The organism is Prevotella sp. MGM2, from assembly GCF_002933955.1.
In the GTDB taxonomy this organism is placed as follows: domain Bacteria; phylum Bacteroidota; class Bacteroidia; order Bacteroidales; family Bacteroidaceae; genus Alloprevotella.
In genome coordinates this window covers 1-41,671 of sequence record NZ_BEWW01000047.1, presented here as the reverse complement: position 1 = coordinate 41,671, position 41,671 = coordinate 1, and the positions used below count along the sequence as shown (strand labels likewise).

The 41,671-nt window shown below is 45.0% G+C and carries 35 protein-coding genes and 2 pseudogenes; 16 read left to right on the top strand and 21 right to left on the bottom strand.

Annotated elements, in window-relative coordinates; genetic code table 11:
* Positions 1 to 638: ATP-binding cassette domain-containing protein (locus C5S62_RS01280; RefSeq protein WP_223301088.1), on the top strand; the 638-nt coding region annotated here is incomplete at its 5' end.
* 101 nt (positions 639 to 739) lie between these two features.
* Here the strand turns inward: C5S62_RS01280 and C5S62_RS01275 are convergent.
* Complete coding sequence (locus C5S62_RS01275; protein ID WP_104403729.1) at positions 740 to 2,500, bottom strand: 1-deoxy-D-xylulose-5-phosphate synthase; 1,761 nt, start codon at positions 2,498 to 2,500, stop codon at positions 740 to 742.
* 226 nt (positions 2,501 to 2,726) lie between these two features.
* On the opposite strand from C5S62_RS01275, the gene C5S62_RS01270 reads away from it, so the two are divergent.
* Positions 2,727 to 3,953, top strand: a complete 1,227-nt coding sequence (locus tag C5S62_RS01270) for an NAD(P)/FAD-dependent oxidoreductase (RefSeq protein WP_104403728.1) — start codon at positions 2,727 to 2,729, stop codon at positions 3,951 to 3,953.
* Positions 3,954 to 4,064: 111 nt separating this feature from the next.
* On the opposite strand, the gene C5S62_RS01265 is transcribed toward C5S62_RS01270, so the two are convergent.
* From C5S62_RS01265 to C5S62_RS01190, 16 genes are all read right to left on the bottom strand, one after another.
* Positions 4,065 to 6,890, bottom strand: a complete 2,826-nt coding sequence (locus C5S62_RS01265; RefSeq protein ID WP_104403727.1) for a TonB-dependent receptor — start codon at positions 6,888 to 6,890, stop codon at positions 4,065 to 4,067.
* A 694-nt stretch (positions 6,891 to 7,584) separates the two neighbouring features.
* The gene (gene pyrF, locus C5S62_RS01260; RefSeq protein WP_104403726.1) at positions 7,585 to 8,412 is read right to left on the bottom strand and encodes an orotidine-5'-phosphate decarboxylase; all 828 of its coding nucleotides are present in this window, start codon (positions 8,410 to 8,412) and stop codon (positions 7,585 to 7,587) included.
* A 59-nt stretch (positions 8,413 to 8,471) separates the two neighbouring features.
* Complete coding sequence (locus C5S62_RS01255) at positions 8,472 to 9,533, bottom strand: DUF4831 family protein (RefSeq protein WP_104403725.1); 1,062 nt, start codon at positions 9,531 to 9,533, stop codon at positions 8,472 to 8,474.
* Positions 9,534 to 9,637: 104 nt separating this feature from the next.
* Positions 9,638 to 11,161: an NAD(P)H-hydrate dehydratase gene (locus tag C5S62_RS01250; RefSeq protein WP_104403724.1), complete on the bottom strand. Its 1,524-nt coding sequence runs from the start codon at positions 11,159 to 11,161 to the stop codon at positions 9,638 to 9,640.
* 85 nt (positions 11,162 to 11,246) lie between these two features.
* A complete protein-coding gene (locus C5S62_RS01245; RefSeq protein ID WP_104403723.1) occupies positions 11,247 to 11,669 on the bottom strand; it encodes a BT0820 family HAD-type phosphatase in 423 nt (140 codons plus the stop codon).
* A gap of 43 nt (positions 11,670 to 11,712) precedes the next feature.
* A complete protein-coding gene (locus C5S62_RS01240; protein ID WP_133159445.1) occupies positions 11,713 to 13,608 on the bottom strand; it encodes a hypothetical protein in 1,896 nt (631 codons plus the stop codon).
* A gap of 20 nt (positions 13,609 to 13,628) precedes the next feature.
* Complete coding sequence (rfbA, locus tag C5S62_RS01235) at positions 13,629 to 14,507, bottom strand: glucose-1-phosphate thymidylyltransferase RfbA (RefSeq protein WP_104403721.1); 879 nt, start codon at positions 14,505 to 14,507, stop codon at positions 13,629 to 13,631.
* 808 nt (positions 14,508 to 15,315) lie between these two features.
* Complete coding sequence (locus tag C5S62_RS01230; protein ID WP_104403720.1) at positions 15,316 to 15,708, bottom strand: hypothetical protein; 393 nt, start codon at positions 15,706 to 15,708, stop codon at positions 15,316 to 15,318.
* A gap of 38 nt (positions 15,709 to 15,746) precedes the next feature.
* Positions 15,747 to 17,063 carry a ribosome biogenesis GTPase Der gene (der, locus tag C5S62_RS01225; RefSeq protein ID WP_104403719.1) on the bottom strand — a complete coding sequence of 439 codons (1,317 nt, stop codon included), beginning with the start codon at positions 17,061 to 17,063 and terminating at the stop codon, positions 15,747 to 15,749.
* A gap of 77 nt (positions 17,064 to 17,140) precedes the next feature.
* On the bottom strand, positions 17,141 to 18,022 hold the full coding sequence (era, locus tag C5S62_RS01220; RefSeq protein ID WP_104403718.1) for a GTPase Era: 882 nt from the start codon (positions 18,020 to 18,022) through the stop codon (positions 17,141 to 17,143).
* Between the two features lie 109 nt (positions 18,023 to 18,131).
* Positions 18,132 to 19,133, bottom strand: coding sequence for a beta-ketoacyl-ACP synthase III (locus C5S62_RS01215; protein WP_104403717.1), 1,002 nt, complete (start codon positions 19,131 to 19,133; stop codon positions 18,132 to 18,134).
* A gap of 88 nt (positions 19,134 to 19,221) precedes the next feature.
* Positions 19,222 to 19,410 carry a 50S ribosomal protein L32 gene (rpmF, locus tag C5S62_RS01210; protein WP_104403716.1) on the bottom strand — a complete coding sequence of 63 codons (189 nt, stop codon included), beginning with the start codon at positions 19,408 to 19,410 and terminating at the stop codon, positions 19,222 to 19,224.
* A gap of 31 nt (positions 19,411 to 19,441) precedes the next feature.
* Entirely contained in the window at positions 19,442 to 19,915 is a 474-nt protein-coding gene (locus C5S62_RS01205; RefSeq protein WP_104403715.1) for a DUF177 domain-containing protein, read from the bottom strand.
* Positions 19,916 to 20,076: 161 nt separating this feature from the next.
* Positions 20,077 to 23,292: a carbamoyl-phosphate synthase (glutamine-hydrolyzing) large subunit gene (carB, locus tag C5S62_RS01200; protein ID WP_104403714.1), complete on the bottom strand. Its 3,216-nt coding sequence runs from the start codon at positions 23,290 to 23,292 to the stop codon at positions 20,077 to 20,079.
* A gap of 19 nt (positions 23,293 to 23,311) precedes the next feature.
* Positions 23,312 to 24,388, bottom strand: a complete 1,077-nt coding sequence (gene carA, locus C5S62_RS01195) for a glutamine-hydrolyzing carbamoyl-phosphate synthase small subunit (protein WP_104403713.1) — start codon at positions 24,386 to 24,388, stop codon at positions 23,312 to 23,314.
* A 119-nt stretch (positions 24,389 to 24,507) separates the two neighbouring features.
* Positions 24,508 to 26,391 carry an amidophosphoribosyltransferase gene (locus C5S62_RS01190; RefSeq protein WP_104403731.1) on the bottom strand — a complete coding sequence of 628 codons (1,884 nt, stop codon included), beginning with the start codon at positions 26,389 to 26,391 and terminating at the stop codon, positions 24,508 to 24,510.
* 229 nt (positions 26,392 to 26,620) lie between these two features.
* Here C5S62_RS01190 and C5S62_RS01185 point away from each other — a divergent pair, with 229 nt between their 5' ends.
* Positions 26,621 to 27,265 carry an HAD family phosphatase gene (locus tag C5S62_RS01185; protein WP_104403712.1) on the top strand — a complete coding sequence of 215 codons (645 nt, stop codon included), beginning with the start codon at positions 26,621 to 26,623 and terminating at the stop codon, positions 27,263 to 27,265.
* Between the two features lie 5 nt (positions 27,266 to 27,270).
* Positions 27,271 to 28,089: a 3-methyl-2-oxobutanoate hydroxymethyltransferase gene (gene panB, locus C5S62_RS01180; RefSeq protein WP_104403711.1), complete on the top strand. Its 819-nt coding sequence runs from the start codon at positions 27,271 to 27,273 to the stop codon at positions 28,087 to 28,089.
* 131 nt (positions 28,090 to 28,220) lie between these two features.
* Here panB and tsf read toward each other — a convergent pair whose 3' ends face one another.
* The 4 genes from tsf to rplM all read right to left on the bottom strand — a co-directional run bounded on the left by tsf (position 28,221) and on the right by rplM (position 30,914).
* On the bottom strand, positions 28,221 to 29,045 hold the full coding sequence (tsf, locus tag C5S62_RS01175; RefSeq protein WP_104403710.1) for a translation elongation factor Ts: 825 nt from the start codon (positions 29,043 to 29,045) through the stop codon (positions 28,221 to 28,223).
* Between the two features lie 30 nt (positions 29,046 to 29,075).
* A complete protein-coding gene (gene rpsB / locus C5S62_RS01170; protein ID WP_104403709.1) occupies positions 29,076 to 29,897 on the bottom strand; it encodes a 30S ribosomal protein S2 in 822 nt (273 codons plus the stop codon).
* A gap of 157 nt (positions 29,898 to 30,054) precedes the next feature.
* A complete protein-coding gene (gene rpsI / locus C5S62_RS01165; RefSeq protein ID WP_104403708.1) occupies positions 30,055 to 30,441 on the bottom strand; it encodes a 30S ribosomal protein S9 in 387 nt (128 codons plus the stop codon).
* Positions 30,442 to 30,452: 11 nt separating this feature from the next.
* Positions 30,453 to 30,914, bottom strand: a complete 462-nt coding sequence (rplM, locus tag C5S62_RS01160) for a 50S ribosomal protein L13 (protein ID WP_104403707.1) — start codon at positions 30,912 to 30,914, stop codon at positions 30,453 to 30,455.
* A gap of 1,200 nt (positions 30,915 to 32,114) precedes the next feature.
* Between rplM and C5S62_RS13440 the strand changes: the two genes are divergently transcribed.
* The 12 genes and pseudogenes from C5S62_RS13440 to C5S62_RS13740 form a co-directional block, all read left to right on the top strand.
* Positions 32,115 to 32,882 (top strand): hypothetical protein, encoded by a 768-nt coding sequence (locus C5S62_RS13440; protein ID WP_172485891.1) that lies wholly within the window; start codon positions 32,115 to 32,117, stop codon positions 32,880 to 32,882.
* A 73-nt stretch (positions 32,883 to 32,955) separates the two neighbouring features.
* Positions 32,956 to 33,633, top strand: coding sequence for a UpxY family transcription antiterminator (locus C5S62_RS01145; protein WP_172485892.1), 678 nt, complete (start codon positions 32,956 to 32,958; stop codon positions 33,631 to 33,633).
* Positions 33,634 to 33,686: 53 nt separating this feature from the next.
* Positions 33,687 to 34,847: a non-hydrolyzing UDP-N-acetylglucosamine 2-epimerase gene (gene wecB / locus C5S62_RS01140; protein WP_104403703.1), complete on the top strand. Its 1,161-nt coding sequence runs from the start codon at positions 33,687 to 33,689 to the stop codon at positions 34,845 to 34,847.
* 22 nt (positions 34,848 to 34,869) lie between these two features.
* Positions 34,870 to 36,093 carry a nucleotide sugar dehydrogenase gene (locus C5S62_RS01135; RefSeq protein ID WP_104403702.1) on the top strand — a complete coding sequence of 408 codons (1,224 nt, stop codon included), beginning with the start codon at positions 34,870 to 34,872 and terminating at the stop codon, positions 36,091 to 36,093.
* A 31-nt stretch (positions 36,094 to 36,124) separates the two neighbouring features.
* A complete protein-coding gene (locus C5S62_RS13435) occupies positions 36,125 to 36,298 on the top strand; it encodes a hypothetical protein (protein WP_190311532.1) in 174 nt (57 codons plus the stop codon).
* Positions 36,299 to 36,411: 113 nt separating this feature from the next.
* The gene (locus tag C5S62_RS01130) at positions 36,412 to 36,690 is read left to right on the top strand and encodes a hypothetical protein (protein WP_223301087.1); all 279 of its coding nucleotides are present in this window, start codon (positions 36,412 to 36,414) and stop codon (positions 36,688 to 36,690) included.
* A gap of 44 nt (positions 36,691 to 36,734) precedes the next feature.
* Positions 36,735 to 37,682: an acyltransferase gene (locus C5S62_RS01125; RefSeq protein ID WP_104403700.1), complete on the top strand. Its 948-nt coding sequence runs from the start codon at positions 36,735 to 36,737 to the stop codon at positions 37,680 to 37,682.
* Positions 37,683 to 37,729: 47 nt separating this feature from the next.
* Positions 37,730 to 39,256: a lipopolysaccharide biosynthesis protein gene (locus C5S62_RS01120; protein ID WP_133159441.1), complete on the top strand. Its 1,527-nt coding sequence runs from the start codon at positions 37,730 to 37,732 to the stop codon at positions 39,254 to 39,256.
* Positions 39,257 to 39,258: 2 nt separating this feature from the next.
* Positions 39,259 to 40,335 carry a polysaccharide pyruvyl transferase family protein gene (locus C5S62_RS01115; protein WP_104403698.1) on the top strand — a complete coding sequence of 359 codons (1,077 nt, stop codon included), beginning with the start codon at positions 39,259 to 39,261 and terminating at the stop codon, positions 40,333 to 40,335.
* Between the two features lie 2 nt (positions 40,336 to 40,337).
* A pseudogene (locus C5S62_RS14090) lies at positions 40,338 to 40,505 on the top strand (4Fe-4S binding protein); the annotation flags it as partial.
* Positions 40,506 to 40,535: 30 nt separating this feature from the next.
* Positions 40,536 to 41,549, top strand: coding sequence for a Coenzyme F420 hydrogenase/dehydrogenase, beta subunit C-terminal domain (locus tag C5S62_RS01110; RefSeq protein WP_223301090.1), 1,014 nt, complete (start codon positions 40,536 to 40,538; stop codon positions 41,547 to 41,549).
* 4 nt (positions 41,550 to 41,553) lie between these two features.
* A pseudogene (locus tag C5S62_RS13740) lies at positions 41,554 to 41,671 on the top strand (capsular polysaccharide synthesis protein); the annotation flags it as partial.

The window sequence follows — 41,671 nt, the reverse complement described above, 5'->3', positions numbered from 1 at the left end:
ATTTAACACTTTTCTCAAAATTCATGCACCGTGTTTTCGGCTTGACCCGTAAAAAGTTGATAGAAGCCCGACAGATAAATTTTGCTTATAAAGAAAGTAGCAATTTATGGCAGGACAATTTGGATTTTACCGTTTATAGTGGAGAACGTATCTGGCTGGCGGGGAATAACGGAAGTGGAAAGAGCACTTTACTCAAACTAATTACTAGTACACTCGAACCGACTGAAGGTACTATGTACAGAACCGATAATCTGCAATATGTGTATTTGGATCAGGAGTATTCTTTAATTCGGAGCAGCAGTACCATATTGGAGCAGGTAGCAAGTTTTAATTCTGTCATGGCTGAGCATGAATTAAAAATATGTTTGAATCGTTTTCTATTTCCTCAGAAGGTGTGGGACAAGAAATGTGCGTATTTAAGCGGTGGAGAAAGAATGCGCCTTGTCCTTTGTTGCCTAATGGTTAGCCAAAGCACGCCCGATGTTATTATTGCAGACGAACCCACAAACAATATTGATATTGCAAATATTCATATTCTTACTGATGTGTTGAAAGATTATGAAGGGACTTTGATTGTTGTCAGTCATGATATGACGTTTATTGAAGATTTAAAAATAAGTAAGAAAATACTTCTTTGAAGTAAATCTTCTGAAAAACCACAAATAGTCATGGCAATGGATGAGATAAAGTAAAAGGGAAGGCTTTGATACTTCCCTTTTACCTTATGATTTGTCAGACATTAGCAGTTGGCAAGAATATCTTCCACAATTTGTTCGGCTTTGAGTCGGTTGGCAGATAGAAATTCGTCATAATCATACCGGTCTGCGAAAGCTTTTGATGCACCTTTACAGAGCGTACGAACAGAAGTCGTACCATAATAACGGGCTATTTTTTCGCCGAATCCACCATCCAGTACGCCGTCTTCAAGTGTGACTACCAGATTGTGGTTGTCTTTCAAATTATCGAGCAGATTTATGTCAAGTCCGGTAATGAAGCGTGGGTTGATGAGCGTGGCTTCTAGTCCGTGTTCTTTTTTCAGAATATCGCAGACACATTCACCTAACTGATAAAAACTGCCCAATCCCAATATGGCTACTTTCTGTCCGTGGCGAGTCACCTGATATTTGTTGATTTCATTGAAGTCGTATTCAATCTTTTGATTTGTTGAAATAGCGCCGTTAGCCGGTACGCGTATGCTGACGGGGCAGGCCGTTTGGTGAAGGCTCCAATGTAGCATGGCTATGAATTCTTCTTTAGAAGTGGGTGCCAGATAAATCATGTTGGGAATGTTGGCTATCAGAGGAATGTCGAAAAATCCTAAGTGCGTTACATCATTCATTCCGGTAAGAGTCCCAACATAAACGAGCAGTGTCGCGGGATTGTTGTTGATGCAGAGATCCTGAGATAGCTGGTCGTAAGTGCGTTGTACAAAAGTGCTGTAGACACCGAATACCGGGTGCGCTCCTCGTTTGGCGATGCCGGAGGCCATGGCTACAGCTGTTTCTTCGGCAATGCCTACGTCTATGAACTGCCGGCCGGCGGCACGCCGTTGTTCTGGTCCAAAGCCCATTACGGCTGGGGTTCCCGCAGTAATGGCCACTACCGAAGGGTCATTTTGCATTTCCTTTAGTAGGATTTTAGCAGTAAGACTGTGATAGTCTTCTCCGGCATGAACGTATTCCGGTCGTGTTTCGCCGGTTTCTTTGTCAAACGGTAATCCCCAATGAAAGCGTTCTTTTTCTTGTTCCGCCAGTTGGAAACCTTTTCCTTTCAGCGTGTTGATATGTACGACAATGGGATGGCCTGTGTCTTTTACTTTTTGAAGCGCTTCGATTACAGCGGCCGGGTCGTTGCCTTCTTCCACATACAAGTAGTCCAGCCCCATGGCTTTGAAGAGATTGCAGGAACATGTTCCTTTCGATTCGCGCAATTGCAGCAGATTGCGATACATGCCACCGTGGTTTTCCGCAATGGACATTTGGTTGTCGTTTACCACGATGATAAAATTTGTGCTTAATTCTCCAGCCACATTGAGGCCTTCGAGAGCTTCGCCGCCGCTGAGCGACCCGTCGCCAATAATGGCCACAATGTTCTCGTTGCCTCCTCTCAGATCGCGTCCTTTGGCCAGCCCGAGCGCCAGACTTATTGAAGTAGAGGTATGCCCTATGATGAAATGGTCATGTTGGCTTTCCGCAGGCTCAGAGTAGCCCGACACATCATCGTAGTGTTCTGCCGAGGTGAAGGCCTCTCTGCGGCCGGTCAGCATTTTATGGACATACGTTTGGTGGCTGACGTCAAACACCAGTTTGTCTTCGGGTGAATTGAATACGTAGTGTAGTGCTATGGTTGCTTCCACCATGCCGAAGTTTGGGCCGATATGTCCGCCGTGTTGCGAAAGTTTTTCAAGCAAGGCCGTCCGCACTTCATCGGCCAGTACGGGCAATTGTTCTATATTCAGTCGTTTGACATCGGCTGGTGAATTGATTTGTTCCAAATACATGATATTTATGTTTTTTGAAGTTTCTGAGGGCAAAAATACGAAGAACTGATTACTTTTTCTTTACTTCCATTACGGATAATACTACCATAATTACGGTTTTCAAAGATTTGATCAGGTGAAAAAGTCTGTAAAAGCGTTTTCTCATTGCTCCTATACTAAGTTTTTATTACTTTTGAATGTCCAAAAGTATGACATTTCTTTCAAACAGATATTATCTCCCTATTATATGAAGATAGCGATTGTCGGTGGCGGTGCTGCCGGTTTTTTCCTCGCCATACATCTTAAGCAGGCAGTTCCCGAAAACCGTGTGATCATATTCGAACGTGCCGGGCGTGTATTGGCAAAAGTACGGGTGTCGGGTGGTGGCCGGTGTAATCTGACCAATTCGTTCGCACACGTAGATGACCTCTCACACATCTATCCCCGCGGTGCCCGGCTGATGAAGCGTTTGTTGCGCGAATTCAGCCACGAGGATGCTTACAGGTGGTTTGAGGCGCATGGTGTGAAACTTGTCACACAGGATGACGATTGTGTTTTTCCCGCCGTACAGGATTCGGCGGCAGTCATATCGTGCCTCACCCATCAGGCCGGTCGGCTTGGAGTGGAAGTACGTCTCGGCCATCCGGTCAAGGCGGTGAAACGACATGAAGAGGGTGGGCTGGAGGTTCTCTTTTCCGGCGAGGGGCATTCCGCTGAGAGGTTTGACCGGGTGGCTGTGACCACAGGTGGCGCTCCCCGCTCTGAAGGTTTTGATTATTTGGCGGCACTTGGTCACAAGATGGAAACACCTTGTCCGTCGCTTTACACTTTTTCTATTCTTCATAAAGATCTGACGGCAATGATGGGACTTGTTGTGGAAGCGGCTCAGGTTTCTATTCCGGGAACAAAGTTCCGTAGCCGTGGTGCTTTGCTCATCACTCATTGGGGACTGAGCGGTCCCGCCATATTGAAATTATCTTCTTATGCCGCACGCCATCTCCACGATGCCGGCTACCGTTCGCCATTGCAGGTAAGTTGGGCGGGAGAAGTGAATATGGAAACCGTGCGCGGCTACTTGCAGAAAATGTTGTCCGACAACCCGCGCAAACAACTTGGCACTTTGCATCCTTACGGCCTGCAGCAACGGTTATGGCTTTACTTGCTCCGGCGTTGCGGACTTTGTGAGGAGCAACTTTGCGGTGAGTTAGGTGGGAAAAGCCTCAACCGCCTGGCAAATGTCCTGACCGCAGATGCTTATGCCATAGAGGGAAAAGGAACTTATCGCGATGAATTTGTCACCTGCGGCGGTGTGGCACTTTCGTCAGTCAATGCCCTGACGATGGAAAGCAGGCACTGTGCCGGACTTTACTTTGCAGGCGAGGTGCTTGATGTGGATGCCGTTACGGGCGGTTTCAATTTTCAGGCGGCGTGGACCACGGCCTTTGTGGCAGCCCGTGCAATGGCAGCCCGGTAGTTTGCCGTTGCTGTTTGCAAGAATGTCTCTTTATTTTTGATAATCGCTATAAATCATCGTCCCCCCAGTCGGATAGGCTGGGGGGACGATGATTTATAGCCAGAGGCCGGATTATTTTGGGCCTTTTCCTTTCAGGTTGAAATTGTATATGACATGCAGGAGCGCGTAGCTTAGGAAGGCGTCTGTGCGCGTGTATGATCGTAACGATGCTGTCTGTACGTTATATTCCGAAGTACGCTGCCGCAGGATGTCGACCCATTGCAACTGTACGGTGAGCGCCTTGTTCTTCAGGAAAGTTTGCGAGATGTTTGCGTTCCATAGCCACTGGTGGTGGTTAAGCTGGTTGTCACTGTATCCTGTCCGCTTGTAGTAACCCAAATCAGTGCTGATTTTCATGCCGAAAGGCAGTTCCACCTGAGGCGCCAGCTGTGCTTGGAAAATATGGCCGTTCTGGTTGTAGGCAGTGTTGTTGTCGTAGCGTGAGAACTCGCCGGTATAGCTTGCCGAAAGACGTAAGCTCCATTTGTCTCTGCGGTATCGGATGGATGGATTGACGATGGCACTGTAGTTATGGTTGGTGCTGAGCTCTTTTCCTATGTAAGAGCGGCGTCGGTTGGCCGAACTTGACACCGAGGTAGAGAGTATCCACCGGCGGGCTGTGTCGAGCGGTTGCTCTGTGGACAGCCGTCCGTAGATGGAGTAATGTCCGTTTACGTTGACTTTGTCGGTATAGCGGGTTCCGGTGACGGGATCCACGGTAATCGTGTTGACAATGGCATTGGACTGTTGGTCGAAATTGACGTATATGTTGTAATTGTCTCCCCGCTGGGTGTTGAACCATTGTCCGTTCAAGTTAATATTGTTGTTCCACGTATCCTTCAGGTTGGGATTGTTGCGGATAATGTTCATTTCGTTGCTGTTGTCCGTTATCGGCAGCAGTTCTTGCAGCTCGGGACGGCCTGGCCCACCGTAATATCTCAGCCTGACATTCCCGTTTTTGGTAAAGTTCCATTTGAAGTAGGCATTGGGATATAATTGCCAATAGTTGTGCGAAGGCGAATAATGCGTGCCGTTGTGCAGGAAATAAAGTCGTTCATCGTAGGCATTTGCGGTAATGTTTGTGTTGAACTCAATATTCTTGAATTTACCTTCAAAGGCCAGATTTCCTCCATGTGAGTTGTTGTAAGTTGTGGACCACCGGGAGTTTTCTATGTTGATGACAGCATTGAGCGAGTCGGCCGTGGAGGGGCGGAAGCCTATGGGAAGGTTATCGGAGTTATAGCCTTCGTAGCGGTCGAGCTGGTAGAGGTTACGGTCATTTTGATCTTGTTCATGGGAGAAAGAATATCCGGCTTCGAGCGAGAAATGTTTGTTTATATTCCAGAAATAGTAGGCTGACAGGTCATAGGAGTGGTTCTGGCCGGGGGTGTCGTCGTATTGGCGGTTGAAATACTCCGGTCTTGGCGCATCAGGCCTGAAATAGCGGTAGGTAGTCAGATAGTCCGTCTGCCCTCTGTTCTTCTCGTGAGTGGTACTGGCATATAAGTGAATACCGTGTTTGTCCTTTTCGAACAAATGCTGATAATTTATGAAGAAGAAGTAATACTCATAATCTCTCTCTGAGCGTTCGGTACTTTTCATCGAGTTGATGCCTTGCTGCCGCAGGCCGTCCGGAAGGTCGGGCCGGTTCAGTTCGTAGGCCGGATCGTCGGTTTCCTGACGGCTGTTGTAGGTGGAACTGATCAAGTCGTTTTTTCCGAACGATTTGTACAGGCTGAAATTCCCGTACAGACTCAGTCGCTTGAGTGTGTCGATGTTCCACACCATGTGGCCGTTTCCGTTGGCATTTTTCTGGCGGTTCCACCGGCGGTCACGGCTGTAGGAGAATTGCGAGTTGTTGTCGGGCATGAATGTTTCTCTATTGCTCTGCTGGTTGTACAGTCCGTTGTTGTAGGAGATGTTGGCGTTGAGATTGGCCTTGAAGTGTCCGGTCTCTTTGTTTTTCTTGCCGTTGTCCCACGCAAACATGGCGCCGGCTTTCCGATAGGTGTAGAGTCCGTTTGCGCTGCTGTAATAGTTCCAGTTACCGTTTTCGTCTACCTGCTGGTTTTCGCTCACGTTGTTCACCGAACCGAAAATGGCCATCCGGCGGCGGTCGGTGAAAGTAGAGGCGAAGCCTTTGGCCACATAGCGGTCTTCCGTGCCGTAGGCCATGTCGGTGTTGATGTTCCAGGAGGCCAGATATTCCTTTTTGATTTTCAGGTCAATTACCATGGCCTTGTCATCGTCCACCTTTCCTCTGAACTCTTTATCCTCATCTGTTTTCTCGTAGGTCGAAATGGTTTCAACGGCATCGGCAGGCATGTTGGCCAGCGCCGTCTGTATGTCGCCGAAAAACTCTTTGCCTCCCACGAGCACACTCTTCACCTCCTTGCCCTGATAGGTAATTTTGCCGTCCTTGTCCATTTCGAAGCCAGGCAACAGCTTGATGGTTGCGCTCAGGGCAGAGCCGGGCGGCAGACGGAGGGCATCGGTGTGAAACTCCATCGTGTCCTGCTTCACCGTGAGCAGGCGTGCGAGGGCGGTAACGGTGGCTTCGCCCAGCACCACGTCATTGGTCATGAGGGAGATGTTGAGGGTGTCGATAACAGGATTTTGAGCGGTGAGTTTCACCTTGCGGCTCTGCGGATGATAGCCCAAAGAGGCCACGCGCAACGTATAGTCGCCCGCCCGCCGCGGCGTGAGTGTGAAACTTCCGTCGGGGGCAGTTTGGGTGCGTACATACACGGTGGAATCGCGGCCTTGCAGCAGTTCTACCCGGGCCGATGTTACTGGAGTTTGAGTGATTGCATCGGTCACTTTGCCGCGCAAACTGAAGTTTTGTGCGGCCGCACTGATGGTTATGCACCAGAGCAAGATGATAGGGAGGGTTTTCATAGTATTTTTGATAGTTTTAATGCTTTTTTGTAAAAAAATGAAATAATTTTCCTTTGATCCTATTGCAGGTGCAAAGTAAAGACTTTTTCTTGAAATAGGCAATTACCCCCCCCATTTGATATCTTTTAACATTCAAGGGCCTTTGGGAAATGATTATCTGTTCCTGTCTTTATTATTGTAACACATGAGAAAGGATTTTGTGACAGAAAATGAAAGATTTTTTATCATGTAACCGACTTTTAGAGTAATTGGATGATTAACTTTTTTAACCTTTCAATACATTTCGAAGAGGTGGAAAATCAACTCTAAGTATTGGAATTGTGGAAGTCAGTATCGGAATTTTAACACGAATACTTGGAATTTAAATTCCGATACGGGGATTTTTCTCGAAAAATACGGTGGAAAACTGCAATGAATGGCTTGAAAAACGTTGAAAAAGCGGGGCTTTCTACCTGAAAGTCCCGCTCTGCTGTTGCAAATATACGATATTCTCCGCCGGAAAGCAAATAGTGTTAAAATGTGGATGCTGATGGCGGCCGGAATTTTTGACCAATGTAAAAAGGGAGAACAGATGAAAAAAACGGCCGGAATACCTAACTGTGACAAGTCTGGATTCCGGCCCTTGGGGCATGTCTTTGTTTGCGGAAACTGTAATATTCCGTATCGGAATATCATGATTCCCGACATAGGCGTATCAAATGCCGCGCTTGGCCAGTTCGGCCGCCATTTCTGTTTGGAGTTCGTGTGCCTTCTCGCCGGCTACTTTGGCGAAGTCGGGAGTGTTGTCGGCGTAAATGATACCGCGTGAGGAGTTGACAAGCAGTCCGCAGGTATCGGTCATTCCGTATTGGCAAACATCCTGGAGCGAACCTCCCTGTGCTCCGACGCCTGGCACCAGCAGGAAGTTGTCGGGCGCTACGCGGCGGATGTCGGCAAACAGCGCGCCTTGTGTGGCACCGACCACATACATCATTTGGTCGTCGCCGGCCCAGTTGCCGGATGTGCGGAGCACTTTCTCAAACAGGCGTTCGCCGTTGGCGCTTTCCGTCAGTTGGAAATCATGCGACCCTTTGTTGCTGGTAAGGGCCAGGAGTATCACCCACTTTCCTTCATACTGGAGGAAAGGCGTCACACTGTCCTCGCCCATATAGGGGGCGACGGTGAGGGCATCAATGTCCATCTCTTCAAAAAAGCAACGGGCGTACATGGCCGATGTGTTGCCGATGTCTCCACGCTTGGCGTCGGCAATGATAAACTGGTCGGGATAATTGTCTTTGATGTATTTCACGGTTTTTTCAAAAGCAATCCATCCCGGCAGACCGAAGCATTCGTAAAAAGCAAGGTTGGGCTTGTAGGCCACGCAATAGGGGGCGGTGGCATCGATGATGGCTTTGTTGAAAGCGAAGAGAGGATCTTCCTCGCTGAGTAAGTGCTGGGGGATTTTTTTCAGGTCGGTGTCGAGTCCTACGCAGAGAAAACTTTTTTTCTGACGGATGTTGTCAATCAGCTGAGCTTTATTCATTGTTTGATGATATTAATGGTTTTTGTCCGGTATGTTATGGAGGGTACGCTAACTGTCGGTTATTCTCCTTCTATTTTTGTAATGGCGCCCGTTGAGGGAGACAGGTATACCCGTGTGGTGCTTTTTTTGTTGAAGAGGTCTCCGCCGAGATGCTCCACACGCCCGAATTGTGCCATTGGCAAGGTGCTTTTATAAACTTCCTGCCCGTTGTGCCTCAAAATGATTTCGCCTTTTCCGGGCACTGTATAACGCAGATCTTCCACTTTCTTGTCTTTCGGTTTTGATATGGTTTCAACATTGGGCAATGCTTTCAGATCTTTCACTTCAATGGTATAAGGCTCTCCTGCCACATTGTCGTTCTTTACCAGTCCCAGATGTTTTGAAAAACGGAATAGTATCTCGCCCTTTGTTTCGCTGTCCGGAACATAGTCCAAGGTGAAAACGTGCGTGTCTGTTTTCTTCGTTCCCCTGAACAGCTGCAACAACGCATTCTCCTGCGTGTCGAGCTGGTTGAGCATCAGTTTGAGCTGTTGTCCGTCTTTGGGCATGAAATCGGCCTGACCCTTGGTCAGCAGGGAGCGGTTTTCGCGGATGTCGTAAATTTCGTTGGCCGTGAGTTCCGCCATCTTGGCAATACTGCCGGCGGCAAGGATTTCTTCTGTCTTGTAATCGGTAGGATTAAGGAATTTCGTAGTGTCCGCAATGACACGGGCGGAAGGCAATATGTCTTCGGTCACTTCCACGTTGCCGTTTACCGAAAGCAGACGGCCGTCGGCTGATAAACTGACGAGAGGCGCCAGAGTCTTGTTCTTCAACTTGATGGAATATGCCTGCTTTTTATCGGCTATGCCGAAAGGTGTAGCCTTGACTCCCGTTATTTTCCACACTTTGAAGGCTGTTTGCGGCACCTCTTTGAGACGCAGATACCGTTGGGCGTAACGACAATATTCGCCAGGAGTATAAGTGGTGCATGTGGCGGTTATTGTGAAACGGAGAGCGGTACTCGGCAGAAAATATGTGATACCGTCTTCAGTTATTCCAGGTTGATATTCAGTTACTTCTGTTTGAGCCGTCAGAGATGTTGATAATAGAGCCAGCAGGCTGAAAAGGATTTTTTTCATTTTGATGGTTTTGAGAATTTGATCAGTTATGCGGTTGCCGCAGAAAAAAGGGCGGAGTTTTTCTATGAACAGTCAAGATGGCAGTAAAGCAGACCTTGAAATCATTAACACCCGGTGGCCCTCAGTTTTTTAAAGGCCCTCGGAAGTGCTTCTATGATGTCGGAAGCCATCAGACTGTCTTCACCTAAAGTTTCGGCAGCGATGTCGCCCGCTGATCCGTGCAGATAAACGCCAAGCAGGCAGGCCGTCTCAGCGGGGTACTTCTGAGCCAGTAAGGCTGTGATAATTCCGGTAAGCACATCGCCGCTGCCGGCCGTGGCCATACCGGAATTTCCTGTGGCATTGAAATAAATTTTTCCGGATGGAGTGCAAATAGCTGTGTGATGGCCTTTCAGAATGATGTGGATTTGTCGTTCTTTTGCCATATTGCAGGCTTCATCCAACAAACTATAATCATCATTGCGCGCATTGCTTATGCGCTTGAACTCTGCCGGATGAGGGGTAAGAATGGCATTGGCGGGTATCTGATTTAACCAACTCTTGTGATGGGCCAGAATATTGAGGCCGTCAGCATCTATAACCAAAGGAATGCGTGAGTGAGTCACTTGTTCGATAAAGGCTAGTGCTGTGGCTTTTTCAGTGCCTATGCCTGGTCCTATGGCCATGGCCTCATACCCGTCGGTAGCAATGGCTTGAGTAAATATGGTATCGGCGGGATCAAGCTTTAGGACAGCTTCCGGTATCGTTGCTTGTAATATGTTGTTGTTCATTTGAGGCGTGCATACCGTTACTTTCCCGACTCCACTGCGTAGGCAGGATTTTGCTGCCAATAAGGCAGCGCCGGCCATTCCGTATTGGCCGGCTATCAGGAGGGCATTGCCGAAAGTGCCCTTATGCCCGAATTTGTCTCGCGGCTTCAGTAAGACTGTCATGTCTGTTTCCTCTATGACAAAAGCAGCCGCTTCTGCCTGTGCCATCTGATTTGGAGAGAGACCGATGTCAAGTACTTTCAGCTCGCCTATATTCCCGGCATTTTCCGGCAGGAACATTGATAATTTGGGTTGCTGGAAAGTGAGCGTCAGCGTAGCCTGAACGATGTGGGCACGGATATTGAGAGAATTATCATCGCACATCAGGCCGGATGGCATATCGATGGAAACCACTTGGGCCGGAGAGCTGTTGATGAATTTTATGAGAGAAGCGTAGCCACCAGTCAGAGGTTTGTTGAGGCCGGTGCCGAAGAGGCCGTCTATTATGAGTTTTTCCGCCGTCAGTTGCGGTGGTTCGAATTGGTTGGACACTTCGACAAAATGGACTCCCTCCAACGCCTGTAGCCGTGCTTTGTTTGTTTGGCAGTCAGCGCTCAGTTTTCCGGCTGTGTTGAAGAGAAAAACTTCTAGAGTATAGCCGGCTTCATGAAGTATACGGGCTACGGCGAGGGCATCACCGCCATTGTTTCCCGGACCGGCAAAGACTGTAATACCCGTAGTTCTGTGCCACCGCTGCATGATGGCTTTTGCTACGGCACCTGCCGCCCGTTCCATAAGATCTGTTGAAGTAATTCCTTCCTCTCTTATGGTACCGGCATCCACTTCTTTTATTTGTTGTGCACTGAATATTTTAACCATTACACAATATTATTATTTATAGTTTCATGAGGGAATATTCCCGGGTAAGTCAATGGTCGAATTTATGCGATATGATTTTTCTGATTCAGAATGGCCACCACGATTTTTTCTTTTTAGCGGGAATTGGCTGCCCCATTTCCCGACGTAAAAAATCCTCGTAAGACATTCGTCTTGTTACGAGTTGGTAAATGGTTCCCCAGTCAGGGAGCCCGCCCACATTACGGTCGTCGATAAACAAACTGGCTTTCAGCTTTCTGCTGTAATTGCGGTTGTTGTCCGGCATATCATCGTCATAATCCCGGTTGACAGCATAGAAATGTACCCCGCGTTTCTCACACCATTCTACTGCTTCATCGAGTAATTTGCCTTCGCGTACGCTCCATAAAATCAGTTTGTGACCATCGTCAATAAGTTGTTTCAGCGTTCGTGTGGCAAAAGGTATTTCTTTTCCTATTTCCGGATAGCGGTGCTCTACTATCGTGCCGTCAAAGTCTACTGCAATTGTCATGATTCTCCTTGTTTTTATAATTGGTATTTTTCTGAACTTTTTTCTATTTGATGAGGATCTTTTTCCCGTTAATGATATATATACCGGCCGGTAATTGATGAGTTTCCGATGAAGTGGACGCTGTTCCAGCCAATGTGCCGTTGAGCCTGAAGCAGTGTTGCGGCTGTTTCAAGCCCTCGTTATCCGCATTGTCTATACCGGTAGTTTCCGCCCAATGCCGGATCACATAATGAGTACTCATAGAGGATAATTTCAGATAAGCTCTGAATGGTGCCAGTGAACTGCCGCCAGCTGCACGGGCAAATGAGTCGCCCGTTTCATTCAGGAAATAAATATGATCTGTATCGTCCGATATTTTTATGTCGCTGTATGTTCCTTTCATACAAGCGTCTTTTTCTTCTGTATCAGACGGTATCAGGCTGCTTGTATTGGATTTTAAGAATAGCGAGGTGGCATTTGCATCCAACGAACGTATGATAACCGGTTCGCCGGCTGTGATTTTATCTACAGGTTTGAAAATCAGAATGTTTTGTTCCATTCCTACAAATATCTCTGCTTTGAATGCTTCAGGAACTGTGGCATTGAAAGGTATGCAAAGTGTCATCCAGCAGCCATCGGCCGGAATCTCTCTCTTATAGGTCATTTGGCCGGATTGGCAAGTGATATTCCTGTCGACTTTCAGCTGCTTTCGGTCGTGAACGGCTGTTTGTCTTATCAGGAGATTGTTTTCCTCGTCTTCCTCACAAGCTACCACAAAAGCCCACTCTTGTGGAATGAGTGTACTGTCCTGAGCGTTTATATAGATGATAGTGTTTTCGTATGCAGGTCTATGGAGAAACGGTTGCAACATTTTCGGCAGGCGGATGTTACTGGCATCTACAGCGCTGGTACCGTTCCAGGATAATTGGCTAAGGCGGTGGGCGCTCCATGCTCCAGTGAGTTTTTTGACAGTGCCTTGAGTTGTGCTGCCGGCTTCATTGCCTAGAGGCAACAATGACACGTCCGAGGCTCCCTCTGTCTGTTCGGCTGTTTGTACGGAGAAAGTCCCGTTGAAGCACAAGTAGCGTTGTGGCGTTTCGTCCGTAACGATATGTCCGTTGGAGAAGCGCCATATCATTTGTTCGGGAGAGCATTCCAAATCATATCCGAGGAAAGCCCCGTTTTCATTTCTCAGAACGAATGTGGCGGAGTCGGATAAAATGCTCAATTCCCATTTTTGCCAATTCCCATCGGGCGCAACTTCTCCGGCGTTAGTGATATATCCTTCAGAGGGTAGGGCCGTGCCCTCCTTGGTCCGCAAGAAGCCGTTGGCATGAAGTGTGACCAAGGCACCGTTATCGGGCAAGGTGCCTGTGCCTTTTTTATCAGGTAACAGGCGTACCATTTTATAGATGTTTAAATGGATGATTTCATATTCCGTGTAATGGCCGAATTTCGGGATACTTCCAGTGTAAAAGCCCAAATACCGGTTGGGCGAATCCGTGTTGTTGAGGGCGAAGAAACCGTCTGATTCGGAAATCTGCCATTCAGTTTTTTCTTTCTCATGAACGGCTAGTCCTGTTGCCGCGGGAAATTTTGCGTATAAAAAAACGCTGTCTGCCACATTTCTCAGGACGAAGCGGTCGCTTCCGGCTTGTGGTATGAACTGCCAGACGCATGAACTTTCCGGAATGCCGATTGCCAAAGTGTCGCCTTCAGGCATCTCGTATCCTTGAAGTCCTCCCATGTATGGCTTATTACTGAGCAGGGCATGCTGTGAGGATGTCTGAGATAGAATGCCGTTTCCTGAAATAACGTAGTAGTCTTCCGGGGAGAGTTCCTCAACGGAAGAAACTCTGACGAAGGACGCCGGTAACGGTATAGGCATGGAACGGACAGGCTGCGCGATGACTGCCGCGCGGCAAACCCAATATAAAATCAACAGAAAAAGTCTCTTCACAGGCTCTTATACTGTCAGGTTCAATCGTGGTTTATCAATTTGAGGAGATATTGTCCGTATTGGTTCTTCTTCATCGGCTCGGCCAGTTCAGCCAGTTTATCTGTTGTAATCCACCCTTGCTGATAGGCAATGCCTTCGAGGCAGGCCACTTTCAGGCCGGTTCGTTTCTCAATGACTTCGATAAAGGTGGAGGCTTCGCTCAAACTGTCGTGTGTGCCGGTGTCGAGCCATGCGAAACCAAGTCCCAGAGTTTGCACCTTCAGCTGGTCTGCTTCCAGAAAATGCTGGTTGACCGTTGTTATTTCCAGTTCGCCACGTTGGGAAGGCTGAATGTTCTTGGCCACTTCCACCACTTTGTTGGGATAGAAGTACAGTCCGACTACGGCATACTTTGATTTAGGCTTCAGTGGTTTCTCCTCAATGCTGATGCACTTGCCTGTTTCGTTGAATTCTACAACGCCATAGCGTTCAGGATCGTTCACTCTGTAGCCGAAAATCGTGGCGTTGCCTGTTGCTTCTGCTTCTTCCACAGCCGCCCGTAACATAGAGCGCAGTCCGCTCCCATGGAATATATTGTCGCCAAGGACCAGACATACACTATCGTTGCCTATAAATTCCTCGCCGATGATGAAGGCTTGTGCCAATCCGTCGGGCGAAGGCTGTTCGGCGTATGAGAGTTTTATGCCATAGTCTGAACCGTCTCCCAATAGGCGTTTAAAGCCCGGCAGATCCTGCGGTGTGGAAATGATGAGAATATCGCGGATACCGGCCAGCATGAGCACCGACAAAGGGTAATAGACCATCGGTTTGTCGAAAATCGGGATTAACTGTTTGCTGATACCCTTTGTGATGGGATACAAGCGTGTGCCGGAACCTCCGGCGAGAACAATTCCTTTCATAACTTTGTATTATTTGACGGCGGAGCCGAATCTGCCACTGAAACAAAAAAAACGATCTTTCGCAACCCGATAAACCCATGTGAAACTTTTATGCGGTACCGCTTGGCTTTTTTGGAGGGAAAGCGAATATTCTTGATTATATCCACAAAGGTAATGCAAATGAATGAAGTGAAAAAAGAAAAACTCAATGATTTTCTCATTTCCATTACAATTGTTTTCTTCCATACGATTGAGGTATGACACATCGGACAGATGCGGACAATTATAAAAAAGCGACAATGAATTTTTTATTCTCACAACCGGCCTTTTTTTCTTAGATGAGAAAGAAAATAGTGAATTAGGGGAGCCAAACTGGCTGTCGGCGATTTTAACACAATTTGTTTTTGTCCGTAGAATGTCGTATCTTTGTAACAGCAAAGCGGGGCTTACCATCGGGAAGTCCCGCTTTTTCAGTATATTTCGAGCTTTTTTGTGCGGATTTCAGCCGTATTTTCATCGAAAACTTCCCGTATTCGAATTTAAAATCCAAGTATTCGTGTTAAAATTCGAATACGGACTTTTATGGAATCAATACTTCAAGTTACTTTTAACCCCATTCGAAGTGTAATGAAAGGTTAAATATGTTAAAGCTAGGGTGAAGAATTTATGCTGGGAACGGTAAAAAAGATGATAGATTCATATTGAGATAATAGCTGGCTGTCTGCTCCAAGTCCTGCGCTTTTCTGTGAGCAGATTCAATGAAAGATGTGTTTGCCAAAACAGTTTGAAGCTAAGGACTTCAAACTGTTTTGGCTGTGGGGGAATGGTGTTATCTTAATCGCCAGCGTAAGCCGTCGTGGATAAACAGTAACTGTATTTCCTCAGTATTGCCGTTTGCATAGGTGATGTTCAGGTAAACTTCGGCCGCCTGGCCGTTGGCCTGAGGTTTGATGGTGTTTACCTCGAATCCAGTAACGTTTCCTTCTTCTTCCGCGTGCTCGGTCGCATGTTGCTCGAGGAGGATGGCTATTTGCCGTTTGTAGCTTTCCGGTTTGTCGTCGCATGAAAGCATTTCGTCAGCATAAGCCGCATAATCTTTTTGAATGTAAAGCGAATAAATTTCCTTTATTTGTTCTTTAGTGATAAGAGGCGGCAACGGCTTGCTTTGTTCTTTGTTTGCTTGAGTGTCAGTGCCACAGGATGTCGTGACACTGATGCTCATACAAACACTTAGCAGCCATGTCAGAATAGTTGGCCTTGTCATTTCTGACGGATGAAAATGTTGATGGGGGTTCCTGAAAAGTCCCAACGCTCACGTATTTTATTTTCAAGGAAACGGCGATAAGGCTCTTTGACATACTGCGGCAGATTAGCGTAGAATACGAAAGAAGGTATTTGCGTTTCAGGCAACTGTGCGCAGTATTTTATCTTGATGTATTTGCCTTTGATTGAAGGGGGTGGATAGGCTTCTATGAGCGGAAGCATTTCTTCGTTAAGCTTTGAGGTGGGAATGCGTTTCTTGCGGTTCTTGAAAGTTTGATTGGCTGTTTCAAGAACTTTGAAAATGCGCTGCTTGGTAAGTGCGGAGGCAAAGATGATGGGGAAGTCGGAGAAAGGGGCCATACGCTGGCGTATGGTATTTTCAAAGAAAGCAATGGCTTCTTTGCTCTTGTCTTCTACCAAATCCCATTTGTTGACCACGACAATGATGTTCTTGCTGTTGCGTTGGATGATTTGGACTATGTTCATGTCCTGACTTTCAATGCCTCGGGTGGCATCGATGAGAAGAATGCAGACATCGGAATTTTCGATGGCGCGAATCGACCGCATGACAGAGTAGAATTCCAAATCTTCCGTTACTTTGTTCTTTTTTCGTATGCCGGCAGTGTCGACAAGAAAGAAGTCGAATCCGAATTTGTCGTAACGGGTGAGGATGCTGTCGCGTGTGGTGCCGGCAATGTTGGTGACAATGTGGCGGTCTTCGCCAATAAAAGCGTTGATGAGACTGCTCTTTCCCACATTGGGACGTCCCACGATGGAGAAACGGGGTATCGTGAGGTCAGCTTCTTCCGTAGCCGTTTCGGTGCCGAGTTTTTCTATTATGAGGTCCAACAGATCTCCGCTGCCACTGCCTGTAGCGGCAGAAACGCAAATGGGATCGCCAAGTCCGAGACGATAGAAATCTGCGGCATAATAACGGTCCTCGTTATTGTCGGTCTTGTTGGCACAAAGTAGTACAGGTACCGGCGTTTGGCGCAGAATGCGTGCTACTTCCTCATCCAAGTCGGTGACGCCGTTCTTGATATCTACCAAAAAGAGGATAAGATCTGACTCTTCTGTTGCCAAAAGAACTTGTTTACGGATTTCTTCCTCGAAAATATCATCGGAATTTACAATCCATCCGCCAGTGTCAACAACGGAGAACTCTTGCTTTCCCCATTCGCATTTGCCGTATTGGCGGTCGCGTGTGGTGCCGGCTTCGTCGCTGACGATGGCTTGGCGTGTTCCGGTGAGACGGTTGAACAACGTCGATTTACCCACATTGGGGCGTCCTACTATGGCTACTAATTTTGACATATGGCTTTCTTTATGATGTATGTGAGTTGGGTGGAAAAAGGTATGGGTGGGAGAAAATGCGGCAGTCTGGTAGGTGCTTAATCTTGCTTGTAGCCGTATATTTCAAGGCGCTTGTTGCTGTTGCGCCAGTCTTTATCTACTTTTACAAAAACTTCAAGGTATATTTTCTTGTCAAAGAACTTTTCAAGCGTCTTGCGGGCCTCTGTCGAAATCTTTTTGAGAGCTACGCCTTGATGACCGATGATGATACCTTTTTGGCTGTCGCGTTCCACATAGATGATTGCTTTTATGTGGATGTTCTTGGGACTTTCTTTAAATAATTCTACAGCAACTTCGGTGGAGTAGGGGATTTCCTTGTCGTAGTAGAGGAGTATTTTTTCACGAATGATTTCCGTAACGAAGAACCGGGCGGGTTTGTCTGTCCATTGGTCTTTGTCAAAATAGGGAGGTGAGTCCGGAAGCAATTCCTTGATACGCCTGAGTACATTATCTATATTGAATTTGGCTGTTGCCGAAATCGGGAATATTTCGGCTTGTGGCAGCAGAAGATGCCAATTGTCAACAAGTTGTTCCAGATCTTTCTGATTGCTGAGGTCTATTTTGTTGATAAGCAACAGTACAGGTACTTTCAATTTTTCAACCCGTTGTAGAAAATCATTGTTCTTGTCCGGCTTTTCAATGACATCGGTTACGTAAAGCAACACATCGGCATCTTTTAGGGCCGATTCGGAAAAAGCCAGCATCGTTTCCTGAAGTTTGTAATTGGGCTTGAGTACACCCGGTGTGTCGGAAAAAACAATCTGCGTGTCTTCAGTGTTGATGATGCCCATAATGCGATGGCGCGTGGTCTGGGCCTTGAAGGTGGCAATGGATATGCGTTCCCCCACCAGTAGGTTCATGAGTGTGGATTTTCCGACATTGGGATTTCCTACAATGTTGACAAAACCTGCTTTGTGCATAGATATGTATGGTATGACCAAATAGAAAATAACGAGTAAACCGGCAGACTTTCAAGCTAAAGGCTTGTGATATGGTCTGCTCGTTTACTCGTTTGTTGATGATTTTTTGTTATTTAGTGCCGTCGTATCCCCATTTTAAATAGGCGGCTCCCCATGTGAATCCGGCCCCGAAAGCGGTGAGGATGAGGTTGTCACCCTTCTTGAGCTGCTTTTCATAATCCCATAATGCCAAAGGCAATGTTCCGGCAGAAGTGTTGCCATAGCGTTGGATGTTGAGCATTACTTTATCCATTGGAAGCTCAAGACGGTTGGCTACGGCTTCGATGATTCGTACATTGGCCTGATGAGGGATAACCCAAGCGATATTCTCTTTGCTCAGACCGTTGCGGTCGGCAATAAGGGCGCTTGCATCGCTCATGTTGGTTACCGCAAACTTAAAGACTGTACGGCCTTCCTGATGCAAATAGTGCATGCGGTGATCTATGGTGAAATAGGATGGGCTGCATACGGAACCTCCAGCCTTTTGACAGAGAAATGGCAGTCCCTTGCCGTCGGCACGGAGATAAGAATCTTTCCAGCCCAAATCCTCCTGACTCGGTTCTACCATTACGGCAGCTGCACCATCTCCGAAGATCGGACAAGTTGCGCGGTCGGTGTAGTCAACGATGCTGGACATTTTATCAGCGCCACAGACGATGATTTTTTTGTAGCGCCCGCTTTGAATCATACCGGCGGCTGCATCCATGGCAAATAGAAAACCACAGCATGCTGCCTGCATGTCGATTGCAAAAGCATTCTTCATGCCCACACGACCGATTACAATTGATGATGTGGAGGGGAAATGGTAGTCGGGGGTGGTAGTGGCCACTATCAGACAGTCAACATCTTGAGGATCAGTGCCAGTTTTTTCAAGCAGCTGTTTTACAGCTTTACGCGCCATATAGCTTGTGCCCAAGCCTTCTTCATTGAGGATGCGGCGCTCCTTGATGCCAATTCTTGTCATGATCCACTCGTCGTTGGTGTCGACCATACGTGAGAGTTCTTCATTATTTAGCACGTACTCGGGGACATATCCGCCGACGCCGGTAATAACAGCATTAATCTTTTCCATATAATATGATGAATATCAGGAGGCGTATATTAAAAAAACAAAGAGGAGAACCGGGCTTGGCTGGCTACGTCCTCCTCTTGTAAGAATATTATTCAGCGATTTCTTCTTTTACAATTGCCAACTTGCCACGGTAGTAACCGCAAGTAGGACATACGGTGTGATAAATATGCCATGCACCGCAGTTGGGGCAAATAGCCATGGTTGGAGCTACGGCTTTATCGTGGGTTCTACGTTTGAGGGTTCTGGTTTTTGATTGTCTTCTTTTAGGATGTGCCATTTCTTGTTATTCTTTTAAAGTTGTTAATGTTTTATTCCTCATGTTCATTATTTGCTGTCATTTCATGAAGTCTGGTTATCATATCCTGATTACACAAACTTCTTTCATGCATCCTTTTTAAGGGAAGTGACGATTCGGATATCTCATAGATGTCCCATGAAATGTCATAAATGTTTGAACCAGCAGGTAGTTCCCTTATATCTTCTTCAATTTGCAAGGAAGCATCGCCATAATATACTTTTATATTATCGGATGTGTCTATTTCCAGGTCTAAATCGTCTAAGCAACGGTCGCATGCTACGCGAACTTCTCCTTTCAGTTTGTAGCTGACACGAAAAAAGTCACCAGCAGTTTGAGCCACGATTACAGTCACGTCCATATTGCCTCCAATAATCTCATTTTGTTCCAAGGCTTCAAAAAAGTCGTTGGACAAGTTGATTCTTAGAGGACTGGCATTATGCGCTGCTGCAAATAAATCAATATGCAAGGGATTGGTACTTGCCATAGCGGCTGCAAAGATACGTTTTTTTTATTTTGGTTAAGTAAAAAACAATGAAAAAATGAATGGGTAGATGTGAAAAGTCGGTTCATGCAATCAGCTGTCTGCTATGTGACAACTAAATAATGTCATAAATCGACTTTTCACTTCATCCATCTTAGAGGCTTTTAGTATTCCTGCCAGCACTTGATATCCAAGTCTTCAAACTTTTGTGTACAGAAAGCGTAAATGAAAGCGGAAGCCAACCGGGCATTTGTAATAAGTGGGATGTTGAGATCTATGGCGGCACGACGGATTTTGTAGCCGTTGGTGAGTTCACCGGAAGAAAGGTTCTTGGGAACATTTACTACCATGTCAATTTCTTTATTATGTAACATATCCAAAGCTTGTGGCTGCCCTTCTTCGCTAGGCCAGTATACTAAGGTGTTTTCAATGCCGTTCTCCGTGAGGTAGCGGCTCGTGCCACCTGTTGCGTAAAGTTTGTAGCCATGTTCCTTTAGCATTCGACTTGCTACCAACATTTCGGCTTTTTGCTTGCCATCGCCAGTGGAAAGAAGAATGTTCTTTTGGGGTATGCGATGTCCTACGGATAGCATGGATTTCAGGAGTGCTGTGCGGGAGTCTTCTCCCAAGCAGCCAACTTCACCGGTAGAGGCCATGTCGACACCTAACACGGGGTCTGCTTTCTGCAAGCGGTTGAAAGAGAATTGCGAAGCTTTGATGCCTACATAATCCAGATCGAAGAGACTTTTGGCCGGCTTTTCGACAGGCAGACCAAGCATAATCCGTGTGGCCATTTCAATGAGGTTGATTTTCAGAACCTTGCTGACAAACGGGAATGAACGTGAGGCTCTTAAGTTACATTCGATGACTTTTATGTCGTTTTCTTTAGCCAGGAACTGGATATTGAATGGTCCGGAAATATGTAATTCGCGGGCAATGAGCTTGGATATTTTTTTGATTCGGCGTGCTGTTTCCACATATAGTTTTTGTGGAGGGAATTGTATGGTGGCATCGCCGGAGTGTACGCCGGCAAATTCGATGTGCTCGGAAATAGCATAAGCTATAATTTCTCCATCGCGAGCAACAGCGTCCATTTCTACCTCTTTGGCATGCTGCATGAAACGGCTTACAACGACCGGATGTTTTTTTGAAACGTTGGCAGCCAATTTGAGGAAACGTTCCAATTCTTCCTGATTGGAACATACATTCATAGCCGCTCCTGAGAGTACATAAGATGGGCGTACTAAGACGGGGAATCCGACACGTTCGATAAATTCTTGAATATCATCCATGGAAGTCAGAGCGCTCCATTCTGGTTGGTCTACCCCAATTCTGTTGAGCATAGCCGAGAATTTTTCGCGGTCTTCGGCATTATCAATATAACGTGCCTGTGTACCTAATATATTGACATGTTCTTCATCCAGACGCATGGCTAGGTTGTTAGGTATTTGTCCACCTGTTGAAACTATTACGCCATAAGGACATTCCAGATCTAAAATGTCCATAACACGTTCAAAGGTTAACTCATCGAAATAAAGTCGGTCGCACATGTCATAATCCGTCGAAACTGTTTCGGGATTGTAGTTGATCATAATGGAGCGATAGCCTTCTTTGCGGATGGTGTTGAGTGCTTGTACGCCACACCAGTCAAATTCAACAGAAGAACCGATACGATAGGCACCAGAACCAAGTACGATGACCGAACGTTTGTCTTTTTCGAATTTTATATCATGGGCTATGCCATTATATGTCACATAAAGATAGTTGGTCTGAGCTGGGTATTCTGCTGCTAAGGTGTCAATTTGTTTAACGACAGGAAGGATGCCAGCTTGTTTTCGGCGGGTACGAATTGTCATACTGGCTTTTTCGATATCCATTTCTTTTTCCATGCCGACAGCACGGGCTATTTGGAAATCTGTGAAACCTTGTATCTTGGCCTTTTTTAGCAGTTCATTGCTCAACACATTAACACTGGTGCATGCGTGTAGTTCGCAGTCTGTCTGATAAATGTTATAGAGTTTTTGAAGGAACCACTTGTCTATTTTCGTTAGGTCATGAATTTGGTCAATAGTGTAACCTGCAGCGAATGCTTTCTCTATCACAAAAATGCGTTTGTCTGTAGGTTCGCGAAGGGCCTCGTCCACATTGTCGATCTTTATTTCTTTATTATCAACAAAGCCATGCATGCCTTGTCCTATCATTCGAAGTCCTTTTTGGATAACTTCTTCGAAAGTGCGTCCAATAGTCATAACTTCGCCGACGCTCTTCATAGAAGAACCGATTTCTCTGTCTACCCCACGGAATTTTCCAAGGTCCCAGCGTGGAATTTTACATACTACATAATCAAGAGCCGGTTCGAAGAACGCGGTAGTTGTTTTTGTTACGGAATTTTTAAGATCAAACAGTCCGTAGCCTAAACCTAATTTTGCTGCTATGAAAGCTAATGGGTAACCTGTTGCTTTTGAAGCTAATGCGGACGAACGGCTTAAGCGGGCATTCACCTCTATGACGCGATAGTCCTCCGATTCCGGGTCAAGGGCATATTGTACGTTACATTCTCCTACAATCCCAACATGCCGTACGATACGGATGGCTATGTCGCGTAGTTTATGATATTCGTTATTTGTGAGAGTTTGTGAAGGGGCAATTACAATACTTTCTCCGGTGTGTATGCCAAGAGGGTCAAAGTTTTCCATGTTACAAACCGTTATGCAGTTGTCGAAACGGTCACGTACCACTTCATATTCAATCTCTTTCCAGCCTTTCAGACTTTTTTCCACTAAGACCTGAGGTGAGAAGGAAAAAGCCTTTTCTGCAAGTTTCAGCAATTCTTCTTCGTTATCGCAAAAACCAGAGCCAAGGCCTCCAAGTGCATAAGCAGCGCGTAGGATGACGGGGTAGCCTAATTCAGCAGCGGCATTTTGGGCTTGTTCAATGCTCTCACAGGCTTCACTTTTAATTGTCTTAACATTTATTTCATTGAGCTTTTGGACAAAGAGCTCACGGTCTTCCGTGTCCATAATGGCTTGCACGGGTGTACCGAGTACTTGGAGATTATATTTTTCCAGAATGCCTGTTTTATAAAGCTCAACACCACAGTTAAGTGCGGTCTGTCCGCCAAAAGCCAGCATAATACCTTGCGGTTGCTCCTTTTCTATAACTTTTTCGACAAAGAAAGGAGTTACAGGAAGAAAATATATGCGGTCTGCCACGCCTTCTGACGTTTGCACTGTGGCAATATTGGGATTGATAAGAATTGTTTCTATACCTTCCTCCTTGAGCGCCTTGAGTGCTTGTGAGCCGGAATAGTCAAATTCACCGGCTTCACCGATTTTAAGTGCGCCGGAGCCTAAAAGTAATACTTTTTTTAATTCTTTCATTAGGTTCGTTCTTGAGGAGTTATAATAGATTTACGAATTCGTCAAACATGAAATAAGTGTCGACAGGTCCACTGCAGGCTTCTGGATGGAATTGTGCTGAAAACCAAGGGTTCGTTTTGTGCCGGACACCTTCGTTCGATCCGTCGTTCATATTTATATAGAGAGGTTCCCATTCAGCGGGCAGTGTTGTACTGTCGACTGCATAGCCATGATTTTGTGTGGTAACAAAACATTGCGTAGAACCAACTAAACGTACAGGTTGGTTGTGAGAACGATGACCATATTTCAGTTTGTAAATTGATGCGCCGGCAGCTTTTGAAAGCAATTGGTTACCCATACATATTCCCATGCAAGGCCGTACTTTGGGATTGTTGAGAAATTTACGGATGTTTTCCACAGTTTCTGCGCAAGTGTCAGGATCTCCGGGGCCATTAGCTAAGAAAAGACCGTCAAAATCCATTTCGTTGAAATCATAGTTCCATGGAACACGGATAACTTCAACGCCACGGCGAATAAGGCTACGTATGATATTGTTTTTTACGCCGCAATCTACAAGTACTACTTTCTTTTCTGCACCCTTGTTGTAGTGAATTATTTCTTTGCATGATACTTCTGAGACGAAATTTACGCCGGCATATTCAGCTTCAGGAATATTTTCTGGTTCATCATCAAATATGATCTTTCCCATCATTACGCCATGTTCGCGCAGTACTTTTGTCAATTCACGCGTATCTATTCCTGTAATGCCAGGTATTTGCTCACGTTTGAGCCAGTCGCCTAAGCTCTCTTGGGCATTCCAGTGACAATAAACTTCACTATAGTCTGTCACAATAAGTGCCGAAACATAAATTTTATTGCTTTCCGTGAATTCTGCCAGGCCGTTAGCACCTTCGTTAAGAGGTGGAACTCCATAATTGCCTATCAGGGGATAAGTCAGTGCCAGTAACTGGCCGGCATAAGATGGGTCTGTTAGGCTTTCCGGATATCCCATCATGGCTGTGTTGAATACCACTTCGCCCGCAACGGGCTTTTCATAACCGAACGATTTCCCATGAAACTTCGTTCCGTCGTCAAGAACTAATGTTACGTTTCGCATGCGTAATACTTTGTTGGGGTTTAATAGCTTATAGTTTAGATGCTTATGCGGTTGCCGGCAGGTTGAAGTTACCACTCGGTTGTATCAACCAATAAACTACCAAACTCTATTTTATATTTTCAGATTTCTTTTTTCTCGTAGTAATCAATGTAGGCCTCATTTACCCGTCTTATACCGCCGGGAGTTGGATAATTGCCGCTGAAGTACCAATCTCCGGGACTGTTGGGACATGCTGTATGCAGGCCATCAAGGCTTTGATATACAATTTTTATTTCAGTCGTGATACCTTCAGGCCGGAGTATTTCAGCCATTTTTTCTGAGATTTCTTCAGCAGTGAAATCTTTGTATATGGCACTCACGTGATTCACAATTTTTTCTTTCGGCAGATTTTCCTGTTGTTTGCAGCGGTGATAAATTTCTGTCAGACGCGACTGTTCACCTCGTTCTTTAATGAGAGCTACTGCAGCCTTAAAAGCTATGAATTCATCCATGTGTGACATGTCGATTCCATAATAGTCTGGGTAACGAACTTGCGGTGATGAACTGACCACTACGATGCGTTTAGGATGGAGACGATCCATAATACGGATGATACTTTCGCGTAGTGTTGTACCTCGTACAATGCTGTCGTCAATAACGACAAGGTTGTCTTTGTATGGTTGCAAACTACCGTATGTAATGTCATAGACATGAGCCGCAAGATCATTGCGGCAGTTTCCTTCCGCTATGAATGTACGCATTTTAATGTCTTTCCATGCAACCTTTTCTGCGCGAATACGCCGTGAAAGTATTTGATTTAAATTTTCAGATGTCAGTTCTTTAGGACTTAGACTGGCAATGACTTCTGATTTCTGCAGGTTAAGGTAATCATCCAAGCCTGCCAACATACCGTAGTAAGCTGCTTCTGCCGTGTTGGGGATGTAGGAGAACACCGTGTTGTCCAGTTCATAGTTGATGGCTTTCAGAATAGGCTTAACCAAAGAACGTCCTAATTCTTTTCTTTCCTGGTAAATGTCTTTGTCGGAACCGCGACTGAAGTAAACCCTCTCAAATGCGCAAGCGGCATAATTTTTTTGAGGAATAATCTGTTCCGTGCGCAAAACACCATTTTTATTGACGAACAGAGCTTCGCCCGGTTTTAACTCCTTGATATCTGTAACTTCTGTGTCAAAGGATGTCTGTATCACCGGACGTTCAGAGGCTACCACCGCCACTTCTTCATCGCAATACCAGAATAATGGGCGAATTCCCCAAGGATCGCGTAATGTGAACATTTCTCCGCTGCCTGTTACTCCACAGACAGCATAGCCGCCGTCCCACATGGGCGATGCTGTACGAAGGACATTGGCTAAGTTGATGTTCTCTTCAATGTAATGAGTGATGTCGGTGTTTTTTAATCCTTCGTCAAGAGCTTTATTAAAGAGGCGTTCGCTTTCCCTGTCAAGTCTGTGGCCTAATTGTTCCAGCAAAATGTACGTGTCCGACACCATGCGCGGGTGTTGCCCTGTTTTCGACATACTGTGAAATATATCTTCAACGTTGGTCATGTTGAAGTTGGCACATATACAAAGGTTCTTTGCACGCCAATTATTACGTCGCATAAAAGGGTGAACATAAGAAAGGCCACTCTTGCCGGTGGTTGAATACCGGAGGTGGCCCATATAAATTTCTCCCGCAAATGGCAAATGGCAACTTGCAAAGGACGTATCTGCTAATTGCTCCGCGGTGTAATTCTTGAATTTGGAATGTACAGCACCAAAAATTTCTTCTATGGCTCCTGTGCCTAAAGCTCTTTCACGAAAGAAAAATTCTTCTCCCGGATTGGCTTTTGTTTTAACACAAGCTAATCCGGCTCCCTCTTGTCCGCGGTTATGTTGTTTCTCCATCATGAGATAGAGTTTGTTTAAACCATACATCCAAGTACCGTATTTATTCTGGTAGTAGTCTAGTGGCTTCAGTAGTCGCACCATCGCAACGCCGCATTCATGTTTCAGAGGTTCCATCTGTTTTTCTCTTTTGCTTTGTTTCCAGCCCTCAGAGCAAATATTTAATCCGCATAATGAACATCCCATTCATTTTTCGGGCTGACTGCAAAGTTAAACATTTATTTCCATTCATTTCTTTTTCTTTTGTGTAATTTGAGAGATTTAATGGAAAAACTCGAAACCATTGTACAGGCATCCTGAAGTGTAATATATAATCTTTATCTTTGCGAGTAATTTATAAAACGGAATGAAAGCAGCATTATTTGATTTAGATGGTGTCATAGTGGATACGGAGTCACAGTATACCAGATTTTGGACTGAAGTCCGTGATATTTTTTTGCCCGGTAATGATCATTTTCCTTTGCAGATTAAAGGACAGACATTAACTTATATTCTTTCGTCCTTTTTTCCGGATGAGGGAGTGCGTCAGCAGATTTGCGGACTTTTGAGAAAATTTGAGGAAAACATGACATATCAGTATATTTCAGGAGCGTTAGCCTGGGTAAGCAGACTGTCGGAAAGTGGAGTGCCTACTGCTATTGTTACCAGCTCCGATAAAGAGAAAATGTCTCATCTCTATAAAAATCATCCCTCTTTCGATAGGCTTTTCACCGCTATTCATACTGCAGAGCATGATGTCCGTTCCAAACCGGCTCCCGATTGTTATTTATCAGCAGCCGACACATTAGGCGTGCGACCCGATGAATGTGTGGTTTTCGAAGATAGTTTCAATGGCGTCAAAGCCGGAAAGGCTTCCGGTGCCTTTGTGGTTGGATTGGCCACGTCTAATTCCAAAGAGGATTTGTTACCGTATTGCGATATTGTAGTCGAAGATTTTGCAGCAGAGAATCTTATTGAAATAGAAGAATTATTTCCTCAATTAAAAAAATAAATGTAATGGCAGGATATTTAGTGGAAGACAGCCGGAAAGTAACAACACTCCGGCTCAAAGAAATGAAGTCGCAAGGAAAAAAAATAGCGATGTTGACTTCTTACGATTTTACCACAGCAACTATAGTCGATGCAGCAGGTGTGGATGTCATTCTGGTTGGTGATAGTGCTTCAAATGTAATGGCTGGCAATCAAACAACATTGTCCATTACGCTTGACCAGATGATTTATCATGCTAAGTCGGTTGTTCGGGGCGTCCAGCGGGCATTAGTCGTTTGTGACATGCCGTTCGGTACTTATCAGGTAAGCCCGCTTGAAGGGGTCAGCAATGCCATCCGTATCATGCAGCAAACTGGTTGCGATGCCTTGAAACTGGAAGGAGGTGTGGAAATCATAGATGTAATCCGTAAGATTATCGATGCCGGTATTCCTGTAATGGGCCATCTGGGATTAACACCACAGAGTATTAATAAATTTGGCACTTATGCCGTAAGAGCAAAAGATATGGCGGAGGCTGAGAAATTACTTCAGGATGCAAAACTTCTGGCAGAGGCCGGTTGCTTTGGACTTGTTCTTGAAAAAATACCAGCAGCACTTACTCAAAAAGTTGTTGAAAGTGTAGATATTCCTGTCATCGGCATTGGAGCCGGAGCTGCAGACGGACAAGTGCTTGTTGTCGATGATATGTTGGGTAAGAATAAAGGTTTCAGTCCGAAGTTCCTGCGCCGTTATGCCGATTTGCATACGGTAATTACTGATGCGGTCGGCTCTTATGTCTCGGATGTCAAGAACAGTAGTTTTCCGGACAGTACGGAATGTTATTGAGCGGAAGTGGTGTGTTGTAGAAGCGTAGAATTGTTTTGATTCGATTGATCATAACTCCCTTTCTGTAGAATATAAAAGGTTGCTTCGCTAAGCGGAGCAACCTTTCTATTGTAAAATGCAGTGTCTTTAATTTATTCTGCACGCAGAGTAAAACGGCTGAAAGCTGTTACCGTACATTCTTTGTCAGCCTGTTTCAGGTAGTCAGATACAGACAATTTGCTGTCCTGAATAAATTCCTGATTCAAAAGGCATGCTTCCTTGTAGAACTTCTGCATACGGCCTTGGGCGATACGCTCGATCATGTTCTCAGGTTTACCTTCCTGACGGGCTTTGTCGGCAGCGATTTCATATTCTTCTTTGCGTACTTTCTCAGGTACATCGGCTTCACAAAGAGAAACGGGGTTCATGGCAGCAACCTGCATGGCTACGGCATGACCGTAAGCAGCGTCTACCTCTTTGTTAAGGGCAACCATGGTGCAAAGCATATTCTTTCCCTGGTGGTTATAGCAAGAGATATTGTCGCTTTCAATTACAAAGTAACCGTCAAGTTCCATTTTTTCTCCTGTGATACCGCTACGGTCTGTAACAGCTTCAGCCACTGTGCCGTTACCCATAGGAAGGTTCTTTACTTCCTCAAGAGTTTTGCACTTGTTGGCTACAGCCGCGTCCAGAATAGCTTGGGCCAATTTCACGAAGTCTTCGTTTTTGGCTACGAAGTCAGTTTCACATTTCAAAGCGATGATGGCGCCAAAGCCGTTCTCTGCCTTGCAGAGTACTGCACCTTCGGCAGCTTCACGGTCTGAGCGTTTGGCTGCAACAGCCTGGCCTTTTTTACGGATAATTTCGATGGCGCCTTCGATGTCGCCATTTGACTCAGCCAGAGCTTTTTTGCAGTCTCCGAGACCTGCACCGGTCATGGTGCGAAGTTTCTTGATATCTTCTAATCCTACACCCATTGTAGTATTTTCTCTTAAATGTTACTAATATTATTCGGCTTTAGCCTCTTCCTTGGTTTCTTCAGTTTCGGCTACAGCTTCCTCTTTCTCAACGCGAGCTTTGGCGCTGCGCTTGCGGGCTGGCTTTTCGCCTTCGCCTGCAGCTTCGGTGTCAACCTTTTCGGCCTTGCGCTCTTCAACACCTTCGGCGATAGCTGCGCAGCAGGCGTCAAGAATCACCTCGATGCTCTTGTTGGCGTCATCGTTGGCAGGGATCAAGAAATCTACGCAGTTGGGATTGGAATTGGTATCGACAATGCCGAATACGGGAATACCCAAGCGCTGAGCTTCTTTAACTGCGATATGTTCTTTGCATACATCGACAATGAAGAGTGCGGCCGGCAGTTTGTTCAAATCGGCGATAGAACCAAGGTTCTTTTCCAATTTGGCGCGTTGGCGGGAAATTTGGAGAATCTCGCGTTTTGAGAGATTGGAGAATGTACCGTCGTTCATGAGCTTGTCAATATTGGCCATTTTCTTGACAGCTTTACGAATCGTGGGGAAGTTGGTGAGCATACCGCCCGGCCAACGTTCCGTAACGTACGGCATGTTAACGGAAGTGGCTTTTTCTGCCACTACTTGTTTGGCTTGTTTCTTAGTAGCTACAAAAAGAACCTTGCGGCCGGATTTGGCAATTTGCTTCAGCGCTTCAGCTGCCTCGTCAATTTTTGCTACGGTCTTGTGAAGGTCTATGATGTGAATGCCGTTACGCTCCATGAAGATGTAAGGAGCCATGGCGGGATTCCACTTGCGTTTGAGGTGGCCAAAGTGGCAGCCGGCCTCTAATAATGTTTCAAAATTTGTTCTAGACATTTTGATAATTGTTTGTTCGTTTACTTTCTTTTTAGTTGGGCCATGTTTGTTTCATGGCATTTTTAGTTCAACCAACTGATGGGTAGTTCATCAAAATAGCATTTTGAAATCCCATCAATTTAGATGCTAAACGTAATCCAGCAGTAAAAGGCCGATATTAACGTTTACTGAACTGGAAGCGACGACGTGCCTTGGGACGACCCGGTTTCTTACGTTCAACCTCACGGGAGTCACGTGTCATGAAGCCTTCGGCGCGGAGGGCTTTCTTGTCTTCTGCGTTTACTTTTACCAAAGCACGGGCAATAGCAAGGCGGAGTGCCTGGCTCTGGCCGGTGAAACCGCCGCCGTTAAGATTAACCTTGATGTCGTATTTTTCAGCAACGTTGAGGAGCGTCAATGGCTGTTTAACAACGAACTGGAGAATAGAAGAAGGGAAATATTCTGTCAAATCTCTCTTATTGATGGTGATCTTTCCAGTACCTTCCGTCATGTAAATGCGGGCGATGGCACTTTTGCGACGACCTAATGCATTAATCATTTCCATATATGCGATGATTATTTATACAAGTTAATATCAATTGCTTTGGGACTCTGTGCCTCGTGTTTGTGATCGCCACCTTCATAAACATACATGTTGCTGAGGAGCTTGGCACCAAGACGGTTCTTGGGGAGCATGCCCTTCACCACACGGCGCAGAAGTTTGTCGGCTCCGTTGGGTTTGGCCATGATGCTGGCAGGTGTGTGTTCGCGCTGACCGCCGGGATAGCCGGTATAGGTATAGTAAACGCGGTCGTTCCACTTGTTGCCGGTGAGTCTTACCTTGTCGGCATTGATAATGATAACATTGTCACCACAGTCTACGTGAGGAGTGAAGTTAGGTTTGTACTTACCACGCAGGAGCTTGGCTACTTTCGTGCAAAGGCGACCCAAAACCTGATCGGTGGCGTCTACAACCACCCATTCTTTGTTTACGGTCTCTTTGTTCGCAGAAATGGTCTTGTAACTTAAAGTGTCCACTTTCTTTGTTTTTAATTTTTTGTAACTACTAATTTTTTATCTGTTCTGCAAGTCTTTAAGCACTGTTGCGACTGGCCAATGGAAGCAGCAGTTTCAACATGCAGTAAAACAGGTTTTTAGCCTGTTTTGATAATAATCGGCGTGCAAAATTACCATTTTTTTGTAAAATGACCAATAGAGTGTTGTAAAAAGTTTTAAATATATTTTAGGATGATTCGGGTTTTAAGTCTCCGGATAGGGATGTGTTGTTAATGAGGCGGTTGGCGTTTGGTAATAGTTTTGTTGTGTGAATATGTTGATTGAAGTGTGAATGTTGTGTGGGGCTGTGTGATGGATTGTAATTTTATGGCATTGATTTTTTTCGTGTTCTTGTCTTGAAAAGTGAGTGCCTGCGCTTTTAACATAATTTGCTTTTGGCTGGAAAATGTCGTATCTTTGCAATAGCGGGCGGGACTTTTCATGTGAAAGTTCCGTTTTTTTGTATGTTTTTCGGCGTGTCCCAGTGGCTTTTTATTGCTTTTTCTTTTTTAAATTCCGATACGGGGAATTTAAATTTCCCGTATTTGTGTTGAAATTCCAATACGGGCTTTTTGATCTCTAATATTTATAACCTATATTTTAACATACCGAAATGTAATGGAAAGTTAAATATGTTAAATTTGTAGCGGGGGAGAAAGTCGTATTCCTTTTCCTTTCTTTTGTATTTTTGGTTTTAGCGTATAAAATGCTATCCGGATGTGTTTGAGAAGTAGAAAATGATGTGAAAAAGAATAATAGGAGAAAGTAGATAATGTTGCCGTTTCTTTGTTAGAAACGGGTATTTTCCCGCAAAATTAGTAAATAAAATATAAATACCAAAATATTCTCAGGCAATTACGACTAAGTATCCAAAACCGCCTTTTTAAAAAATTGCAACCATCTCATTTTGTGATATTTACAAATCATTCAATAAAAACGCAGAACTTACACAACAGAGAACTTCATTTACACTTTTGAAATTACACCCAATCTATGTTCCATCTCTCTTGCATGCAACCCTACATTAAACGAGGGCTTATTTATCACCTCAAGCATTCATTAAAACAACTCTATATATTTATTATCAAACGATTACAAACAAAACAAAAGCCATATCCATTCCTATTTTTACCCGTTTCTAACAAAGAACCGCGTATAGGTTTCTAACAAAGAAACGTGTGTATGAGGGATCGGTTAATGTTAGATAATGATTTGACATATAGTTATTTGGAATCGTTTCTGTCAGGTTTGTACCTTTCAAGTGACGTTTATTCTTTGGTGTCGGGCGCGGAGGTTGCGGTTTGTCTTCACGAACTTCATGCCTGTGGCCTTGACGGCAGTCTTCCTTCCGGTCTTCGTTTTTCCCTTTCGCGCCTTGAGAGCCTTTTCGGTGTTCTTGAGGAGGCTTTTGCGTGCGGCAGCGCCTTCGTGTGTCGCTGCGACTTGCTTTATGGGATGTATCTTCTCAGCCATAGCGCGGTGGAGAGTCCGTTTCCTTCTGTCGGTTCTAAGGCTTGCGTTGGTTTTTCCCGCTCCTGCTCCACGGGGTTGTCTGAATTGCTTGATGCTGCCGCGTCTTGTTCGGAGTCTTTGCACAGTGCGGCCCTCGACCGTGTTCTGGTGATGTCGCTTGCCCCCTATGGGGCGGTGGATTCCCGCTGCGGGCGGCTTCTTGAGAGTCACCTCCGTTTCTATGCGCTTTCCCAGCGCTCTGACGGGGGATGGCCGCTGGGTTCTTCTGATGGGGGCGATGTGGCACTGCGTCGCCTGGAGGTGTTGCGCCTGAATGCCATGCTTCTGGGGGATTTGTCGTATGATGAGGTGCTTTCCCTTGGTGAGCGTTTCTATGGGGTCGGCGTTGCTGGCAGCCGCTCTCATGCGGCGGTTCGTCATGCGCGCGATCTTTCCTCGGCTGTTTTCTCTTGTGCGGAGGCTTCGGCTTTTGTCTGAGCCTTTTCACGGGCGTCTCCGGTCTTTTCCGGCATTTTTGCCGGTCCTTCCCTTTGGGATTTTATATTCGGTTATGAGAGAGTATTCAGGCTCTGATTCCTGTAAGTCGTTGATTCCTGCCGGTTTGTATAGCCAGCGGGGAGCCGGAGGAATGTCCTCCGCTCTTTCCGGCATCGGTGAGGGGGAGGCTGTTTCTGAAGACGGGGAAGTCGGAGCGGAGGAGCATTGGTGGGCTATGAGCGCGGTTTACAACCGTTCCCTTCAGGCCTCTTCTTTCCTTTCCCTGAGAGGCATCGAACATTACGTGCCTCTTCGGGTGGTTCTCCGTCTTCGGGGAGGGCGTAAGGTGCGCGAGGAGGTTCCCGCTGTCTCCAATCTGATATTCATTCGCTGTTCCGCTTCTGTGGTCCGTTCCCTGAAAGTTTCTCTGCCTTATCTGCAATATCTCACGTGCCGCGATTCCGGACGCCCGAAGGGCCGTCCTATCGTTGTTCCCTCCCACCAGATGTCCTCCTTCATTTCCTTGTCATCCAGCGGGGCGGAGCGTGCTGACCTTCTTTATTTTCGGCCTGAGGAACTGGACATTTCCCGCGGTGTGCGTGTGCGTCTCCACGGAGGTGCTCTCGATGGGGTGGAGGGAACCTTCCTGAAGGTGACCGGCGCCCGCGAGCGACGGGTGGTGGTGGTGCTCGACGGCGTACTGGCCGTGGCGGCATCTGTCAGGCCGGAGTTTGTCGAGGTGATGGGATGAGCGGCGATAAATGATGAATTATAAATAAAAATATAGGATAAAAGTTTGATTTTATGCAGACAGTCATGCTCGTTTTCGGGACCCGTCCTGAGGCTATAAAGATGGCGCCTTTGGTGAAGGCTTTCCAAAGTCATCCAACTGAGTTTAATACGCAGGTCTGTGTCACAGGCCAGCATCGTGAGATGCTGGATCAGGTTCTTCATCTGTTTGATATAGTACCGGATTATGATTTGAATATTATGAAACAGGGACAGGACCTTTATGACGTGACGGCGCGGGTGCTGACCGGCATGCGGGACGTGCTGGATAAGGCACGTCCTGATATCGTTCTTGTACATGGCGACACGACAACAAGTACTGCGGCGGCTTTGGCGGCATTTTACCGGCAAATTCCGGTAGGACATGTTGAAGCCGGATTGCGCACATATAATATATATAGTCCCTGGCCCGAAGAGATGAACCGGCAGATAACCGGACGTATTGCGACTTACCATTTTGCTCCTACGGAATTGAGCCGTGAGCACCTGATGTCTGAAGGTGTCAAGGATGAAAACATTGTGGTGACTGGCAATACTGTCATTGATGCGTTGTATTGGGTGGTGGAGAAGATAAAAAGTGATGCTGCTCTCAATGCCGGCCTTAAGGCAACGCTTTCCGGTGCCGGCTATGATATCAGCCGTGCCGAGAGTGGCCGCCGGCTGGTTTTGATTACCGGACATCGCCGTGAGAACTTTGGCGATGGTTTCATTTCAATGTGCAAGGCTATCAAATTTCTGACGAAGCGTTATCCTGATGTGGATTTCGTATATCCTATGCACTTGAATCCCAATGTCCGTCGGCCTATTCATGAAGTTTTTGGTGACGAACTGGAAGGGTTGGGAAATATGTTCTTTATAGAACCGTTGGAATACCTGAGTTTCGTCTGTCTGATGGAAAAGGCTGATATCGTTCTGACTGACAGCGGGGGTATTCAGGAAGAAGCTCCCGGCTTGGGCAAACCGGTATTGGTTATGCGCGATACAACCGAGCGCCCTGAAGCGCTCGCTGCCGGTACTGTGCGACTTGTCGGTACGGACTATGAGAGGATAGTAGGAAGTGTCAGCGAACTTCTGGATGACACCGGGGCTTATGATAAAATGAGCCGGTCGGTTAATCCCTATGGTGACGGAAAGGCTTGCGGAAGAATTGTAAAATCGTTGTCCACTGGTCATTGAAGAACTTTTTAAAAAATATATAATGGTAAACGTAATAGGATTGGGCTATATAGGTCTTCCCACAGCTCTTATGATGGCATCTCATGGAGTAGAGGTTGTCGGGACAGACTATAATAAGAATTTGGTAGAAACTCTCAATGCCGGTCATACAACATTCAAGGAGGATGGTCTTGACGCGCTTTTTCAGGAAGCTTTGAAGGGAGGGGTCAGATTTTCAACAGAATATCAGAAAACAGATATGTACATCTTGTCTGTTCCTACTCCTTATGATAAATTCAGCAAGAAAGTCGATGCGTGCTTTGTGGTTGATGCGGTCAAAAGTGTGTTGAAAGTCTGTGAGAAAGGCACTACGGTTGTCATAGAGTCAACCGTCAGTCCCGGAACGATAGACAGGTATGTCCGTCCGATAATAGAGGAGAGCGGCTTCATCATAGGGGAGGACATTCATCTGGTGCATGCTCCCGAACGCATCATTCCCGGCAATATGGTCAATGAGCTTCTTCATAACAACCGTACCATAGGCTGTGACAATAAGGAGATAGGTGAGAAAGTAAAGCAGTATTATGCCAGTTTCTGCCGGGGAGAAATAGTAGTGACAGACATACGTTCGGCAGAGATGTCTAAAGTCGTGGAAAATACCTTCCGTGCAGTCAACATTGCTTTTGCTAATGAACTTTCCCGCATCTGCCGGCACGATAATATGGATGTTTATGAAATCATCCGTATTTGCAACATGCACCCGCGTGTCAATATCCTGCAACCCGGACCCGGCGTCGGAGGGCATTGTATTTCAGTTGACCCATGGTTCCTGGTAGGTGATTATCCACAACTGGCCAAAGTAATAGACGAGTCAATGAAGACAAACGACAGTCAGCCTACTTTTGTTCTCAACCGTATTTATGAGATTATGAAAGAAAACGGCATTACCGACAACCGGCGTGTGGGGCTTTATGGGCTCACTTACAAGGAAAATGTGGATGACTTCCGCGAGTCTCCCACACTTCAGCTTTTGGAGGCGCAGGAACGCCACCTCGCCCGTCCGTTAAAATGTTATGATCCTTTTTTGGAGAATGTGAAAATAGCAGAAAATCAGTATTCTGATTTTGATGAATTCCTGGAGGAAACCGATATGGTCGTGATTATGGTTAAGCATGACCACATTGGCATGAACTGGGACAAACTTAAAGGCAAAGTCGTGTTGGACTGTTTCAATATTTGTCCGCTTGAGGGAGTTTATCATATTTGATTTTTCTGAAGTTCTGCGAAAATGATAGGATATGATACAAAGTAAACAGGACCTCAAAACGTTCTTAGAGAAAGACAGACAGGCATTGGGCATTCCAGCCCAATGCAAACGTCCTCGTTGGTTATGGGGAGATGATATTTGGAAATTCCAAAGAGCGTTACGATACCATGAATACCATTCAAATGTTAAACGGGGGGTATTCTGACGAAAATTAAAAAAACATATTGGGGGTATCGCCACTATAAGCTAGGTCTCCGCTTAGGGTTGCAGATTCCTTGTAATGTATTTGATTATGGTTTGCGTATCAATCATTATGGCTTGATAGTTGTAAATGGCGGAAGCCGCATCGGTAAATTTTGTGATATCCATCAGGGTGTGAACATCGGAACATCTTTCAGAGGAGGCGCGCCACAGTTGGGGGACAACTGCTGGATAGGTCCGGGAGCGAAGCTGTTTGGTGACATTACGATAGGTAATGAAGTGGCGATAGGTGCCGGAAGTATTGTCGGCAAGTCCTTTGAAAAAGATGATATAACAATAGCCGGATGTCCCGCAAGGAAAATTAAAGACACTGGGACTATCTATAAGCGGAAATGATGGGGACATGCCTTGATTGAATTTTAACTCAGATATTCTATTTTATGCAACGGATTACAGTCGGGCAAAGTCATGCCGTCAGCGTGCTCAGAGTTTTGGCCATGACAGCCATATTGGTTTGTCATATCTTACAGTCGTATGACAATCAGTGGGCTTGGGTGCTGAATGTAGGAGTACAGATATTTCTCGTTCTAAGTGGATTCCTTTATGGGCATAAAAATGTAGATAACTGGAGAATATGGTTTTCTTCCAGATTAAGGAAGTTGTATGTTCCCTTTGTACTGTTTGCTGTCTTATGCTTGGGAATAATGAAAGCTTTCACGGAAACTTCTGTGAAATTGAGGGATCTGATTGTCTATCTCTTTGACATGCAAGGCATTTTCGGGGGGGTAAATGGGCTAAATCACTTGTGGTTTATGACAGCCATAGCTTTGTGTTATGTGGTGACTCCAATTCTCCAACAATTGAAGGATAAAGCCGGCCTTGTCTTTAGCATTCTCTTGATAATAGGTATTGCAGAATATGGGTGGATACATTTCAAATTAAATCAATATGCCTGGATATGGTTGTATGCCATAGGCTATTTTTTTACAAACCTGTCATGTGAAAAATTAAGGATATGGGTATTGTCCGGTATAATTATTGTGGCAGTTGCCTTAACCCTTATTTTGGATTGGAACATTTTGTTAGAGTATGATAACCCTCTCAATAGGCTTTGGCATGATGTTGCAGGTTTGGCTTTGTGCTTAGGAGGGATAAAGTTATTAGAACAGGTGCCACTAAGTAAATTGATGAAGGTATTAAAGCCATTTGATGCGAATAGTTTTTATGTTTACATTACTCATCACGTTTATCTTTTAGGGCCATTGGCCGTAATCCCTTTGATTTCGGAACCAATATATGCCGTGTCGTCAGCTCTGGTGTTGACTGCATTATCTGCCTGTGTGCTGCTGCATATCTCTGATTATATGAATCGGTTGATTCAAAAATAAAATTTAGAGCAACGGATAAATGCCGGAGTGAGAATGAAGAAATAAAAATGGAAAAATTCATTAGTTCAACACGCATTGCAAAAAATACATGTTACCTGTATTTTAGGATGTTGTTTAAGATATTGGTAACATTATATACATCGCGCGTTATCCTTGATGTTATTGGAATCCAAGATTTTGGTATCTATAATGTCGTAGCTGGTGTTGTCGCATTGTTAGGCTTTGTAAACTCATCAATGGCTATTTCTGTTCAACGGTATTTGTCCTTTGAGATAGGTCGGGGAGGTTCTCTAAAGCAGTTGAATACCATTTTCAGTATGGCTGTAGTTATACATTTGCTTATTGCTTTAATTGTAGTTGCTGGTACTGAGATTTTAGGAAAATATCTGTTTGAATATTTATTGAACATACCGCCGGATAGATACGATTCAGCTTACATCTTATTTCATTTTACAATATTAACTTGTGGACTTTCTATTATTCAAGTTCCTTATATGGCGTTGTTGATATCTCATGAAAGAATGAATGCATACGCTTATATAGGTATACTTGAGATGGTGTTGAGGCTGGTTGCCGTATATGCTCTCTTAGGTGTCTCCTATGATAAATTACCTTGTTATGGCTTCTTCTTATTGCTGATCGGAATCATTGTATCTTTCCTTTATTATTACTGTGCTAAAAAACAGATTTCACAGATACGGGTAACACTGACTTGGAATAAGAAAATATTTAAAGACCTTCTGAATTTTGCTTCATGGAGTGCGCTGGGAGAATTTGCTTGGGCTGGGACCGGACAGGGAGTTAACATCTTGCTAAATGTTTTTTTCTCTCCAGTTGTCAATGCAGCCCGTGCCGTAGCGCAGCAGGTAATTTCCGGAATCATGCAATTTGTCATCAATTTTCAAACAGCCATTAATCCTCAGATCGTAAAATCATACGCAGCGGGTGAGACGCGGAAAATGATGATATTGACTAATAAGGGCATTTTGTACTCTTATTATTTGTTGCTGATGATGAGTTTTCCCATACTTATTAACATTGATTTTGTATTGAGAATATGGTTGAAGAATGTTCCTTTATATAGCAATGTGTTTTGTACGTTGGCTATAATAGGTGCGATGATAGACAGCCTGTCAAATTTGTTGGCCACAGTGGCAAAAGCTTATGGGAAAATCAGGAATTATCAGTTGGCGGTTTCCTTAATTTTGTTTTTGAACTTGCCATTTTCGTATATCGCTTTAAAGTTTGGTGCTCCTGCCTATGCTGTATATTGGGTTTATCTGGGTGTTTCGTTTTTTCTACTCATTGCGCGGTTGCTGTTACTGAAGCGCATGGTTGCTTATGATATAAAAAGTTTTGTTTTGAATGTGTTGTTGAAAATTTTAGTAGTAACAGCCATTGCCATACCATTACCCATTATCGTAAAGCATTTGTTACCTGATTCTTGGTCAACTTTCGTTTATAGTACATTGCTTTCTCTGTTATGTATTTCCAGTGTAGTGTTTACTGTTGGTATTGGTACGAAGGAAAAGAACCTGATAAAACATAAGATATTATTTATATTACGAAGATAAGGATGATGAAGACTGCAACAGTAACTTGGATTTCTTATAATAATTGCGGAACTTTTCTTCAGGCTTATGCGTTACAACATATTGTCGAGAAATTGAAATGCTGTAATGTTATTCTTGACGATCAGTCGAAATTGTTAGTCCAATATAGGCCAAAGAGAAACTTGGTAGGTATTGCTAAGGCTATAAAAAACAAGCTACAGCTTTTTCTTATGCGTGATTATTTGCATCGTGTGAATAGCTCGTATAGTCGATTCCGTGAGTTGTACTTGAAACTGGAAAATCCAGAAACAATCGCAGATGATATAGATATTTACATTTGCGGGAGCGATCAAATATGGAATCCTTCTCTGAGGTTTAATTCTTATTATTATTTGGATTTCACAGAGAAAACAAAAATAGCCTATGCTCCAAGTATTGGAAGTGATGTAGTTACGGAAGAATGGATGGCAAATGCATTACCTTTAATTAAGCGATTCGCCCATCTGTCTGTAAGAGAAGAACAGGGAGCAGCCATACTTTCTCGATTGACAGGTACTGAAGTCCCTTCAGTGTCAGACCCGACACTATTGCTGCCTAGAGCGGATTGGGAAAAACTATGTGCTGACGAAACGTGCATAAAATCAAAGAACTATGTTTTCTGTTATATGCTTACCCCTAATAAGGCATATTTAAACATCGTACATGATTATTGCAGGGCAAAAGGTTTGGATTTGGTTATGATGGGTATCCATTTGAAGTATAGAAAGTGTGCCGCTGAGGTATTGTGGGGTGGTCCGTCAGAATTTCTGACAGCTATCAGAAATGCCACAACTGTCATAACTGATTCATTCCATGCGACAGTGTTTTCAATTATTTTCGGTAAAAACTTTTATACGTTTCAACGCTTTAGTGAAAATGATAAATCAAGCCAAAATTCAAGACTCCTCAATTTATTCCAAAAGTTAAATATACGTGGTCGTTTTGTAAAGGACAACAACTGGGATGTAATTGAAGAACTGGATTATCCGGATATTTATGAAAGGTTGGATAGGGAAAAGGATTTTTCAATCAACTATTTGCAAACCGCTTTGACAAAATAGTTATGGAGGAAATTTGTTCGCGTGAAAAATGTACAGGATGCTCAGCCTGTTATAATGTGTGTCCGAAATCAGCCATCTCAATGGTTGAGTCCGGTGCGGCGGGTTATGTTTATCCACAAGTCGATGCTTCAAAATGTATAGACTGCAATCTTTGTCGGAAAGTATGTCCCGTATTTCATCCGGTTAATTTGAATGAGCCTTTGAAAGCCTATGCGGCAACTTGTAAGAATGAGTCTCATTTAGTAGGAAGTGCTTCTGGGGGAGCCGCCAGCAGCATCGCAGAGATAATTATAAGAAACGGTGGGGTGGTCTATGGGAGTGTTATGCTCAATTATAAGAATGTCTCTCATTGTAGGTTCACTTCAGTGGAAGAGATGTACATGATGCGTGGGTCCAAGTATGTGCAAAGTTCTATAGGATCTACCTACAGGCAGGCGAAGGAGGATTTAAAAGCCGGTAAGGACGTCTTATTTACAGGAACAGCCTGTCAGATAGCTGGTTTGAGAAACTATCTTCATCGTGATTATGAGAATCTCTGGTGTTTGGATCTTGTCTGTCATGGTGTCCCTTCTCAAAAACTATTGCGTGACAATGTCGAGTTTATTTACGCGCAATGCGGTCAGACACCGGCTAGAGAGTTGAAAGTACATTTTCGTGATATACTTTCAACCCAAACCTCAAATCTCGATTTGAGGTTTGGTGTTTTCACAGAAAACACCATACCTCGTAAGTTGCAGATTTTTCCTAAGAACACCTATATCACAGCTTTTATGGCAGGTCTTACATTTAGGGAAAATTGCTATAGTTGTCCTTATGCTCAGCCTAAACGGACAGCGGATATAACCGTTGCGGATTTTTGGGGGTATCTGGGAAATGAAATTCCATCAGGATGGGGCATTTCATTATTGTTACCTTCATCAGCTAAGGGATTGGCATTGTGCGAAAAGGTCTTGCCATATATGAACTTTGAAGAGCGCCCTGTGAATGAGGCTGTGAAAGGCAACGGACAATTGCAGCACCCAAGTCTCCGTCCGGAAGAACGTGACAGGTTTCTCATTGAATATGAAAGAATAGGTGATCAATGCTATAAACCTCTTTTGAAATCTTATTTGAGGAAATATAGAAAAAGGCAATTAAAAGAATTAATAAGAAAAATAATTCATTCCACTCCTGTGTCATCTTTTGTGTGGAATAAGTTACGTCATAATAAATAATTTTATGATACCCAAGAAAATTCATTATTGTTGGTTCGGTCGCGGTCCGCTTCCCGAATTAGCGCGCAAGTGTATCGCTTCATGGCGCAAATATCTTCCTGAATATGAAATAAAGGAATGGA

Excerpts from the sequence above, each read along its gene's own strand:
- C5S62_RS01275 (WP_104403729.1), bottom strand. The coding sequence starts at position 2,500 with ATGTATTTGGAACAAATCAATTCACCAGCCGATGTCAAACGACTGAAT.
- C5S62_RS01270 (WP_104403728.1), top strand. The coding sequence starts at position 2,727 with ATGAAGATAGCGATTGTCGGTGGCGGTGCTGCCGGTTTTTTCCTCGCC.
- C5S62_RS01265 (WP_104403727.1), bottom strand. The coding sequence starts at position 6,890 with ATGAAAACCCTCCCTATCATCTTGCTCTGGTGCATAACCATCAGTGCG.
- pyrF (WP_104403726.1), bottom strand. The coding sequence starts at position 8,412 with ATGAATAAAGCTCAGCTGATTGACAACATCCGTCAGAAAAAAAGTTTT.
- C5S62_RS01255 (WP_104403725.1), bottom strand. The coding sequence starts at position 9,533 with ATGAAAAAAATCCTTTTCAGCCTGCTGGCTCTATTATCAACATCTCTG.
- C5S62_RS01250 (WP_104403724.1), bottom strand. The coding sequence starts at position 11,161 with ATGGTTAAAATATTCAGTGCACAACAAATAAAAGAAGTGGATGCCGGT.
- C5S62_RS01245 (WP_104403723.1), bottom strand. The coding sequence starts at position 11,669 with ATGACAATTGCAGTAGACTTTGACGGCACGATAGTAGAGCACCGCTAT.
- rfbA (WP_104403721.1), bottom strand. The coding sequence starts at position 14,507 with ATGAAAGGAATTGTTCTCGCCGGAGGTTCCGGCACACGCTTGTATCCC.
- C5S62_RS01230 (WP_104403720.1), bottom strand. The coding sequence starts at position 15,708 with ATGAGCATCAGTGTCACGACATCCTGTGGCACTGACACTCAAGCAAAC.
- der (WP_104403719.1), bottom strand. The coding sequence starts at position 17,063 with ATGTCAAAATTAGTAGCCATAGTAGGACGCCCCAATGTGGGTAAATCG.
- era (WP_104403718.1), bottom strand. The coding sequence starts at position 18,022 with ATGCACAAAGCAGGTTTTGTCAACATTGTAGGAAATCCCAATGTCGGA.
- C5S62_RS01215 (WP_104403717.1), bottom strand. The coding sequence starts at position 19,133 with ATGGAAAAGATTAATGCTGTTATTACCGGCGTCGGCGGATATGTCCCC.
- rpmF (WP_104403716.1), bottom strand. The coding sequence starts at position 19,410 with ATGGCACATCCTAAAAGAAGACAATCAAAAACCAGAACCCTCAAACGT.
- C5S62_RS01205 (WP_104403715.1), bottom strand. The coding sequence starts at position 19,915 with ATGGCAAGTACCAATCCCTTGCATATTGATTTATTTGCAGCAGCGCAT.
- carB (WP_104403714.1), bottom strand. The coding sequence starts at position 23,292 with ATGAAAGAATTAAAAAAAGTATTACTTTTAGGCTCCGGCGCACTTAAA.
- carA (WP_104403713.1), bottom strand. The coding sequence starts at position 24,388 with ATGCGAAACGTAACATTAGTTCTTGACGACGGAACGAAGTTTCATGGG.
- C5S62_RS01190 (WP_104403731.1), bottom strand. The coding sequence starts at position 26,391 with ATGGAACCTCTGAAACATGAATGCGGCGTTGCGATGGTGCGACTACTG.
- C5S62_RS01185 (WP_104403712.1), top strand. The coding sequence starts at position 26,621 with ATGAAAGCAGCATTATTTGATTTAGATGGTGTCATAGTGGATACGGAG.
- panB (WP_104403711.1), top strand. The coding sequence starts at position 27,271 with ATGGCAGGATATTTAGTGGAAGACAGCCGGAAAGTAACAACACTCCGG.
- tsf (WP_104403710.1), bottom strand. The coding sequence starts at position 29,045 with ATGGGTGTAGGATTAGAAGATATCAAGAAACTTCGCACCATGACCGGT.
- rpsB (WP_104403709.1), bottom strand. The coding sequence starts at position 29,897 with ATGTCTAGAACAAATTTTGAAACATTATTAGAGGCCGGCTGCCACTTT.
- rpsI (WP_104403708.1), bottom strand. The coding sequence starts at position 30,441 with ATGGAAATGATTAATGCATTAGGTCGTCGCAAAAGTGCCATCGCCCGC.
- C5S62_RS13440 (WP_172485891.1), top strand. The coding sequence starts at position 32,115 with ATGAGGGATCGGTTAATGTTAGATAATGATTTGACATATAGTTATTTG.
- C5S62_RS01145 (WP_172485892.1), top strand. The coding sequence starts at position 32,956 with ATGAGAGAGTATTCAGGCTCTGATTCCTGTAAGTCGTTGATTCCTGCC.
- wecB (WP_104403703.1), top strand. The coding sequence starts at position 33,687 with ATGCAGACAGTCATGCTCGTTTTCGGGACCCGTCCTGAGGCTATAAAG.
- C5S62_RS01135 (WP_104403702.1), top strand. The coding sequence starts at position 34,870 with ATGGTAAACGTAATAGGATTGGGCTATATAGGTCTTCCCACAGCTCTT.
- C5S62_RS13435 (WP_190311532.1), top strand. The coding sequence starts at position 36,125 with ATGATACAAAGTAAACAGGACCTCAAAACGTTCTTAGAGAAAGACAGA.
- C5S62_RS01125 (WP_104403700.1), top strand. The coding sequence starts at position 36,735 with ATGCAACGGATTACAGTCGGGCAAAGTCATGCCGTCAGCGTGCTCAGA.
- C5S62_RS01120 (WP_133159441.1), top strand. The coding sequence starts at position 37,730 with ATGGAAAAATTCATTAGTTCAACACGCATTGCAAAAAATACATGTTAC.
- C5S62_RS01115 (WP_104403698.1), top strand. The coding sequence starts at position 39,259 with ATGATGAAGACTGCAACAGTAACTTGGATTTCTTATAATAATTGCGGA.